Consider the following 57,671-nt stretch of genomic DNA (forward strand, 5'->3'; position numbering starts at 1 on the left):
AAAGCATCAGATACAAGCACTCGATGCAGAAATTGCTGTGTTGAAGATTAACTTGGTGTCGGCAACCGCAGGACAGAAGACAGAAGAACAGCGTCGCCTTAATGTGGAGCAGGAACTTAATCTGCTACAGAAAAAAATGGATGATGCTAAGCGCACCTTTGATCAGCGTATTATCGAAGAGCAGCGTCACGGGCTTGATCAGGTGGCTAAAGCTGAGGCCGATACTCGCTATTACCGTAGCGCGTTGGAGAAGTTCAGGGATGAGTGTGGCCGTAAAGAGTCTACCCTGACCAAGGATATCCATAACCTTCAGGGATTGCTGGCGAAGAAAGATGTCAAGCTGGAGACGACCGGCACTCAAGTGAAAACCCTAGAAACTGAGCTGAAGCGTTATAAGAGTCAAGAAAGTCAGCGGGATCGTGAAAAAAGCCAGCTGAGTTCGGCACTGCTGTCCGAGCAGAACCGTTGCAAGCGGTTAGAGGGCAAAGTCGAAGAGATTAAGGATGAGCTGAAACGCACCGCTCAAAAACATATGCTGGCCCTGAACGATGCTTCTCGCCGCGAAAATATGTTGCGTAATCAGGTGAAAGACAAAACGGAAGAGGCGATGCGTGCTAACGCTAGGTTAACGGCGGTCGATAAAAAGATAAGCAGTTATGAAGAAGAGATTCGTAAATTGCGCAGTCGTCTTTCCTGATCAAAACGCGGGGTCTGTTGTGAGTGTTGCCTTTGCCTATTGGCAACACTGTTGGTCTATCTGTCAGTCGTTGATAAGCCTTTCCATTAAACAGCGCTTTGTGAATCGCATATCAGTGTTATAATTAATGGTTATTAAAGTTAAGTTTTATCGTTCCTGGAGGTATAAATGAAGTTGCAGCAGTTGCGTTACATATGGGAAGTGGCCCGACATGATTTGAATGTTTCAGCAACGGCGCAGAGTCTTTATACATCGCAACCGGGTATTAGTAAGCAGATACGGTTGTTGGAAGATGAGCTGGGTGTCGAAGTGTTTGCCCGTAGCGGTAAGCATCTGACCCGAGTGACCCCCGCAGGAGAGGCTATTCTCGAGGTTGCCGGCGATATTTTACGTAAAGTGGAAAGTATCAAGCAGGTTGCACAAGAGTTTAGCGATGAAAAAATGGGCAGTCTTGAGGTGGCTACGACGCATACTCAGGCGCGTTATGCCTTACCCGTGACGATTCATCGCTTTATGCAAAACTATCCGGATGTTTCTTTGCATATGCATCAGGGTACGCCGATGCAGATTGCTGAGATGGCGGCCAATGGCACCGTTGATTTTGCCATTGCGACCGAGGCGATGTCACATTTTAATGATCTCATTATGATGCCCTGTTATCGCTGGAATCGTTCGGTGGTTGTGCCTAAAGATCATCCTTTAGCTCAGGTGTCGAAGTTGACCCTGCAGGATGTCGCGCAGTACCCCATCGTAACCTATGTGTTCGGCTTTACTGGGCGCTCTAAGTTGGATGATGCCTTTAGTCAGGAGGGGTTAGAGCCGAAAGTGGTGTTCACCGCGGTGGATTCAGATGTTATTAAAACCTATGTGCGCTTAGGGCTTGGGGTTGGCATTATCGCCACGATGGCTTTTGAGGAGCAGAAGGATTCCGACTTAGTCTGCTTGGATGCCAGTCATCTGTTTGAATACAGCACCACTAAAATAGGCTTCCGCAAAGGGACTTTTTTGCGAGGTTATATGTACGATTTTATTCAGCAATTTGCGCCCCATCTGACACCCGAGGTGGTGAAGCGAGTGCAAGCCTGTAGTAATCGAGCCGAGATCGAAGAGCTGTTCGCGCATCAGGTGCTGCCGGATATGTAACACGAGCATTGTGCGACTATTGCACGACTATTGCACGACTATTGTGACAGAGCCTCTTATGAGGCTTTTTTTATGTTCATTCGGATGAGGTCTTGTGTTGGAACCCTTCAAACTCTCTTTTAAGGTGACGGATTATCATCACTTAACGGTGGCGGAGTTCCTACAAGATCGCTTGGCGAATGGGGATATTGACCGGTTGCCTCAGCTCTGTGCAGAAGGCCATGTCTATGCGGACGAGTATCGAATGGGCTTGGATGATGGGCTGAACAATGTGTCTGAGCTAAGGGTTATGTTGCCATATCATCAGGAAGAACCGGTGGATGATCGCTGGTTATTGCTCTGGCAAAACAGAGAGTTAATGGCGGTATTTAAACCACATAATCTGCCGGTTAGTCGCACGACACGTAATTTGTACAATACCTTGATCTCGTTAGTGCGGCGGCAAACGCCTTACTGTGATGCGCGCTTACTGCATCGGTTAGATAGTGAAACCTCAGGGGTTATTCTCTTAGCCAAGGATGCGGATGCTGATCGTCGTTGGAAGCCCCGTTTGAATGAACTGATAGAGAAAAAGCTTTATCAGGCTTGGGTGGAGGGTGTTCCTAGCTGGTCGTCAAAACGGATGGAGTGCCGTTTGTCAGAGAGGTTGGGTAGTGCTATTCGTAGTCAGGTCTATGTGATTGATGAAACAGATGTGTCCGATCACCATTGCTTTCTCAAGCCTCGTCTCAGTCAAACCCTGTTTCGGGTGTTAGGTATTCAAGCGGGTAGAGCATTGCTAGAGTGCCAACTCATCACGGGTCGTAAACATCAAATCAGGGCTCAGTTGAGTGATCTAGGTCATCCGGTGGTGGGGGATAAGATTTATGCCCATGAGGGGCGGTTTTATCTTAAGCGTATCGAACAGGGGCTCGATCAAGAGGACCTCTCGGTGCTGGGGGCGGAGCATCATCTCTTGCAAGCGGTTGCGCTGACGCTCAATGTCGATGGCGATGAGGTGCAGATTAGCGTACCTGAATCCCGACGGCTCAGGTTGCTTTAATAGGCGGTTGAGTGATGAGGAATAGAGGGCGCTGTCATGTTGGATGAAGCGCCCTTTATACGACGTTTAAGCTGATGGGGTGAAGGCGTTCATTAGCTTGCGATAACTGTTACAGCGATCTTCAAAATCATGGGTAACATTAACCAGCATAAGCTCTTGCGCGTGATAATGTTCCGCCAGTTGTTCCAGTTCTGCGCGACATTCTTCCCCTGAGCCCGTGATCACTGAATTCAGGGTTTCTTGGTAATAAGCCTGATCCGATAACGGTAGCTTGTTATACAAGCTCAGTGCTTCTTCAGGGCTGCGAAGATGCTCACGAATACCGTGGCGAAACGCCATTACTTTCCAGTACATGTTCGGTGCCGCTAGATAGGCTGCTTCCTCTTGGTTGTCGGCGGCCAAGCAGGCGACGGAGAGAATTGTTTGGGGTTGTTCTATGCCTTTGTCGTTGGGGCGGAATTTAGCTTGATAGCGGGCAAATATTTCGGCGGGGCGGTCATGGGTGCCGATAAATAACGCCAGTACAAAGCCGAGTCCAAGTTCAGCCGCTAGATCAACGCTACCGCTGCTGGAGCCTAGGGTCCATAGTTGCGGGGCTGCGGCATTGATCGGGGTAGCGTTGATGCCGGAAAAGGGGTGGTTAGTGGGTAGGTTGTCATGCAGAAACCCACTCAGGTCGCTCAACAGTTGTGGATATAGAGCTGCTGTATTGGGTGTGTTCGGAAAGGCGAGGGCTTGGCTGGTCAGGTCGGTGCCGCCGGGTGCGCGACCAACCCCTAGATCAATTCGACCGGGGTTGAGTGCCTCGAGGGTGCGAAACACTTCTGCGACTTTCAATGGACTGTAATGTGAAAGCATGACGCCGCCGCTGCCGACACGGATTTTATGGGTGTTTTGGGCAATATGGGCAATCAGTATTTCGGGGCAAGAACTGGAATAGCTAGGAGTGTCGTGATGTTCTGCTATCCAGAAACGGTGATAGCCCAGCTCTTCGCACAGTTGGGCGAGTTGGGTGGAATAATGAAGCCCCGCCGTTTGTGATTGACCGTTATGGGCTGGAGACTGATCAATGACACTCAGTTTAAGCGACATCGTCCGCTCCTAATCTGTTGTATCCTGATTGTTTAATGGCTGCTAACGCAATGGCTTTATCTTGTGCAGCACTACCGCCTGAGATACCAATGCCGCCGATGAGTTGATCGGCTTGATAGATGGGTTCGCCACCGGCAAAGAGTATGAGCCCGCCATTGGTTTGTGCGAAACCGTCCAGTTGTTGGTCTTTTACCAGTTGGCCTAGGTTATCGGTGGAGGCGCCGAACATAACAGCGCTATAGGCTTTCTTTTGGGCAATCTCAATCGAACCGAGTGGCGCGTTGTCCATGCGTTGAAAAGCGCATAGGTTAGCGCCTTGATCATATACCGCGATGTTTACCTTGACCTCAATCTGAAGGGCATATTGAACCGCATGGGTTAGCAATTGTTGGCTGTGTTCTAATTGCATTACTCTACCTCAATATTGAGTTTTTTTAGGCGATAGGCCAGCGTTGGGCGTGTCATATCCAGCATTCGAGCCGCTTCAGCGACATTATGCTGGGCCTTGTTTAAGGTGTGTTCTAGCAGGCTTTTTTCGATGGAGGCCATCGAGCCTCCCTGTTCTAGTGCTTGATCCATCCAGGAGGTGCTGTTTTGTTCCCGAGGTGATGTTGGTTGAGATATCTGTTGCGACGGTGCATCAACCAATCCACCTTCCGCTGAGATGACTTGACTGTCTTGACCGATAGACATGCTAGGGAAAAGATATTGTGCATCGATGGTTTCGCCGTTTTCAGCCAAAATAAGGCCGCGTTCAATGACGTTCTCAAGTTCTCGGACGTTGCCCGGCCATTGGTAACGGGACAGCGCTTTGGTGGCTAAATCGGATAGACCAAGGGTTTTTTTGTTGTAGAACGCTTCATACTTCTTGAGGAAGTGATCGGTCAGCATCGGGATATCCTCAGGCCGTTGGCGCAGTGGTGGGATATCAATCGGATAAACATTAAGACGGTAATAAAGATCGGCTCTAAAGCGGCCTTGTTCGACGGCCTCAAGCAGCGATTCATTGGTGGCGGCGATAACCCGGACATCCACTTTGCGGGTTTGATTATCACCCACCCGTTCAATTTCCCCCTCTTGCAATGCCCGCAGCAGTGTTGCTTGAGCGCGGGGGCTAAGTTCGATCACCTCATCGAGAAAGATAGTGCCCTTGTTAGCCCGTTCAAAGCGGCCTTCCCGTGACTGGGTAGCGCCGGTATACGCGCCCTTGACCACCCCGAAGAGCTCGGCTTCAATCAGATCAGGGGGGATGGCGGCGCAGTTAATCGCAATAAAGGGTTGCTTGGCGCGGGGAGAGTTATCATGAATACCTTTGGCGACTAGCTCTTTGCCAACGCCGGTCTCGCCGAGTAATAGCACCGAGACTTTGCCGGCTGAAGCCTTGTCGGCGAGCTTGCAGACTTTTTGAAAGCCTTCGGATACGCCAATAAAATTGCCCAAGCTTGGGCTGTTATCGATTTTATGACGTAAGACCGAGATCTGGTCCTGTAATTCATAGAGCTCATCGATAATAGGCGCGGATTTATAGTAGTTGCGGTAGGTAGCGTAATCTTCCCACTCCGTGGCTGGGCGACCTTCGAGGAGGCATTGATGATCACCACAGCCGCGACACTGTTTCTCCTTGAAAATAATTTCTTGGCCCAAGAGCGTCGATGAAAAGCTACTCGCGTGACCGGCGAGTGCCCAGCAGACAGGGCCATCGGTGAGTCCTAGCTCAGAGGTAAACATCTCGGCTTCATAGGAGTCATGCATCTGGAGTAGGGCGTAGAAATGATCGCTCTCTGCACTGACTTCCAACTGGAGTTCTTCTACCCGCATTGAACCCTTGAGAGAGTCGAGCATAAAACCGGTGCGAAATAGTTCGATGGGAGGAATATCGCCGGCCAGTCGTTTAACTAGTTCTGCATCTTGCTGTCCGAGGCTATAGCCTAAGCGCATAAAGAAGCCTTTGGCGCGCTCTAATCCGACGGTGAGGATCTGCTCCTTTCTGAAGTTGGTCAGAGAGGTGAGCTGCATGAGCAGCATTCGTTGTTCGCCAAACCAAACCGTGCCGTCGCTCTTTTGAAAGCGGACCTGTTGTGAGAGTTGCTGCATATCCGGATGGGTTGCCGGCAGTTGAGCTGCAATGTTCATATTCTGCACTCCTCATCTTTATTATTATGAGATGAAATCATCATATATGATTGCTTATTTAAAATCTTAGAGCTTTTGTGTAATCTATAATCCCAAATATGGGATTATAGTGGTGATATGAATTATCAATATCTGTATATATTTATCAAAGTGATTGAACGGGGCAGTTTTCTGTCGGCTTCGCAGGCGTTAGGTGTGCCAACCTCAACGGTAAGCCGTAAGGTGCAGCAACTCGAGCAGGATTTAGGCTATAAGCTGATGCACCGTAGCGCACGAAAATTGGTGCTGACCGAAGCCGGCGTGAAGTTTTACAATCGCTGTCAGCCGTTATTTGTCGAGTTAGAGTTTACCGCGAAGGAGTTAGACGATGAGTTGGCTGAGCCTTCGGGGCTACTGCGGGTAACGGCCCCGGTTAGTTTAACCAATGATCTGATGATGGATTGGTTTTTCCTATTCATGGAGCAGTTTCCGCGCATTAACCTCGAATTGATCGTGGCTAACCGTAATATCGATCTCGTTGAAGAGGGGATCGATGTGGCGTTTCGTATTGGTGAGGTGCGTTTACAAAATTGGATCTCACGTCCGCTGTTAGAATCACGCTTCAGTGTTTGTGCCAGTGAAGACTACCTCGCTCGGCGCGGATCGCCCAAGCATCCAGAAGATCTATATCAGCACACCCTGATCGTTGCCCGTCGAACCCAGGTGTGGAATTTTACCGGTGCGGGTGGCGAGCAGGTGAGAATTGAGGGGGAAGCACGGCTAAAAGTGGATGAGTTGAGTCTCGCGGCCCGCGCGGCTGAAAATGGTTTAGGGATCGTGAATTTGCCGGAATATGTGGTACAGAATTCATTAGCGGCGGGGCGTTTAAAGCGACTGATGCCGAGTTGGCAGCCCCACTCGCGGGAAGTGAATATGCTCTATCCCGAGCGTAAATATATTCCGGGAAAAGTGCGGCTGTTTATCGACTTTATATTGGCGCGGGTTGCTGAGATGCCGGTTAATCAATCTCACTGACATCAATCAGCTCGGCGGGCTCGTAGGCTGCGGGCCAATACTTTTTAACCACTTCGCCTGCACTGTCAAAGGTGTGGCAGGTGTTGAGGTTAAATGGCTTATGATTTTCATCTTGGCGGGCTTTATCTAGCCGTTCTTGATGGGTTGCCTGGAATGCGGTGGTGGCGATAGGGCCGAGCAGCTCAAGTAAGTGGGTGCAGCCATTAATACCGCTGAATAGCTCTTTACACTTTTTCGTAAAGCCGGGCGCAATCTGCTGGCCGGTTAATAAAGAGTAGCGATCGGCAATCGACGGGCACATACGAAAGGGCGTGTTGTCCATGCTAGCCACCGCATCGAGGATATTCAGCTCTAGATCGATGGTTAGTCGGATCGCCAATAAATGAATAGGCTCACCTGCATCCACGATACCGTTGTTACGTTCCTTGATTTCGATCGGCACAGTTTTGATATCGCTTAAGTGCCCCTCAATGTCCCAGAGTCCGTCGGCGCGTTTATAACCTTGGCACGTGACGGTGCGGGTGTGTTGCAAGCTGCGTTCAGTCGGGGAGGGTAATGGCATAGAATCAGTACTTTATAGTAATTGGGTTTAGACTAAAGCCTATCTTTATCCCACAAAGGCTTCCGCGGTGCAACAATCAATCGTTTGTCTTATAAGCCGCCGAAACGTTTGTAAAAGCGTGGAGCCGGTTCCGGTAGGCGGCCGTCGGCGGTCTCTTGGGTGTCAGACAGGAAGTTCTCGGCCCCTTGGAATATCAGTCGATAGATGTTGCGACACAACACGCGGGCGGAGGTGCCGGACCAGTCAGCGGGGAGTAGTTTTTCAGGTAGCTGCGGGTCTTTCAACAGGATGCGACGATAGTGATGAATCAGCAGAGTACGTAGTTGAAAACACTGTTCCGGATCGAGTTCTGGCTGGTTCTCAACGGCCCTAAGGATCGGCCGAAAGCGTTCGAGAAAGAGTTGATAGTCATCGGCCAGTTGGTTGAGGTTCCAGCACTCATTAACCAGTTCTTTAAGCGGAGTTGAGGTTTGCCCGCCCACCAGTTCTGAATTCATATGAATCACATCATTTTGCACACAGAGTTCCTGTAGTGTGCCGTTAACTTCGATCATATCAGCCATGGGGTGTGCCATGACACTCGGGGCGATGTTACCGAAACCTAACCATTCAAGCTCTTTTTTGACCACTTTGCGCAGTTCTATATCCAGCTGGGTATTGATGACTAGGTCCCACTTACCATCCCACTCAGGATAAAGCTCGGCGTAGATACGTCTAAAGGCGCTTTCGAAGCGTCTGCGTCCGGTGTCGGTGAGGCTGTAAAAGCTTTTGCGGCCGACCTGTGATGAACTAAGCCAGCCATCTTTGGTGAGCCTGAAAATGGATGTTCTGACGAGGCGCTGATTGAGGCCGAGAGGTTCAAGAAGTTTGATCAGACTGCCGAGCCAGACGGTGCCACCCCGAGGGGAGATAGCATCACCATAGATGGTGATAATCAGAGAACCACCACGGATCGGTCGCTGGTTCTTAAAATCATCCACCAGCTCTTCAATACAACGAAGTCTGTTCATTGAGTTCTCATAACATTAAGTAAGGAAAAAATTCCGCTACTCACCATCGGTTGTGCGGGATAAAGCACTGATTCTATGTGCAAAAACCGATCCCATCAACTAAAGCTCCGAGAAATGATTTAAAAAGCCGTTGCTAGGTGACGCTTCAGTGCGATGCTTTAATAGCTTTTTCAAAGGGATAAAAAGTCGTAAGCCGCTGAAAAACTCGTCCATTGTGTTAACAAGGGGGAAGGGTAGGGGCGGAGTTAGGCTCAAGCTGCTACATTGATAGGCGGCTTAGGGCGAAAGTCGTAGACGATTGTCCAATAAAGTCGCGGTAATTTGTTTACGGGCAGAGGTTATTCGATTAACATGTTAACTAAATAATGTATCAGACTATCAACGCTTAATAGTCGGAAACAATATTGCGGTACATTAAGTAACGTCAAAGGGAGGTTCTAGGTTTGTGTTGCTTTGATCAGGAAGTATTCGAAAAGAATGTTTGAATCCTGTTTCTGAGCGGCTAAAGCTGAGAAAATCATTCTGATACAGTCTATATGTCTTCAATTTATAGTAATGTATCACTTTGTCGGTTATGCTTTTGTTAAGCTTTGATCCGATATGTTAAAGCGGATAGATAATAATAAAGGGCTCAGCCCTATTATGTTCTCTATAACAATAAAATGGCATGCGTCTGAGCATGCAAGAGAAAGCCAGGAGATTAACGAATGACAAATATGAAATTTTTCAAAACGGCAGCGGCTGTCAGTTTGGGTCTGTCCCTATCCGCTGGAGCTATGGCTGAAACCACACTGCGTGTCGCTAGCTGGTTGCCGCCTACCCACCCTCAAAACGCTATCGTTTGGCCTACATGGTCTAAATGGGTTGAAGATGCGACTGACGGTCGCGTTAAAGTTGAGATCGAATATGGTCTTGGCCACCCTAAAACCATGTTCGAACTGGTTGAAGATGGCGTTGTTGATGTGTCTTGGAGCTACCATGGCTATGTGCCAGGTCGATTTAAGCTGACGCAAGCGGTTGAACAACCATTGCTAGGTGCAAGTGCTGAAGCCGCGTCTGTTGCGCACTGGCGTGTTCACCAGAAGTACTTTGCTAAAGCGAACGAGCATGAAGGCCTTGAAGTGATCGGTCTGTTTACCCATGGACCCGGTCAGATCCACATGGTTGATCCTATTACCTCTTTGGCAGATCTAAAAGGTAAGAAGATCCGCTTAGGTGGTGGTGTTCAGGGTGAGATTGGCGAACGTCTTGGCGTTACCGCAGTTGGCGCACCGGCACCAAAAGTCTATGAGATGATGCAGCAGGGTGTTATCGATGGTGTTTTCATTCCGATGGGTGAGCAAAAATCACTGCGTTTGAAAGAAGTCGCCCGCAACGTTGTTGTACTGCCCGGTGGTATGTACATGGGTAGCTTTGCGATGTTTATGAACCCTGATTTCCTTGCGGACCTTGATCCTAAAGATCGCGAAGCGATTTTGAGCGTATCCGGTGAAAAGCTATCGGCAATGGCCGGTCGTGCATGGGACCAGGGCGATATTGCTGGTCTTAAAGCCGCAGAAGAAGCCGGTGTGAATATCACTATGGTTAAACCAGGTGATGCGCTGGACGTAGAGTTCAATGAGCTGACTAAGGGTATGGATGAAGCGTTCTATGAATCGGTTGCTGATCGCGGCGTTGATGCCAAAGCAGCACTGACAGAACTGCGTCAGATTGCCCGTAGCTATAAGTAAGGAGCGCGCTATGACCTTTAGTGCCTGGGTAACAGCGCACTACGAGGAAAAGGGGCCAGTCATTTGGCTGGCCTTTTTCCTTGAGTTGATTGCTGCCGTAACACTGTTTTTACTGATGATGTTGACCTGCGCGGATGTCTTCGGACGTTACTTTTTGAGTAACTCTGTTGATGGCACCACCGAACTGACGGAAATGGCAATCGCCATTATGGTCTTTGCTGAAATGCCGGTGATTACGTGGCGTGGTGGACACGTTGTGGTTGATATTCTTGATCGCATGATGGGAAGCACGCTGATTAAGATTTTAGGGCTAGTAGCAGCCTTTTTAATGTCGACATCGCTATATTTTTTGGCCGTCCGAATTTTTGAGCTTGCGGAACGTTCTTTACGTCGCTCAGAGGTAACTGAGTTTCTCCAGTTCCCTACCGGTTATGTGGTCGAATATATCGCTATTATGAGCTGGATAACGGCCGCCCTGATGATCAGTTACGGTGTTTACCGTCTGTTATTCTTGTCGCGGGACTGATCTCAGTAATTTCCCTATAAATACGCTGACAACGTTACAGGTGTTCTCAGAATGATTACTGCATTAACTGGCTTTGCAATACTGCTGCTGATTATCGTGGTCATCCGGGTACCGATTGCTTTTGCAATGGGGCTGGTAGGCTTTTTTGGCTTTGCATATATGCAGGGTCTTGGTTTTGACAATTTTATGGAATTTCGCTGGAACGGTGCTTTATCAATGGCCGCGAAGCGGGTGATTGATACGTCACAGGAATACGGTCTGTCCGTTATTCCGTTATTTATATTGATGGGTAATCTGGTAACCAAATCCGGACTGTCCCATGAGTTATACCGCGCATCTTATGCTTTTCTGGGTCATCGTAAGGGTGGACTATCCATGGCAACCGTGGTCGCCTGTGGTGGCTTCTCAGCGATCTGTGGTTCCAGCCTAGCAACATCGGCAACCATGGCAAAAGTGGCCATGCCTCCGATGCGTAAATATGGTTATGCTGATTCGCTGGCAACCGCGTCTATCGCGGCGGGTGGCACCTTGGGTATTTTGATACCACCATCGGTTATTTTGGTTATTTATGGTTTGTTAACTGAAACCAGTATCCGAGAACTGTTTGCGGCGGGCTTTATTCCTGGCTTCATTGGTATTCTGCTGTATCTGGCAGCGGTACGTTATGTTGTATGGCGTACACCGGAAGCGGGCCCTTGTGGCGAAAAAATGGAATGGCCTGAGCGCTTGCAAGCACTGAACGGTGTTTGGGGTGTGCTAATTCTGTTCTCCATCGTGATGGGCGGTATCTATCTGGGTGTCTTTACCCCGACGGAAGCGGCCGGTATCGGTGCGGGTGGTGCCTTCCTTATTGCGCTTTACCGTCGTTCTCTGAACTTTGGTACTCTGTTTGATATCCTGACCGATACCGCACGGACATCAGCCATGCTGTTCTCCGTACTGATCGGTGCGTTGATCTTCTCCAACTTTATCAACCGTGCCGGACTTCCTGGGGATCTGCTCGACTTGGTTAACAGCTTAGATGTTGCGCCAATGGTCGTTATCCTCGTGATTTTGGCGATCTATATCGTATTGGGTATGGTGTTTGAAAGTTTGTCGATGTTGCTGCTAACAGTGCCAATTTTCTTCCCGCTCGTGCAGAGCCTAGGCTTTGACTTGGTGTGGTTTGGTATCGTGGTTGTAGTGGTGACTGAGATCAGCCTGATAACGCCGCCGGTGGGGATGAACGTATTCGTGTTGAGCGCGGTATTGAAAGATGTCAAAGCCAGTACTATTTTCAAAGGGGTTACCCCGTTCTGGTGTGCTGATATTGTGCGTTTGATCTTGATTACGCTCTTTTCATCGATATCGCTTTTCCTACCCGAACTGTTGTATCGTTAACAAGTATTCAACAACTAAGGCCCTGAGGGGCCTTTTTAGTCTGAGGGTTTACTTATGCTCCCTGATGTAAAAAAGATTCTTTACGCTTCTGATATTGATAAGGGTTCACGCCCAGCCTTTCGTGCGGCTATCAGCCTCTGTGGGCACTACCGTTCAGAGATCACCTATCTGCATGTGATAGAGCCGCTCAGCGCATCGGCTCAGAGCATTGTCGAAACGATGATTAATGAGCATGACTTGAACGAGTTACACGATCAAAGTTTGAAAGATCTTAAAGCGAAGATTGAGCAGCGCATTGATCGTTTCTGTAAAACGGAACTCGAAGAGAGTGAGCTTCTAACCGATGGTACGCTAACATCGAGAGTAGAAGAGGGCACGCCTTGGCGTACGATTCTGCGAGTTGCGGATGAGATAGAGGCGGATGTCATTGTGATGGGTACCCGTACCCATTCGGCCATGGGGCAGTTTTTGATGGGCTCTACGGCCAACAAAGTGATGCACCATTCGAAACGGCCGGTATTGATTGTGCCGCTTTAACTGTTTTGAATGATCTCTAGATTTTATCTAAGCGGCTGAAAAGGCCGCTTTTTTTTGCTTTTTTTATGTTGATGAATCTCGTTGAATTAAGTTTGTGTCTTCCGTTAAGCCCTGATAGCGTTAGCGATGACCGTGATAATAGAGAGACCGAGTAATGGATGTGTTGTCAGCAATGGGCGTATTTGTCCGGGTGGTGGATCTAAAGAGCTTTTCGTTGGCGGCGGCCGAGCTGGGAATCTCCAGTTCGTCCGTGAGCAAGCAGATAGCCCACCTAGAAGAGCATGTGGGTGCTCGGCTATTGCAACGTACCACTCGCCGTCTCAGCGTCACTGAGGTGGGCTCAGCCTATCATGAGAAGTGTCAGTTGATTCTAGCTGAGGTAAGGGAAGCTGAGAGCCTCGTGTCGCAGCTGCAAGGCAAGCCTCAGGGGGTATTAAAGATCAACTGTAATATGACCTTTGGTCAATTGTTGCTATCTAAAGCGATTCCGGAATTTATGCGGCTTTATCCTGAGATACAGTTTGAGGTGGCGTTGGATGACGGTGATGTAGAGTTGCTGAAAGAGGGGTTTGATCTTGCCCTGAGGATTACCAATCCAAGGCTGCCTGACTCCAGTTTGATTGCCCGTGAGATTGCTTCAATCCCACTCTTTCTGTGTGCCAGTCCTACTTATTTGGCAAAGCATGGACGGCCAGAAACACCTGAAGAACTTAAAGATCACAACTGTCTCGTGTTTATGTTGGCCACCAATACGAATGTCTGGACGCTCAGTAACCGTGACGCTAGTCATGTTGTACAGGTGAGTGGTGATCTCAGAGCCAATAATAGTTTGTTGGTTTTACAGTCGGTTTTGGCGGATAGGGGGGTGGCGAATTTAGCCTCCTTTGTCATTCAGTCTTATGTTGATGAAGGGCGTATTGAGTTGTTATTACCGGACTATCAAGCCGAGCGATTAAGCTTGTATGCGGTGTATCCTGAGCGTCAGTATATGCCGCCAAAAGTGAGTCTGTTTATTGAGTTTTTTCAAGGCTGGTTAAGCGAGAATCTGCAGCAGACACTGGGTTGATCAGTGGTGCTGGTTTGATCTTGTAACGGTCATTTATCTCATGAATACCCTGTGAGAGTTCATTGGTTAGGGTTCATCGCTTATGGTGGGCCAGCCCACGATGGGATGTGGTAATAATGCTGTATTAATTCTGCTCATGTTATTTTTTGCATTAAGTAGTCTTTATAAAGCATTGTTAAATAATAAATAAATTATAATAGAGTGTTTGTTAAATGATTCTGTATGACTATTTTCGTTCATCGGCGGCTTACCGCGTTCGTATCGCCCTTAATCTAAAAGAGCTTGATTACCAGCAGCAACAGGTGAGCCTAATCGATGGTGAACAACGTTCTGCTGAGCATCTAGCGCGTAATCCTCAGGGCTTTATACCAGCACTGCAAGACGGGGATTTATTGTTAACCCAGTCGATAGCGATCTGTGAATATTTGGATGAACGCTGCCCCAATATTAGCCCGTTTTTACCCTCTTCAATTGACGACCGCGCCAAGGTAAGAGCGATGGCTTTGCTGGTGGCCTGTGATATACATCCGGTCAATAATCTGCGTATGTTGAAGTATTTAGTCTCTGAACTTGGGGTGAGCAGTGAGCAGAAAACTGACTGGTATCAGCATTGGATTTATCAAGGGTTTGATGCCCTTGAGCAGATGCTAGCAGAGAGTGCGGGCGACTTCTGTTTTGGTAACCAGGTGTCCTTGGCGGATATCTCCCTCGTGCCTCAGGTTTATAATGCCTATCGATTCGATTGCGATATGAGCCATTACCCTAATATCACTCGGGTCAATGAAAACTGTATACAGCTAGCGCCCTTTATCAAGGCACACCCTGATCAGCAGGTCACAGGGTAGCGGTTGAGTCTATTGCTAGTAGGTTAGTAGGTTAATAGGTGGGTCTGGTATAAGTGAGTCTGGCATAGGGTGGTGATTGTTAGCTATGAGAGTTTGTTGTCTCGATTCACGAAACAGAGCACATAGCGATCTCTTAGCTCAGATTATTTAGCCCAGACCATTTAGCCCAGATCGCTTAGCCTGTATCGCTTAGCTTAGCTCATTGAGTGCCTGCATCGCCTCTTTGCTCCAGTCGAGGGCTTTGCGATAGCAGCTCTCATAGAGGTTGGAATCGAAGTTGGTAGGCAGTAAGTCCCAGTCACCGGCTTCGTAGTTGCTGACATTCATCAGCACTTCGCCCAGCGCTCCTTCATTGAGCAAAATAGCATTCTTAATTTCATCGCTGAGGGGAACGTCTCTCAGCATGGTTTCACGATCGGTATCCAAGAGTAGATGAAGGTTAGACATCATGCCTGTCATGAAGTAACTGCCGGGATTCTTGCGCTTCAACGCGGTGGCAATCTCTTCACACATTCGGCCGCGCACGAGTAGGGCGCGACTGATCTCTTCCGGTCTACCGCTTTGGTTATTAAGCGCGATTAAGGTGGCCCATTTTCTAATCTGTGTCATGCCAAGCATCACAATCGCTTCTGTCAGTGATTCAACTTTACGCACCAGTGAATAGGCGGCAGAGTTGATGATGCGTAGCAATTTATAGGTGATGACCGGGTCGCGAATAATCAGGCTCTCAAGACGTTCGGGGGTGGTGTTGGGGTTTTGTAACTCCTGAACTAACTCAAATAGGGCGGCTTGGTTAGGATCTACTTTTTTACCTTTTTTACCTTTTTCCCGTTTAGGGGTATTGAGAAATTGCCCCTGAAACAGTTTAAAGCCGAGCTTGGTGCATTGGTCCATCATCTCGACCGTTTGAATGTTTTCGGCTAACAAGGTCACTTTAAACGGCTTCAGTAGTTGAACCTGTTCAGCTATCGCCTCGGTGGTTAGGTGTTTAACATCGAGTTTGATGATTTGAGCCATTTTCAGTAGTGGCTCGTATGCCTTTTGATAGGTGAAATGATCGAGCGCGATCCGGTAACCGGCTTTGACTAAACGGTAGACGGCGACGATGACCTCGCGATCCACCTGTATGTTCTGGTGAATTTCCAGAATAATGTTTTTACGCGGCAGTTCAGGAAAGGTCTCGGCTAGCAGTAACGGGCGGCTGAGATTAATAAATGCCGGTACGCGCTTAAGCTCCCCTTGATCGGAAATACTGGTGTAGGCGTTCAATAGTACTTCACTACTGTTACCTGCCTGGGCGAAAAGCGGGTTGTCGGCGTTTTGTTCGTCGCGGTATAGCAGTTGATAGGCAATCACGCGCTGATGACGATCAAAGATCGGCTGTCGTGCCATCAGTACGGGTGAATCTGCTGTCATATCCATGGCTGCCTTTTTCCTGAGTAAACTACCTATAATTAAAGCATATATATAGCGGTATGGGTTGTCAGTAAGCTAACTCACCATTACAAGTAATTCGATATGATGATATTGGCCGAAAGAAGTCGCTGTTTTCGATGCGACAGGTATAATGTTGCTCCCTGATTTAGCAGACTGAGAATATGAGTACAATTAACTGGTTTCCTGGCCATATGCATAAGGCCCGTAAAGAGATCGCCAAGGTGATGGATGAGATTGATGTGGTTATCGAGGTACTTGATGCCCGCTTGCCTGTGTCCAGCGAAAACCCGATGGTGTCTCAGTTGCGCAAGGGGACGCCAGTCATTAAATTACTTAACAAAAGTGATCTAGCAGACCCGCAGCGCACCCAAGAGTGGGCCGACTATTACAACGGTTTGCCGGATACGCAGGCGCTAATTATCGATTATCAGCAAAAAAAGCTGATTAGTAGTATCCCCGATTTGTGCAATAAGCTGGTGCCATCGCGCAGTAACAACGCTCGTCAGGTGCGTGCCATGATTATGGGGATTCCCAATGTGGGCAAATCCACCATGATCAATGCCTTAATGGGCAAACGTATTGCCAAAGTCGGCAACGAACCGGCGGTGACCAAAGGGCAAACGCGCTTTACGTTGAAAAACGGTATGGCGTTGTCCGATACGCCGGGGATGCTGTGGCCTAAAATTGAAGATATTGATTCAGGTTATCGGCTAGCGGCGAGTGGTGCGATCAAGAATACCGCTATTGAGTATGAAGATATTGCGCTCTATGCCGCAGAGTTTTTACGTAAGGATTATCCCGAGCTGCTGATTAATCGCTACAAGCTTAAAGAGTTGCCTGAACGAGGTGATTTGGTATTGGAAGCGATTGGTCGTAAACGCGGAGGCCTAAGGCCCGGTGGTGTCATTGATATCCATAAAGCCTCAGAGATATTGCTCAATGAGCTTCGAGGCGGTCAACTAGGGCAGATAACCTACGAGACCGTGCCCGAATGGCTAGAAAAATGGGAACAACAGCGGCTTGAAGCTGAAAGGCTTGAGCTTGAACGAATAGAACAGGAACGGTTAGACGCAGAGTCACAGAGTGATCGCTCGGCTCGCCGCCATAAAGGTAATTGAAATGTCCCGTATAAAGAAAAAGCGCACGTCACCTAGACCTATCTTTTTAGATATCCCGCGCCGGAGTGAAAAACTAGCCGATCCGGATAGTTATGAAAGCCGTCGTCGTCGTAATCTTGAACAGAAAAAGAAGCATAAGTCTGTGTATGAAAAAGCACGCGAAGCCGAACAAGCCGATGGCGCCGTTCAGCAACAGCGTAATACACCCTTGGCGGATAAAATTCGTCGTCTGAAACGTGCTGAAGAAGCCCGTAAAACCGAATCTGACGCAGAATAATTCCTCCCCAAATTTGATCTCTGGGTAAGGTTCATCTACGTTTATCTGTACTTGCAGATAAACTGTAAGCCTTAAACGGAGATCAGGTTATGTCTCATGCTGATGTTCATCGTGCTGGTGATACACCAATCAAAGTCGATTTAATCGCAGGTGAAACCTATGTTTGGTGCGCCTGTGGTCGTTCTGCCGCACAACCCTTCTGTGATGGTTCTCATAAAGGTACGGGCATCGATCCGTTGGTCTTTGTTGCCCGTAAGAGTGAAGCCGTCTTTCTGTGTAACTGTAAACAAACCCTAACCCCACCACTGTGTGATGGTAGCCATAAGTCGTGATAATAAGCGCCGGTAGCGCTCGCTAGAATTGACCCGACTAGGTACAATGTTTCTCTTTTTTTAGCAGGAAATATGTCCCTTGCAACAGGTTGATGTGGTGATCGTGGGTGCCGGTGCGTCCGGTTTAATGTGTGCGGCCACGGCGGGCTATCGTGGCCGGTCGGTGCTGGTGTTGGAACATACCGCAAAAATTGGGCGCAAAATCCTGATGTCCGGCGGCGGACGCTGTAACTTCGCCAATATCCATAACTCCCCCGCGAATTTCATTTCACAAAACCCTCACTTCTGTAAATCAGCGTTGAGTCGTTATTCTGCGCAGGATTTTATCGATCTCGTCGATCGTCATGGTGTCGAGTATCACGAGAAAACACTCGGGCAGTTGTTCTGTAATGACTCCAGCAAAGAGATATTACGGGTATTGATGACCGAATGTGAATGGGCTGGGGTTGAGATTAGAACCAATACCGAAGTGCATCAGCTGAAACAAAGCCCAAACGGTTTTCAGCTGCAAACCAGTAATGGCAATATCAGTGCGACCTCGGTGGTTATCGCCACCGGTGGTTTGTCGATTCCCAATGGTGGTGCCACCAGCTTCGCCTATGATATCGCCACTGAGTATGGTTTAACGGTGTTGCCCCGTAGCGCCTCATTGGTGCCGTTCACTCTGCAACCGAAAGATAAAGAGGTGTTAAGCGAACTGTCGGGCGTCTCTCATCAAGTGAGAGCGAGTATTGGCCACACCAGCTTTGTTGAAATGATGCTCTTTACCCATCGCGGCTTAAGTGGCCCAGCGATCTTGCAGATATCTAACTATTGGCAGCCGGGAGAAGAGGTGGAGATCGATCTATTCCCTGGGTTTGATCTACTGTCATGGTTGAAAGAGCAGCGAGATAGTCGTCCCAAAGCTGATATCACTACGATCATGGCGCAGCAGATGAGCAAACGGATGGCACAAATCCTTTGCGGAAAGTTTGAGTTAACCGGTGCGCTGGGTAATCTGTCCAATAAACAGTTGGAAGCGATCAATACGGCTTTTTGTCACTGGCGCATCAAACCCTCTGGCACCGAAGGCTATCGCACCGCCGAAGTCACACTGGGTGGTATCGACACCGATGAGATCAACCAGAAAACGATGCAGGCAAAAAAGGTAGAGGGGCTCTATTTTATCGGTGAATGCCTCGATGTGACTGGCCATCTGGGGGGGCATAATTTTAATTGGGCTTGGGCTTCCGGTTTTGCGGCGGGGCAGGCGGTGTAGTGTTGCGCAGCCTGTGTGAGTGTATTTACATTTTAGACAAACGGACGTTTGTCTAAAATTCTTAAAGGATAATAGTGATACGCTCATCAACCTTGTTCAAGGGAATCATCTAAAATGATGGTCAGTTTAAGTTGACAGTACCAGTACATCGGCAATAACATGCTGGGCCGTTCAAGTTGGGTTGAAGGAGAGGTATCCAAAGATCAATGCCCGTACAAGTCAAGAGAACGGAAAGATATGCTGGGGTGGTTAGACCAGTATAAAAAACTCTGCAAAGTATGATGGATGCTATGCCCAAAGGCAACGCGCCGATTCAACCAGACCTCGCCAAGCGTGTATCGTTAGATATATTTCGGCTATTGAAGAGCAAGGATATAGCTGAACACAGTTATTCAATAACACTGTAAGAACTAAATTAATTAAGGAAGAGTTATAATGTTTTTAAAAGGAATCTGTCTGATTGCTACTGTTTTTTCTCTTGTGGGTTGCGCTACTCCCGGAACTTTACCATTTGAGTCCGATATTACAAAGTCTAGAACATACGCAGCTTCTTATGATCAAGTTTGGAAAGCAATAATAGCTGGTGTTGCTGAATCCAATCTAAACATAACCACAATAGAAAAAGACAGTGGTATTATTGCGATATCGAACTCATCATATGAACCGAACTGGGCATATGAGGGTACTCGGGGAAACGTTATGAACGTTCCTGATCAGGTTGTCGAGCGCTCAGCGAACTTTAATATACTAGCAGTGAGCGAAGAAGAAAAACAAACTCGAGTTCAAGTAAATAGCAGTTTCAAGATGAAAATTAAAACTGGAAATGGTTCTAACGTATACCCCTTTAACTATCAATGGCAACGCGCATATTCAAACGGTACGCTAGAAAAAATTATTTTAGATGGTATAGCTCGTCGAGTAGAATGATTAATATTTACAAATGGTTTTATTGCTAGGGATTAAGGAAACTACGATTAAGAAGTCGCAAAACACTCAACCTCTTTTTTTCAAATAAAAAAGCACAGGATTTCACCTGTTTTGATGCTTTTCTCCACTAAACAAGCTTATTTAGCCTGGTTTAGTGGATTTTGAACGGAGCAACATCACTTCGTAGCTGGACGTGCTAACGTATACAGCTACTTGAGGTATTCAGTGTTTTTAGGGAGAAAGGTGTGAGTCAGTACCATATTGCGCAACTCAACATCGCCAAGCTTTTGGCGCCGATTGATTCACCGCAACTTTCGGATTTTGTTGCGAACCTGAACAGGATCAACGCGTTGGCAGAAGAGTCTCCTGGGTTTGTTTGGAGGCTGCAAACCGAAGAGGGTGACGCCACCGGCATTGATTATTTCGGTACTGATCAAATTGTGAATCTTTCTCTCTGGGCTTCGGTCGAGGATTTACATCATTACGTTTACCGGACTGCCCACGTCGAGATCATGCGCCGCAAGAAAGAGTGGTTTAGCCGAATGGGTGAAGCCTATATGGTGCTTTGGTGGGTGCCCGCCGGTCATATTCCGTCAGTCGAAGAGGCCGCGCAAAAGCTGAACACTCTGCGAAAACAGGGGCCAACCGCCGAGGCTTTCTTGTTCAAAAAAGCCTTTCCGGCGCCCAGTGAGTTAGCTAGTGGGCCAACCGGTATTCTGGATGGTGATTCTCCAGCCACTTAACCACTCAATCAAGTTCGTCAGTTAAACTCATTAATTAAGTCCGTCAATCAAGCTCGTCTATTAAGTTCGTTTCAATCGACGACCGCCACTAGTCGCTCCTGTTGGGGCGGCGCTTATCATCAGTGATCTGTTGCGAAGGGAAGGGCTTGGGCATAGCGTAGCGCTGATATCAGCCTATTATGGTTCCTCGCAGTGTCATGCGAAGTTTTGCTATCATGCTGCTACTGTAAGTCGATGTGTCATCCTTGGACTAGGGTTAGATGCATCAGAGCAAGATCCTTTTGCGGTGTTAAAGCTAACCACCGAAGGTTTTGCGGATATCGGCAAACGGATTAAAGCGCTGAATAAGCCAACGGTTATTATTCAAGAGGGCGGGTATATCTCACCTATTTTGGGCAATAACCTTGCGGCGGTGTTGAAGCCTTTTTGTCAGTCTTAATTTTTGGATGATAGAACACTGTATACAGTGAGCCTCGCATTCAACTGCCCGCTATCAACTACCCGCATTCAACTATAAGTGCCCTAGTGCACTTTTAGTTGAATGCGTTTTTCTCAAACATAAGCTTATGAGAAGGGGGTGTTCAGCAAGTCAGTCAACCGTCGCCTAAACATGGGTTAAGCAGAGTGAAAATAGTTCGTTCTGGCTGGTAATGCTTAACCGAGCATAGGCGCGTTTACGGTAGGTTTGCACGCTTTGCATCTTAATCGCTAAATCCAGAGCGATTCCCTCTGAACTCATTCCCAACAGAATACGTGAGCACACCTCTTTTTCCCGTTTAGTTAGGCTGTCGTCAATCGTCTCGAGCCGTTCAATCAGTGTGGCTATCTGAGTATCACGGGTCATAAAACTAGACAGTGAACCGCTAAGGCGGGTTTGTCTGACGCTTAACGCTGAGAGCACCGAGCTTAACGTTTTAATCACGGCTACATCATGATCACTAAAGCCTTTATCGGTACGAAAAAGGTTCAGGCAGTACAGACCATTGTCGGCTCTAGTTAATATCGATAAACGATCCACTATGCCCATGCGTTCATACCACAGCTGACGGTAATCAAGATCTGTAATATCTTGAGGCTGCAGTCGACGAATTAATATCTGATGGTCGTTCTCAAAATGATCTAAGAAGTCTTTGTTTGGGTCTAGGCGGTAGTAAATCGAAAGATACAGTTGCTGCATGGTCTTGGTGATATTCACTTGCGTATCACTGGCAGAAAAAACGTAGGTTACCTTACTGTTTGCCTCAAGGTGCACCAGCGATAGATGATTCACTTCGACGGCATGGTTGATCTGTTTGAGCAATTTAGCAGGAAATCCAGCACTTCCCAGCGCGATGATCACCTCTGCAATAGAGTCTAGCAGTGCTGGGTCGGTTATCTCATCCAAAATGGGCTCCTGTTTTCATTTTACTTAATATCTTAAGAGTCTGTCCCTGTTTAGAGGGACAGACAGTCTAACGCGCCGCTATTAATATAACGTCATGCAGTATCAATCAACCAAAATAATAAATATTAGGAATCGTTATGGCGCATCTACGACCGTTAGAAAATAGTGAAGTTGATCAAGAATTGCGGGATATGTTTGAACACTATGAAAACACCCGTGGCTTCTGCCCCAATAGTGTTAAAACCATGGCGCGTCGGCCCAACATATCCAAGGTGTTCGGTAAGTTAAATCAGGCGATTTTGTATGAAGGAACGGTACCTGAAGAGTTGAAAATGCTGGTGGCTTTGGCATCCAGCCTAGCATCAGGTTGTCGTTATTGTCAGTCTCATATGAGTAATCTCTCTAGTATTTATAACGCACCGGATGAAAAGATTGCCGCGATCTGGGAATTTGAAACCAGTGAGCTGTTTAGTGATGCCGAACGTGCTGCCATCACTATTGGTATTAAAGGTGGCACCTTGCCAAATGATGTCGCATCGGAAGATTTTGATAACCTGAAAAAATATTTTGATGAAAGCGAGATCGTTGAAATCGTCGCGACAGTGGCGCTGTTTGGCTATCTCAATCGCTGGAATGACACGATGGCAACTGAGTTGGAAGAGTTGCCATCCAAGGTCACCGAACGTGCGGTAGGGCATACCGGCTGGAATGCGGGCAAACACAGCTAAGGGGCGGATCATGAATATTCAAGATGTAACGGATAGCTCCTTTATGGACGTCATTGAAACCGCAGAAAGACCCGTTTTAGTGGATGTGTGGGCACCTTGGTGTGGCCCCTGCAAAATGGTGGGGCCGGCGATAAAACGCCTATTAGCAAAGCAACCAGAACGCTTTCAGATTGCTATGGCGAATATGGAAACCTGTGAAGGCACCGCGGCGCAATATGAGATTAAAACCACACCTACCTTGCTCCTATTTATCAAGGGTAAGGAGGTCGCTCGGCGCAGTGGTGCACTAATGGAAAGCCAGATTAGCCAATGGCTCGATCAGCATATCGATGGGGCGAGTGATGAGTGAAGTTAAGCATTCACCATTGATTATTCTCGGCTCAGGCCCCGCCGGTTATACGGCGGCGGTCTATGCTGCACGAGCAGGGCTAACACCCGTGATCATCACTGGTGCAGCGGTGGGTGGGCAGTTGACGGGCACCACAGAGGTCGATAATTGGCCGGGGGATGTCGATGGCGTACAAGGGCCAGAACTGATGGCTCGTATGCAACAGCATGCGGAACGTTTCGATACGGAAATCCTGTACGACCATATCACCAAAGCAGAGCTGTCTAGCCGGCCCTTTGCCTTAACCGGTGATAGTGGCCAGCGCTATAGCGCTGATGCCCTAATCATCGCTACGGGCGCATCGGCTCAGTATTTAGGCTTGCCCTCTGAAACGGATTATATGAACAAAGGGGTAAGTGGTTGCGCGACCTGTGATGGTTTTTTCTATAAAGGTGGCAAAGTAGCGGTGGTGGGCGGCGGCAATACCGCTGTTGAGGAGGCGCTTTATTTATCTAATATTGCCAGTGAAGTCACCTTAATCCATCGTCGTGGTGAATTGCGTGCAGAGAAAATTTTGCAAGAAAAGCTATTCACTAAAGCCGCTACCGGCAATATCAAGATTCTCTGGCATCATCAGGTCGAGGAGGTTTTAGGGGATGGCAAAAAGGTAGAGGGTTTGCGCCTAACCGATGCATTGAGTGGCAATGCAAAAGAGCTTTCTGTTGATGCTGTGTTTATCGCCATTGGGCATAAACCCAATACTGAGTTGTTTCAAAATCAATTGGATATGCAAGCAGGCTATCTGATCGTTCATTCGGGGCTGGAAGGTAACGTAACCCAAACCAGTATAGAAGGTGTTTTTGCCGCAGGGGATGTGGCAGATCACGCTTATCGGCAAGCGATTACGTCAGCCGGCATGGGCTGTATGGCAGCGTTAGATACCGAGCGTTTTCTCAGTCGCTAGAGGGTCTGCTGATTATATCCAGTCGTACGTATTAAAAAGTTATTTAACCTAACGTGACTTACAAACAATAATAAATTTAGGTATCAACACAATGTTATCGACAATTATCAAAGCTAGTGCTGTTTCGTTAGCGCTTATGACATCAATGTCAGTGGCAGCCGACACCGTTATGAAATTTGCGAGCTGGGCACCGCCTTCACATGTGCAAAATAGAGTAGTCATTCCAACATGGGGGAAGTGGGTCGAAGACGCCACGCAAGGGCGTGTTAAAGTCGAAATTGAATATGGCTTAGGCCATCCTAAAACGATGTTTGACCTGGTTGAAGATGGTGTGGCCGATGCGGGTTGGAGCTACCATGGTTACGTGCCTGGCCGCTTTAAATTAACCCAGATAGCCGAACTTCCGTTATTAGGGGCTAATGCCGAAGCGGCGTCCGTGGCCCATTGGCGAATACATCAGAAATATTTGGCCAAAGCCGATGAGCATGAAGGGTTAACGGTCATTGGTTTGTTTACCCATGGGCCGGGCCAGATTCACACCGCGAAACCGATTCTCTCTCTGGCTGATTTAGAAGGGCAGAAGATCCGCATTGGCGGTGGCATTCAAGGCATCATTGGTGATCGTCTTGGGATTACGGCGGTCGGGGCTCCGGCCACAAAAGTGTATGAAATGATGCAGCAGGGTGTGATTGATGGCGTATTTATGTCGACCGATGTGCAAAAATCATTGCGCTTAAAAGAGGTGGCGCCAAACCTCATGTTATTCCCAGGCGGGATGTATTTAGGCAGCTTCTCTCTGTTTATTAACCCTGATTTTCTCGCATCTTTGTCGGCTGAAGATCAGCAAGCCATACTCAGTGTGTCTGGAGAAAAGCTGTCCGCGATGGCGGGAAAGGCGTGGGATCAAAGTGATATTGATGGTTTAAACGCTGCGCAAGAATATGGGGTGAACATCCAGCATGTGACGACCAGTGATGCTATTTATAAAGAGTTTGAGCAGGCGATCAAGGGGATGGATGATGAGTTTATCGAGATGGCCAATCAGCAAGGCGTAGACGGTGCCGCTGCACTGCATGAGCTACGACAGATAGTGCAGAGCTATCCTTAGTACTCATTTTCATTAGTCGATTAGTCACATAAACTAGTGTGTAAAGATGCACCTGTGATGACCGTTATCCAAAGGTTCTTTATAGCCCTGTAATCGTAACGCTGAAAGGTTAACCTCCTATAGTTCTTCTTGGGAGGTTAGCCATCTACATAACCCCAGTTTAAACCCCAACCCTCCGGTACCCCATCTGTTATTTCTCCCCTTAAACGGCCTAAACAGTAATAAATCATCGTATCGTTGATCTGTGGCGGGCTATCAGTCATTGGCTATCTGGGAGATTTCCGATATTAGGTATATGCTTTAGTTATAACGCAAAAGGGAGTTTGTGAGGACGTATTGCATACCGACCGTTCTGTACAGGTTTCTCGGTTTTCATTCACATTGCTATGTGAGGCGGTTCAATGAAGTCCTTGGACTCCCCGATAATCTACTTGATTGGAGAATATCATGTCAGAACATCTAAAAAATGCCCTTGTAGAAGCGATCAACGATGAATACAAGGCGCGCGCGACATACCGAGCCGTCATTGAGAAATTTGGTGAAATACGGCCATTCATTAATATAGTCGAAGCAGAAGGCCGTCATGCTAATGCATTGCTTCCCTTGTTTGCTAAATATCATGTTGCTGTTCCAGAAGATGATTGGGCTTCACGGGTTCAGGTGCCCGATACGGTTCAAGAGGCATGCCGCTTGGCGGTAGAAGACGAAATTGAAAATGCAGAGATGTATGAGCGATTGCTAAAATCTGTCAGTGATTATCCTGATGTCGTTGCGGTGCTAAAACAGCTACAACGGGCGTCAGTCGAAAATCATCTGCCTGCGTTTCAACGTTGCGTTGACCGGCAAGGCGGAGGTCGAGGTCAGGGCCAAGGACATCGTCGAGGCCAACACCGAGAATAGGGTTAAACATGGAAAATACATTCTGGACGGCGCTCGCAACCAGTTCTCTGGCTGCGGTCGTGACTTCTGTTGGTATATATACCGTACGTAAGTATACCGATTGGGGTCAGCGAAATATCACCTACTTTATGTGCTTCGCCGCAGGCGTGTTGATCTCGGCCTCATTTCTTCACATCATTCCTAAATCATTGGCCATGAATCCTAATGCCGCGCCTTATCTGCTGGTGGGCTTTTTGGGGTTGCATCTGTTTAATCGTTTTTTCACCGCTTTTGTCTGCCAAAAGAACCCCGAAAAAGAGCAGTATGGTATAGGGCTGGTGCCAATGATTGGTATCGGCTTTCACTCGTTTATTGATGGATTTATCTACTCTATCGCCTTTACGGTGAGTATTTTCACAGGGGTTCTCGCCACGGCGGGTATGGTGTTGCATGAGTTTCCAGAAGGTATCATTACCTATCTGTTATTAGTCAAAGGGGGATTTCACGAGCGCAAGGCAATGACGTTATCCTTTTTTGCCGCCGCGTTAAGTACTCCACTCGGTATGCTGATCTCATATCCTCTGATCAGTGACATTAACGAACAGATGTTAGGTGCTTTGTTGTCCGTGTCTGCCGGTGCACTCATCTATGTGGGGGCAACGCACCTCTTGCCGAGAGCGGAACAGGAACACAAGAAGTACAGCTTTGTGGCATTGGCGGGTGGTGTGTTGGTCGCGATTATCATCGTTTTGTCAAAAGCGTGATGTAATGATCAATGCTGTACTCAACCAATGTCTTGATAAGATCAAGCTGAGTATTTTTATCCCTTTGAATTAGCCCGATGCCTAAACATGTAAAACAATAATTGCTACACTGCCTCTCCCTAGCGTATCGCATCATTTTATTATTGTTTAGATCTTAAACCATCGGCTAAGCGTTTAAGCGGCGATAAATGGGCCAAGCCACATCTGTCCCAATCGCTTCATTATGTCTGCGATGCGCTGAACGTAACCGATTTAGGAAACCTCTTTGATGAACCATCAATCTATTGTTAACGATCAGCCTTTGGCAGGTATTCCCTCTGAACCGGTAGGGAGTGTTCCGCGACCTCTTAAGTTACAAGAGGCCATGCAAGCATATTCGCAGGGTGAGATGACGTCCGAGGCGATGGAAGCGTTGTTTGATGAGGTAGTGAGTGACACTATCGCTAAATTTGAAGCTGCGGGCTCTCCTGTGGTTAGTGATGGTGAGCAAACCAAGTCGAGCTTTGCTACTTATCCTCTCGATGGTTTAGATAATATCTCAGCCGAGGGTGTGGTGATCCCATTTGATGATGGTCATACACGACAGTTGCCTTGCTTAACGCAGGGGCCATTTAAGTATGCGACCTATGCGGGTTCTTACTTGCCTCGTGCTAAAAAGTTTGCGACTCGGCCAGTAAAACAGGCGGTTATTTCTGCCTCAGCGATGAGCTTGTTATATCCAGAGCAGGGGATTGCTGATTATTCACGGGAGCAGTTTTTAGCCGATTTGGTTCAGGAAGCGGTTACTGACATCCGTAGCTGTTTCGATAATGGGGCTTACCAGGTTCAAGTTGATTTCACCGAAGGGCGTCTTGCGCTTAAGTTGGACCCTTCCAAGCAACTGTTACAGCAGTTTATCGATATCAACAATGAGGTGTTTGCTCATTTCAGCGAAGAGGAGCGTCAACGGATTGGTGTTCATACCTGTCCAGGCGGTGATCATGATTCATGCCATAGTGCGGATGTCGATTATGTCGATCTGATTCCTATGTTGTTAACGCTCAATGCAGGTAATTTTTATATGCAGATGGCGAGCGAAATCGATCCTGAAAAATCGTTGAAAATCATCGGTGAACACTTAGGCGCTAACCAGCGTATTTATATCGGTGTTATCGATGTGATTAATGAAACGGTGGAATCGGCTGAAACCGTGCGCGACCGAGTATTGCAAGCAGCGAAATATATTCCGCTGAAGCAGCTTGGCACAACAGATGATTGTGGCTTTTCGCCGTTTAGTGATGATATCGCCACCAGTCGTGAGACGGCGTTTTCGAAAATAGCGGCCCGTATTCAAGGCACGCAGTTGGCGTATGAACAGCTGATATAAACGGATAACCCGTCAGCCGGCTTTAACTGAGCCGGCTGACACTGTTTGATTCAGGGCAAAATTGCGTTCGCTCTCTACGCCTCAGGATTACCCAACACGAGATTCGCTTCCTGTGCTTCCATAGCACTCTGGTGAGCGGCGATCAGTGCATCTTTATTTCGCTCGATTCGTTGAGCAACCAATATCGCAACGCAACCTGCCAGCATAACAATAAGCGTTATGATGAGGCCGTTATCAAAGTTACCGTAGTATTCCGCCATATAACCCACGAGCGCTGGTGCGATCATCTGTGAGGTGCCATAGCTGAAGGTTAGGCGGCTCATCGGTTTAGATGGGTTATCAGGGAACAACCGACCCACCATCGACAACACCATGCTAACGATACCGATAAAGCTAGCGCCATAAATGACCGCACTAAGGATAACCGCCCATAGCTGGTGGCTTAACAGTAGTATTAAAATACTGACTGCGTTCAGCAGATAGGCACAGATCAAGGCCTGCCAAGAGCCGGTCATGGCGACCACTTTATCCCATAGCGCACTGGCCGGGGCGCAGCTTAAGCCCGCAATGAGCCAGATCATCCAGCCTTGGCCGGCTAATGCATCGATGCTTTCAGCGATGGTAATTAAAAAGGTGGCGGAGATCACATAACCAAAGCCCGCGCAAAAGTAGGCCAGTTGCAGCACCGGCATAAAACTACGGGGTAGCGCGATATGATGGTGAGGGTGTTTTGCGAGCGCTTTCTCGGCACTGAAATCGGGTAGCCATTGCCATACCGGTGCAATGAGTAATAGCGTGACCAGTGCATAGATAAACCACTGTTGATCCCAACTGAAGTGTTGATTGATAAGGGTTGATAGCAGCGCTGTGATGACGATACCAATGCCTAACCCTGAAAAGAAGATACCCAGCTCGGCTTTATGGTTACGTTTCATTAACCAGTGCATCAGTAAGCCGCCGCCTAGCAACATGCCCGCAGCACTACTTAAGCCAGAGAGGTAGCGTAACAGATACCATAAGGGTTCCAGCGTAGTGAGCCCCATCGCAAAACTGGTTATCACGGATACCACTAAGCCGACTCTAAAGAGACGCGCTTTGAGTGCCAAGCTATGGATAAAGGAGATAAGCAGTGCGCCACTGAGGTAGCCTGCATAGTTAGCGGCGGCGAGGTAACCGGCCACCGATTCACTCAAACCCACTTCACTGGCCATCTCTGGAATCATTGGGGTGTAAGCAAAACGGGCGATACCGATGGTGGCCACAACGGCTAAAACGCAGGTGACTAGCATGCGGTTTTTACTGATTTCAGCCATGTTCAGTTTCCTGTAAGTGATTATCGAAGAAGGAAGTAATAGCAAGGAGGCTAGATTAGAGGATGTTGCATCAGTAAACTTTCTATAAAATGACAGAATATCTACAAAACAGGACAAAATGTTGTGAAAGAAGAGCCAACAGCCCAGCTTCGTCCGCTAACGATGCCTACCTTACCGCGGGAACTGTATGTCCGACAGGAAAAAATGCCCGCAGGGCACTACTTTCCGGATCACCAGCATGACTGGCATCAACTACTCTATGCCGTGTCGGGCGTATTGGTGGTGGATCTAGTCGGCGAGCGATATTTTATTCCACCGGAGCAGGCGATCTGGTTGCCCAGTGGTTGCCAGCATCGGGTGTATACCGAATATGGGGCCGATCTGAAAAGCCTCTATTTAGCGAAAGAGTATCAGGCATTAGGCACTGAGCGGGCGACGGTGCTGCATATTACACCGCTGATTCGCGAATTGATTCTCACCGCGGCGGAGTTTGAGGTCGAATATGGTTTAGAGTCCTATGAAAACGATCTGGTACAGCTGCTATTAAAATCCCTTAGCCGTTTAGAGCGGGATGATCGTTTTCTGCCTTGGCCCGTGAGCCCCGAGTTAACGGCATTATGTCATCGTTTGTATCAGCAGCCGGATCAGGTGGTCACCTCAGAACAGTTAGCGAGTTCGATGGCGGTATCTTTGCGTACATTAGATCGCCGTTTTCGCCGAGAAACGGGTATGACCCTAAAGCAGTGGCGTTTGCAGTTAAGGTTGATGCAGGCGATTGAGTTATTGAACGCTGGGCATAGTGTCACGCAGATTGCCTTAGAACTTGGTTATAGCTCCGCATCACCCTTCATCTATATGTTTCGAGAACAGTTTGGTGTTGCGCCTGCTCAATATCGAAATCGCGCAGAAAAACTGAAATAACAGGGTATATCGCTGGTGATATTTCAGGGTCAGATAGTCTTCGTTTAAATATCAGAATTAGTGTTAAAATGCCCGCCACTGTATGTCGCCTACTGGGCTGTAAGAGTGCTGTTTTACCTTAGAGACGGCATCAACATACTCACCAACTTTGCATTAAATGATCCCGGAAAAGTATTCAGATGGAAATCAAAGTAAATTTTTTAGACAATCTCAGGCTTGAAGCGAAGTTTGATGATTTTACCGTTATCGCCGACCAGCCGATTCGTTACAAGGGGGATGGTTCTGCGCCCGGTCCATTTGATTATTTTTTAGCGTCTTCAGCCTTATGCGCCGCTTATTTCGTTAAGGTGTATTGCCAAGCTAGGGATATCCCAACGGACGATATTCGCCTATCACAGAACAATATTGTCGATCCTGAAAATCGCTATAACCAGATTTTTAAGATTCAAGTAGAACTGCCGGATACCATTTCAGAGCGGGACCGTACCGGGATTATCCGTTCGATCGATCGCTGTACCGTGAAGAAAGTGGTGCAACAGGGGCCTGAGTTTAGAATCGAAACGGTTGAAAACTTGGATGCCGATGCGTCGATTATGGCGATGGGCGTTGCCGATGATACGGCCAACACCATGATTCTGGGTAAAGATCTACCGTTAGAAAAAACCATCGCCAATATGACCGGTTTGCTTGAAACCTTAGGCATGAAAATAGAGATCTCCTCTTGGCGTAATATCGTGCCTAATGTGTGGTCCTTGCATATTCGGGATGCGTCTTCACCGATGTGTTTCACCAACGGTAAGGGCGCTACCAAAGAGAGCGCGCTCTGTTCTGCCCTAGGTGAGTTTATCGAGCGGGCCAGCTGTAACTTCTTCTACAACGATCAGTATTTCGGTGAAGAGATCGCTAACAGTGCCTTTGTTCACTACCCTAATGAGAAGTGGTTTGAACTGACCGAGGATGACAGCATTCCTGCAGGCTTGTTAGATGATCACTGTCTGGCGATTTATAACCCAGATAACGAACTACGTGGCTCCAATCTGATCGACACTAATTCCGGTAATGTTGAGCGTGGTATCTGTGCATTGCCCTATGTGCGCCAATCTGATCAAGAAACCGTGTATTTCCCTTCTAACCTGCTAGAAAATCTGTTTCTGAGTAACGGCATGAGTGCCGGTAATAATATCGATGAAGCGAAAGTGCAGTGCCTATCTGAAATCTTTGAGCGGGCGGTAAAACGCCAGATTATCGAAGAGGAGATTGTGCTGCCGGATGTGCCTGAGGCCGTATTGGCGAAGTATCCTCAGATTGTCGCCGGTATTAAAGGGCTGGAAGAGCAGGGATTCCCTGTGCTGGTTAAAGATGCTTCCTTGGGCGGACAGTTCCCCGTGATGTGTGTCACCCTGATGAACCCTCGCACTGGCGGTGTGTTTGCTTCCTTTGGTGCCCATCCAAGCTTTGAAGTGGCACTAGAGCGCAGCTTGACCGAGTTGTTACAAGGCCGCAGCTTTGAAGGGTTGAATGATGTGCCACCGCCTACCTTTAATAGCTTAGCGGTGACCGAACCGAATAATTTTGTCGAACACTTTATCGATTCGACCGGGGTCGTTTCTTGGCGTTTCTTCAGTGCTTGCCACGATTATGAATTCTGCGAGTGGGATTTTTCCGGTACCAATGCCGAGGAAAGTGAACGCTTGATGGCGATTCTCACTGAGCTAGAGCAGGAGGTCTATATCGCGATCTTTGATGACCTAGGTGCTGCGGCCTGTCGGATTCTGGTACCCGGTTATTCAGAGGTCTATCCGGTGGAAGACTTAGTCTGGGATAACACCAATAAAGCGATTCAGTTCCGGGCGGATATTCTCAATATTCATACCCTGAGTGATGATCAGCTAGCTGATTTGGTGGAACGCTTAGAAGACAGTGAAGAAGATAACTATACCGATATCAAAACCCTGATCGGCATCGAGTTTGATGAGAACACTGTGTGGGGTCAGCTAACGATTCTTGAGCTGAAGATTCTTATCTATTTAGCACTGGGCGAGCATGAAGCCGCGTTAGAGCTGGTGGAAAGTTTCCTACAGTACAATGACAATACCGTCGAGCGGGGCCTGTTCTATCAAGCGATGAATGCCGTGTTAGTGATTGTGTTGGATGAAGAGCTCTCCCTAGATGATTATCTGTTTAACCTGCGGCGTATGTTTAGTGAGCAAGTTATGGAGAATGTGGTGGGGTCAGTCACCGGCGAGGTGAAATTCTATGGTTTAACACCGACCAGCATGAAGCTCGAAGGGCTAGATCGACACTTACGACTGATTGATAGCTATCAAAAGCTACATGCGGTTCGTGCCGCTAAGGCAGGCCTCACGTCCTGATAAACTCAAGGTTGCGGTGTGCGTCGATTCCTTTATGCAGATAATGCGATAGGGGCTGATAATTAGATAGGCGCTGATGATTCGGTTGGCGCGGATCAATGATGCTGTAGCCGACCCCCATGAGACTAAACAAAAAAACCAGCGGTTGTGAGGCCGCTGGTTTTTTTCATTTAAGCGCACCGCTCGGTACGCTAAGGGTGAAAACCGGTCAGAGCACCAGTTTAGTCAGTCCCATTACCGCCAAGTAGCCACAGGTGTAGGCAATCAGCAACCAGTGAATAAAGCGTAAGTAACTGATGAATGACAGCTCTTGCAGTTTGCTGAGGGCGATAACACCCGCGGCAGAACCGACGATGAGAATCGAACCACCGACACCCACCGCATAGGTAAGGCCTAACCATTCGCCTTGAGTCATCGGAATATCTGATTGCAAGATAGCCGCCGTTAATGGCACGTTATCGACAAAGGCAGAGAGAATACCGATCACATAGTTAGCATAGACCGCAGGCATCATGGTGTAGAGTTCAGGCAATAGCTCGAGTACCGACAACTCTTTGAGCATGCCGACGAGTAACAGAACTCCGAGGAAGAACAGTAGGGTATCAAACTCGATCTCGCGCACATATTCCAAGACATTGGGGTTTTGTTCTTTACGGAAGATCACTTGATGTACGATAAACATTAGTGCCAAACCAAAGAGGAAGGTCAGCACCGGCGGTACCGAAAACAGTACACTAAGAGCCAGTGTGCTAATGATGGTCAGTAGGAACAGCGCGGCAATCAGCTTATCGCCAGCCGAGATCGGCCGTTTGAATTTAGGCAGGGTGATCATGTCATTACAACCACGCATCAAGATCAACGCCAGAATCGCAACCCCTATTATGGCGGGCAGGATCAACAGCAATAAGCTCAGAATCGATACCTTACCATTCAAGAAAATCATCAAGGTGGTGACATCACCGGTGATCAGCGAAACACCGCCGGAGTTAACCGCAAAGACAATCAGTGCGGCAAATTTTAGTGTGTCTTTGGTTTCGAGTTTTAGTGATGCCAATAACGACAGCATAATCAGTGAGGCGGTGATGTTGTCCGCCAAGGATGAAAACATCAACCCGAGTAGGGCGATGAGAATCATCAGGGTGCTGAGCTTGAGTTCGCTAGGTAGTAAGCGGTAGACCAGCTGAGTGATCAAACCTTTTTCGTTAAGATACGCGACGAAGGTCATCGCGGCCATCAGAAATAGCCATAGAATGGCGATATCCAGAAGTTGTTCGTTGAGTGCTTCCTGAATTGCCTGAGGTGACTTTTCAGGGAAGACAAAGGCAAGAATCCAAACCAGTGTGCCGATGAAGAGTGTCGATTTAGCTTTATTCAGATGAACAACATCTTCAAAAATAATCAACAAAAAGGCGAGGATGATCAGGCCCAATAGCAAATAATGCATCGTTAGTCCCACTTTTAAATTTTATAGGCGGCTATTCTCCACTTTTGTATTAGCTTAATACAATAGATAAAACGGTTAAGAGGGTAAGAATATTAGGATATTCCACTATATCTGTTTATTTATTCTATCTGCCGAAAACTTTTTTAACGGTTGCGGGTCACAACGGTAGCCGTTAATCCGTTTGGTGTCGTTTTGTTCACGACAGGCTAAGTTGTTGACCTGCGAGACGCTGAATGGATAGTACTGAATGAAAATGCTGAATGATAAAAGCCCCTGTTGTTTACGCAGCGGCGATAGATGACCACGAGGAGGTATAGTGGTCGGGATTGAGAAGATGATATATATACTCATTGTCACGCCATAGGCGTTACCATGAGCGGTCTATAAATTAAGGAAGAGCAAAGATGTTAGATAAGCGTCAGTTTTATATAAATGGTCGTTGGGTTGCACCCGTCGAAGCCTGTGATTTTGATGTAATTGATCCATCCTCAGAAGAAGTATGTGCTGTTATTTCGTTAGGTACTGAGGCAGATACCGAAAATGCCGTGGCGGCCGCACGCAAAGCGTTTGATCATTGGAGTCAAACCTCAAAAGCGTCTCGGGTTGCACTGCTGGAAAAACTGCTAACCATCTACAATGAGCGAGCAGATGAGATGGCTAAGGCGATCTCAACCGAGATGGGTGCACCTATTGCACTGTCCCGTACCGCTCAGTGTGGTGCCGGTTCTTCCCATATTAAAAACCTTATTCGTGCGCTGAAAGGCTATGAATTTGATCAGCCGCTGGGTGACCATGCGCCGGATAACCGTATTCTGCATGAAGCGATCGGTGTCTGTGCCCTGATCACGCCGTGGAACTGGCCGATGAATCAGGTGACCTTGAAAGTGGTCGCGGCACTGGCGGCCGGTTGCACCATGGTGTTGAAACCCTCTGAAATTGCTCCACTGTCCTCAATGCTGTTTGCAGAGATGATCGATCAGGCGGGTTTCCCTGCTGGCGTGTTTAACCTAGTGAATGGCGATGGTCTGGGTGTAGGCTCACAGCTTTCCGGCCACCCTGAAGTGGATATGGTGTCCTTTACCGGTTCAACCCGGGCCGGCGTGGCGATTACCAAAAATGCCGCGGATACCGTTAAGCGTGTTGCACTGGAGCTCGGTGGTAAGGGCGCTAATATTATTTTCGCGGATGCGGATGATAAAGCGGTGATTCGCGGTGTGCGTCACTGCTTTAATAATAGTGGTCAATCTTGTAATGCCCCAACACGGATGCTGGTCGAGCGTTCGATCTATGATCAAGTGGTCCAAGTGGCGGCGGATGTGGCCAATAAAACTGCGGTTAACTCAGCGGATCTTGAAGGTCATCATATTGGTCCCGTCGTGTCACAGATGCAGTTTGATAAGATTCAAGGCCTGATTAAGGTAGGTATTGAAGAAGGTGGCCGTGTGGTGGCTGGTGGATTGGGTAAGCCTGAAGGGCTTGAGAAGGGCTTTTATGTCCGTCCAACCGTGTTTGCGGATATCCATAACCAGATGAGTATTGCCCGTGAAGAGGTGTTTGGACCGGTATTAGTGCTCATTCCGTTTGATACCGAGGAAGAAGCCGTAAGCATTGCTAATGATAGCCCTTATGGTTTGACGCACTACGTGCAAACTCAAGATAGCGAAAAAGCTAACCGCGTGGCGCGTCGTCTGCGGGCAGGTATGGTTCAGATTAATGGAACCTTCCTCGGTGCTGGCTCGCCGTTTGGAGGCTACAAGCAATCGGGTAATGGTCGTGAAGGCGGTGTTTGGGGCCTTGAGGACTTTCTTGAAGTGAAAGCGGTCAGTGGTTGGAACTGATCTGAACAAGCCTACATCGACTGCAGATGGCAGTCGGTGTAGGCGTTTATTCGTTAGCCTTTATTGATTGTCTGCAACAACTTCTCTACTTTCTGCTTAAACATCGGGTGATGTATCACCCAGCCCCCAATATAACCAATCACAGAACCTAAGGTAATATCAAACAGACGGGAGAGGATGAGTTGATCCGTCTCGCCGGTCGGTATATTGGTGTCTGTAAAAATCACCGTTAGCGGGGTGATAAACATCACTGCTAAGCCGTAATTACGTGTAATTAATAGCTCAATAATAAAACTCAGTCCTAGTATCAGACAGGCGGTTTCCCAAGGCCCAGGGGCTAATGAGAAGATCACCCACGCGATACCCATACCGATAGTGGTGCCGATAATTCGATGCACATTACGGTGCCAAATCGCCCGAAAGGTGGCGCCTTGCATAATAGCGGCGCTGGAGATGGGCACCCAATAAGGATTTTCTAATTGTAGGAACAGCGCGAGACAATAGCCGCCGCCGACAAATAAGCTAAGTACCAGCGATTCAATGCTGATAACAACAATATTGTGATTGATCTCTTCGGTAGGGCGATCGACAAAGGTTTTGGAAATATATACCTGATAAACACTATAGATCAGCGCTAAACAACACCCGCCCATGGCGCCAAACGTCAGAATACCGGTACGCTCAGCGGCAAGCGATAGATCAAAGGGCAGTGTGCGGGCCAGGCAGGCGACGACGACAAAAAAGAAGGTGCCCGGTGGTGGTACCGAGTAAAAGCGACAGATCACCGTAACCAAAAAAACATTTACCGTGAGTGTAGCCGCGGAAAAATAGGGGTCAAAATTGGTTAATACGCCGAGGGCAAAGCTAACTGAAAACCCAAAGGCGCAGCCCGCTAATGTCATCATTCGCCGGGGAATATGGGTTTGGCGCATATATAAAATAGACAGGCCGCCTAAGCAGGCCAGCATAGCGGTTTGAATATCACCTAACCAAGCGCCTATGAATGCCGGTAGGCCGACGGATAGAGCGGAAGTAACGAGAAAGCCTAGAGGTCGCTTATGATCGCTGAGTTCTAGTAGTGGCTTAATGCTGTTGTAGAGGCGTGTGGTAAGAGCGAGGTTGTTGTTCAATAGCAACTCCTATCAATATAAGGGTGAATGATGCTGAATTAGCCCTTCAGCGGGGAGAGTGGGGTAAAAGTATCATGATTTTAATGTGACGATACGGTTTTATAGGCTAGGGTATAGCTGTTGTCTTCATTTTAATGGCAATCCTAGTTGATTCTCATGAGCCTGAGAGTGCGATTGTGCTCCTGTCTTCGCGGTGATGATGACAAAAGTGATTGTTTTAAAGTGCAAAGGTCTGGGCTATGCGTTAACGCTAGAGCGAAGGCTTATGGGCATTTATAACTAATAAAAGAGAAAAATATGTCAGAACTGCTTGAACAACTCGATATTAATCAATATTTTCCTGCGGCGCTCGATTGGGCAAGCAACATTCTGTTAGCGATTGTGATTTTGCTCATAGGCCTATGGTTTGCCGGTAAAGTGAACAAGATGATCGTTGCGGGTAGCAAGAATAGTAAACATCTCGATGACACCTTGTTCCGTTTCTTGGGCAGTGTGGCGCGTTATATCATTATTGCCTTTGTTATCATCGCGGTGTTGAATCGTTTTGGTGTGCAAACGGCTTCGATTGTCGCGCTGTTGGGTGCCGCTGGTTTAGCGGTCGGTTTAGCGCTTCAGGGGGCGATGTCTAATTTGGCGGCTGGGGTCATGTTGCTGGTCTTTCGGCCCTATAAAGTGAATGACTTTATCGAAGCCGCTGGCCGATTTGGTAAAGTAACCGAGATCGATCTGTTCACCACTATTTTACAAACATTCGATAATCAGCAGATTATTGTGCCCAATTCACAGATCTGGGGTGACCAGATTATCAACCATTCGCACTTCGATGTGCGGGGTGTTGATATGCATTTTGGCATCGCTTATGACGAGAGTATTGATGCCGCGCGGGCGGTGATTGATGGCGTATTGGCTGCCCATCCTCATGTGCTGAAAACACCGGCACCCTTTGTTGAAGTTGAGACGTTGAATAACAGTTCAGTGGACTTTCTGGTGCGTCCTTTCTGTCAGGGCGAGCACTACTTTGATCTGCTGTATTCTGTGCCTGAACAGATTAAGAAAGCGCTAGATGAGCAGGGTATTGAGATTCCATATCCGCACCGCAAGGTGATTTTGGTGAATGAAACCAATAAGGAAATTTAATTTTAATGTTAAACCTGTCTATTAAGTTATTAAGGTAACTTTTTGATAGTAAAGATCTAAAATATAAAATAAAAAAGCCCTGTCATAACGAGAGGGCTTTTTTGTGTCTAGTGGGTTGGCACTAAATGGCTTTTGATTTGGCTGTATTTTTAATACAGATAACGATACAGGCCTTTATTGTATGCTGGCGGTGAGTCGTTTTTCATCGCTCTTAGTAGCGTTCATATCAGTGCTTATATTAGTACTTATATAAGTGCTTATATCAGTGCCCATTAGCGGCGCCATGAAACGACGCCTATTGGCTTTCTGTCGTGTCTTTACCTTAGCCGCGCTTCCAGCGATGGAAGGTTTCTAACCAGGCGAGAACCTTTTGTGGGGCATGCTTTTTCTTCCACTCACCGGCCACAAAACGGTTGGCTTCGTTGAGGGTTGGGTACGCATGAATGGTCCCAAGGATCTTGTTTAAGCCCAGTTTGTTTTTCATGGCTAATGCAAACTCGGGCAGCATCTCGGCGGCATGTTCACCGACCAGTGTCACGCCGATAATTTTATCGCTACCGGGTTTGAGTAAGACTTTAACAAAGCCGTAAGCGGCTTCATCGGTGATCGCACGGTCTAGCTCTTCGAGGTTATAACGTACTGCCTCATAGGCAATGCCCTCATCAATCGCTTGCTTCTCGTTGAGGCCGATACGGGCCACTTCTGGGCTGGTGTAAGTGGTGAATGGGATTAAAGAGTAATCTACCTTGAATTTCTTAAACTGTCCGAATAGGGCATTAACCGATGCAAACCATGCCTGATGGGCGGCTGCATGGGTGAATTGGAAAGGCCCGATCACATCGCCGCAGGCAAGGATGTTAGGTATTCGAGTGCGAAGGTAAGGGTCGACCTGAATGGTACCACCGGGCTTAGCCGTGATGCCCATCGCTTCGAGGCCAAAACCCGTAACGTTGGCGGTGCGCCCAGTGGCGACCAATAATTTATCAAAGCCGATCCGTTTTTCCTGTTCGTTATGACGACAAACAAGCTGATAGCCTTGACCAGTCACTTCAAATCGCACCGGAGTGTGGCTTGAGCAGATGGTAATGCCATCCTCTTGAAGACGTTTTTCAACGACGGCGGCAGCGTCTTGATCTTCACGGGTGAGTACTTGAGTGCCGCGGAAGAGAATAGAGACATCGCTGCCAAGCCGTGCAAAGCACTGTCCGAGTTCGCAGCCAATAGCCCCTGCACCCAGTACCAGCAGTCTTTCAGGCCGCTGACGTAGCCCCCAAATAGTATCAGAGGTGAGTGGATCAACCAGTTCGATGCCGGGAATGGACGGTATAGCAGGGCGTGCGCCGGTCGCAATCACTATGTTCTGGGTGGTAATGGTCTTACCGTTGACTTCGACTTCCCAGGGGCTGCGAATATGAGCGCTGCCGGTGACGCAATCAACACCGAGGGATTCATAGCGGGCAATGGAATCATGGGGCTCAATAGTTTCAATAACCCGTTGCACTCGATCCATCACTTCTGAAAACTCATACTCGACTTCGGCGTTGCGAATCCCCAAGTCTTTGGCATCACGCACATCGGCGAGGAAGTGGGTGGTGCGAATTAGGGTTTTAGAGGGAACACAGCCGGTATTAAGGCAATCACCGCCCATCTTGTGACGTTCGATCAGGGTGACTTTGGCCTTGGTGGCTGCTGCAATATAAGAGGTGACTAGGCCGCCCGCGCCTGCACCAATGACAACCATATTGGTATCAAACTTTTTCGGTTTGGTATAACCGTTATAAACTTGGCGTTGTTTAACTTTATCGACAATGAATTTCGCGATCCAAGGGAAGATGCCTAACAAGCAGAAGGATAGAATCAGCCCTGGTGACAGAATATCGCTAGGTTGTTCGATCAATGCCAGCTGTGTACCAGCATTCACAAAGATTGCCGTGCCCGGCAGCATGCCCAGTTGGCTCACCCAGTAGAAAGTACCGACTTTCATGCGGGTTAGGCCCATAACCGCGTTGATGACAAAGAACGGGAACAGCGGCACTAAGCGCAGGGTAAAGAGATAGGATATACCATCTTTCTCGATGCCGCGGTTGATGGGATCAATATAGCTAGAAAACTTATTGGTTAGCGGTGCACGTAATAGGTAACGGGCCATCAAGAATGCAAGCGTCGCGCCGATTGCGCTGGCAAAGGACACCAGTATCAGGCCGGTTGCGAGGCCGAAGATGGCGCCGCCTACAAGCGTCATGATAACCGCCCCAGGGAGAGATAGCGCAGTGACAAGGACGTAGAACACAACGAAGGCAGCAATGGCTAACACTTTATTCGCTGAGACCCAGCTTTGCAGGCTGTCCTGTTGTGTTTTTATATAATCGAGGTTGAGGTAACTGCCTAGATCAAATAGGAAGAAGGCACCTATGAGTGCGGCAATAACAACGATTAAAAGGATTTTTTTACTATTCATAAACAGGCTCTGCTTGGCAAGAGTGGGGTAAGTGCTAGGGATAGTCGCACAGTAAACTGAAAATATCCTGAAAGACTGATTGTTTCAGCGGGGCTTTGTTCAGTTTATTTTACAATCGAGAGATAAAGAATGGCCGGTTTGAGCGGCAGTGTTCAGGCGGTGTTGCGTTGCGGGTCATAAAAAAGCCTTTTCCACTCAGGGAGAGAAAAAGGCTTATTTGGCAGAGCCGTGTTGAAAAATAGCGGCTTAGCTATGGTTGTTGGCGGCTTCTAGGGTATTTTCCATTAACGTCGCTACTGTCATTGGGCCAACACCGCCGGGAACGGGTGTGATCCAGCCAGCACGTTCCGCTGCAACCGCATAGTCGACATCGCCTACTAAGCGGCCATCTTCAAGGCGGTTAATGCCCACGTCGATCACAATAGCGCCGGGCTTAATCCATTCCCCTTTGACGAGTCCAGGTCTGCCAACACCCACCACGACTATGTCAGCGCGCTGTACATGGGCCGCAAGGTCCTTGGTAAAGCGGTGAGTTGTGGTCGTGGTGCAGCCGGCGAGTAGCAGCTCTAGCGTCATCGGGCGGCCAACGATATTGGATGCACCGACAATGACCGCATCTTTGCCGCGAATCGTTTCACCGGTTGATTCCAGTAGAGTCATAACGCCTTTAGGTGTGCAGGGGCGCAGCGCGGGTAGACGTTGCGCAAGACGGCCGAGATTGAAGGGGTGGAAACCATCGACATCTTTCTCTGGGCGGATACGCTCTAGGATTTCATTCGCTTCGAGGTGAGAAGGGAGCGGAAGTTGCACTAGAATGCCGTCGATCTTTGCATCGGCGTTTAGCGTATCGACTAAGTCGAGTAGTTGCTGCTGGCCGGTCTCTGCAGGAAGGTCGTAGGAAATTGATTCAATGCCTACTTCTTTACAGGCATTTTTCTTGTTTCTGACGTATACCTGCGAGGCGGGATCGAAGCCTACGAGAATAACGGCTAAACAAGGGGCGCGTTTGCCCGCATCAAGACGGGCTTTAACACCCACTGCTACCTGTTCGCGAACATTTTGGGCAATCTGCTTGCCGTCAATTATCTGAGCGCTCATCTTACGAATGTCTTCCTCAGTCATTAATTTTGATGGCGCGGATTGTCTCATGGTTGCGGTCTTCCTCCAAGGAGAATTGCGGCTCAATAGGGATGGGGGGGCGATCTGCTTGGCTAGGCGTCATCAGTTTATAGAAGCCATGATGATGACTTGGGGTGATAAGAGAGGAAAGGGATGACAATAGCCTCTTATCAAGGGGTAATGATTGATGAATGACGGCTAGCTCATAAAGAGAGGATTGTCTGTGATGAATACAGCAGCTTTATGGTTATCCTCTATTGCCAATAACATATGACCTATTACTGCTTTATCGCCAGCGTTATCTATGACTGTTTATCTATATGGACTGCTTTTTTGCCGCCGCCTCTATGACGGTCTATCTATATAGATGGCTGATGTTGTATACAAAATCAGCAGTTATGTACAAAAATTGTTCGCTTAGGCCGGTTATCGCCGTCTAAGTGGTTTATTTTGCTTAAATTTTAAAAAGGGTGTTGACGGAATATAAAGCGATATATATTATGCGCTCCATCTTGAAGAGGGGCACGAAGCACCTAGGTGTGAATTGAACTTCAACGAGATCGGGCAGTGTCAGGCGCCCGTAGCTCAATGGATAGAGCACTCGCCTTCTAAGCGAGCGGTTGCAGGTTCGACCCCTGCCGGGCGCGCCAGTAAGGTCTGACAAAGAGTCAAAATGTATTGATATGGTGGGCGTAGCTCAGTTGGTAGAGCTCCGGATTGTGATTCCGGCGGTCGTGGGTTCAAACCCCATCGTCCACCCCAGTACATTGTTGTCTTTAAGTGTGGTATGCTAATGCCGCTTTAATGATGACGAACCCTGTTTTATGCGAGTGTGGCGGAATTGGTAGACGCGCTGGTTTTAGGTACCAGTATCTTACGGTGTGGGAGTTCGAGTCTCCCCACTCGCACCATTATTTACTTCTCAGGAAGTGCGCCTTTGGTGGGCGTAGCTCAGTTGGTAGAGCTCCGGATTGTGATTCCGGCGGTCGTGGGTTCAAACCCCATCGTCCACCCCATTTCTTATTTCTGTTTATTCCCTTATTTATCTCTTTTCTAATCCTTTTGTCATTGATCCGCGCATTTATAATGCCTATGTTGTTATTCAACGCTTTTGCTTGACTAATAGCACCGCTTACCGGACAATTTCCGCCTTTAGAAATTCAGGTACCTGTTGTGATAAGCCTCTGCATCTTTAAGAGGGTGAACGACAGGTCAATTTTCAGATTTGTTACGATACAAATAATTTTGTGAGGAATTCCATGCAAGTATCCGTAGAAACCACTACTGGTCTTGAGCGTCAACTGACTGTTGTTGTACCTGCTGATCGCGTTGATAGCGATGTAGCCAAGCGTGTTCAAGAGACGGCTCGTACCGTTCGTCTGGACGGTTTCCGTCCTGGTAAAGTGCCAGTTAAGGTGGTTAAAAAGCGCTACGGCCAAGGCATTCGCCAGGAAGTCATTGGTGAAGTTGTGCAGCAGAGCTTCTATGAAGCGATACAGCAAGAAAGCCTGACACCTGCTGGTGGCCCAAATGTTGAGTTCAAAACCGACAAAGAGGGTGAAGATTTCTCTTACACTGCAACGTTTGAAGTGTATCCAGAAATCACACTGGCTGATTTCTCCGGCGTTGAAATCGAAAAGAATTCCGCTGAAGTGAAAGATGCTGATCTTGATCAGATGATTGATACTCTGCAGAAGCAGCAAGCAGCTTATGAAGAAGCTGACAAAGCGGCTGCCGAAGGCGATCAACTGAACATCGATTTTGAAGGTTTCATCGACGGTGAAGCGTTCGATGGTGGTACTGCCACAGGTATGGATCTGGTATTAGGCTCTAATACAATGATTCCTGGCTTTGAAACGGCACTGGAAGGTGCTAAAGCCGGTGATGAGAAAGAGGTTAACGTCACTTTCCCTGAAGAATACCATGCTGAAAACCTGAAAGGTAAAGACGCTAAGTTCAACGTTAAGGTGAACAAAGTATCTGCTCAAGTATTGCCAGAATTGAACGAAGAGTTCTTCGCTAAATTCGGTATCGAAGAGAAGAGCGTTGAAAGCTTTAAAGTTGAAGTGCGCAAGAACATGCAGCGTGAACTCACTCAAGCACTGAAAGCTAAGCTGAAAGAAGCTGTTTTCGGTAAGCTGGTTGAAGTGAATGCGATTGACGTACCAACTGCGCTGATTGATGGCGAGATCGATGCGATGCGTCGTCAAGCTATCCAGCAATTTGGTGGTGCTGATGCCAATATCGATCCTAACATGCTGCCTAAAGAGATGTTCTCTGAGCAAGCTGAAAAGCGTGTTAAAGTCGGCCTGTTGGTTTCCGAAGTGGTTAAAGCTAACGAACTGAAAGTAGACGACGACCGTGTTCGCACAACCGTTGAAGAGCTAGCAGCGACTTACCAAGAGCCACAAGAAGTGATCGATTGGTACTACAGCAACCAAGAGATGCTGAACCAGATTCAGAACCTAGTTCTGGAAGATCAAGTTTTGGATCTGCTGCTTGATTCTGCTAAGGTTAGCGAAACCGAATTAAGCTATGAAGACGCAATCAAACCAGCAGCGCCTGCTGCGGCTGAAGAGTCAGAAGAGGCGTAATTGCCCTTCGCCTTAATTGCGTTTATAAAAGAACGGTTGTCGGCTTAAGGTCGGCCGCCGTTTTTTTTTCTGGACGTGTGGTAAACACGTTGTTAAGGATTTAGGAGAGAATTCAATGTCGGATTTTTATAATGGCCCTACAGTAATTACTAGCAGTGGTCTGGTACCCATGGTTGTTGAACAAACAGCACGTGGTGAGCGTTCTTACGACATCTACTCTCGATTACTGAAAGAGCGGGTTATTTTCATGATTGGCCAAGTTGAAGATCACATGGCTAATCTGGTCGTCGCTCAGTTGCTTTTTCTTGAGTCTGAAAACCCTGATAAAGATATTCACCTGTATATCAATTCCCCAGGTGGCTCGGTAACTGCTGGATTGTCAATCTATGACACCATGCAGTTTATCAAGCCTGACGTTAGCACTATGTGTATCGGCCAAGCGGCGAGCATGGGTGCCTTGTTGCTGACCGGTGGTGCTGCAGGTAAGCGCTACTGTCTGCCACACTCTCGAATGATGATTCATCAGCCGTTAGGTGGCTATCAGGGTCAAGCAACCGATATCGAGATTCATACTCAAGAAATTCTGAGTATTCGTGACAAATTGAACAGTATTATGTCGCACCATACCGGTCAGGATATGGATACCATCAGTAAAGATACTGATCGGGATAATTTCATGTCACCGGAACAAGCGGTTGAGTACGGTCTGATCGATCAGGTGATGACTAGCCGTTAATACGCGTACCGCGCTGTGTGGGTGTCGCCTCGATGGTTTATGCGAGTGTTTCGATCGCCCACCCACTTGAAGTTTGTTGTAAAGCGGTGCACATTGTTCGCTATAATAGGCGTACAGCGATAAAGAAATTAAAGGGCCTAACCTGGCATGGTTGGGACAAATAGAGGAAGTTGAATGTCCGACGATATCAACGGTAAAGAGGGAGGCGATGACAGCAAACTGCTGTATTGCTCTTTCTGTGGTAAAAGCCAGGACGAAGTCAAAAAATTGATAGCAGGTCCGTCTGTTTTTATCTGCGATGAGTGTGTCGATCTTTGCAACGACATCATCAAAGAGGAAATTCAGGACGCGGAAGAGCCCCAAGAAGATGGGGATCACCTGCCGACACCGTCTGAGATCAAAGAAAATCTGGATAGCTACGTTATTGGTCAGGAGAGGGCGAAAAAGGTTCTGTCTGTTGCCGTCTATAACCATTACAAGCGGCTGCGTTTTCAGCAGACAGCGGGTGATACCGATGTAGAGCTGGGCAAGAGTAATATCCTGCTAATCGGCCCAACGGGTAGCGGTAAGACCCTGTTGGCGCAAACATTGGCGCGTATGTTGAATGTGCCGTTCACCATTGCTGATGCAACCACCCTGACCGAAGCCGGTTATGTGGGTGAGGATGTTGAAAACATCATCCAGAAGTTGCTACAGAAATGTGACTATGATGTTGAAAAAGCGCAGCTGGGTATTGTCTACATCGATGAGATCGATAAGATCTCCCGTAAGTCAGATAACCCATCGATCACCCGTGATGTAAGTGGTGAAGGTGTACAGCAAGCGCTGCTGAAGCTGATTGAAGGTACGGTTGCTTCTGTGCCGCCTCAGGGTGGCCGTAAACATCCACAGCAGGAATTTTTGCAGGTTGATACCTCGAATATTCTGTTTATCTGTGGTGGTGCCTTTGCTGGGCTTGATCAAGTCATCAAACATCGTAGTGAAAAGAGTTCTATTGGCTTCAATGCGGCGGTTGTCAGCAAAGAAGAAACCAAGAAGATCACCGATGTGCTGGCTGATTTGGAATCAGAAGATCTGGTTAAGTTTGGTCTAATTCCTGAGTTTGTGGGTCGTCTACCGATGATCGCCACACTGACAGAACTAGACGAAGATGCTTTGATTCAGATTCTGACAGAGCCTAAAAACTCACTGACCAAGCAGTATTCTGCTCTGTTCGGTATGGAAGGCGCTGAGCTGGATTTCCGTGAAGATGCGCTCAAGGCGGTTGCCAAAAAAGCGTTGGAACGTAAAACCGGTGCCCGTGGTTTGCGCTCTATCTTGGAAGAGAATCTGCTGGACATCATGTATAGCCTGCCATCAGAGCAGGGTATCTCGAAGGTTGTGATCGATGAAGGTGTGATCACCGGCGATTCCGACCCTATCCTGATCTATGAAAATCAGGATGCCCCTAAAGCGGCATCAGAAGACTGATTAAAACCATGATATAAAACGCGCCCCCGGCGCGTTTTTTGTATCCTGCATCGATAATCCTATGTTAAATGCTGTTGTTGGCGAAGAAATAGGATGCACACACTAGAGCTTAGGCGGGTGAGCGATTAAAATGGCCCCTGCCTTTATGTAAGAAAGAGATTTTCCAATGGGAAGAAAGTTTGAAGTACGTAAGGCTTCCATGGCTAAGACTCAGGGAGCTAAATCCAAGGTATATGCCAAGTATGGCAAAGAGATCTATGTGGTTGCCAAAAATGGTGGTGTTGATCCAGAGGGTAACCTATCTCTGCGTCGTCTCATCGAGAAAGCCAAAAAAGATCAAGTACCGGCCCACGTGATTGAAAAAGCGGTCGACAAGGCTGCAGGCGGCGGTGGTGAAGACTTCCTACCAACCCGTTATGAAGGTTTCGGCCCCGGTGGCTGCATGGTTATCGCCGATTGCCTGACCGATAACAACAATCGTACGTTTGGTGATGTGCGAGTAGCTTTCAACAAGGGTAAAGCCAAATTGGGTGGTCAGGGCACAGTAGCCCATATGTTTGATCATCAGGCCGTCTTTGTCTTTCCCCATGACGATGAAGATGAAATTCTCGAAACATTGATGGAAGCGGATGTTGATGTGACTGAGGTCGAAAGCGAAGATGGCAACATCACCGTTTACGCGCCGCACACTGAGTTCTTTAAAACCAAGACCGCCTTGCATGAAGCTTATCCCGATCTTGTGGTCGAGGTCGAAGAGATCACCTTTATCCCTCAAACCTATGTTGAGTTGGCCGGTGAAGACCTTGAACAGTTCGAGACCTTCTTAGAGATGCTGAACGATGTAGAAGACGTACAAGAGGTTTACCATAACGTTGAATTGCCAGACGAGTAAGTTATAGCGTTAGGCAGATCAATAAAAAAGGCTGATGTGAAAACATCGGCCTTTTTTGTTTAAACGAGATTATGAAGGCCGTTGCTCGAGTGTCAGAGGCTGGGTGATATATCATCATATCTACTGTAGCGAGCGACGCCCTCGTCGCGATTGAATTCATATTGGTTGAGATGAGAACTAAAAAAAGTATTATCAGAGGGCAGCATACTTGCATTTTTTTACTGAAACTCCGATGAGCCTGTTTCATAAGCAGGAATAAAGGTATAAGAAATTCGGGGTAATATTTTTAAAAGAATATATATTTTAAAAAGGTGGCCGCGAATTCAACTCCGAAGTGCGACACAACTATGTAACCTGACAAATAACAGCTGGTTTTTGCTTCATCGGCGCCATTTTTAGCCAATATTTTTTGTCCTCAGATGTCGGCGTTATGTTTCTTTTGTGCCTTCTAGGGTTTCAATTTGTATTCTGATATCCTCTGCTTCACTAGTAATCATAGAGTAAGATTGGATATCTCCACTTCTCTGAGCATGCATTGCCTTTTCTAGTTTTTGAAGATATAGTTTTTTTAGGTTTTTAATTGGGTCTTTCTTAAAGAGTGAGAACATATCGAATGCCGTTTAGATTAATCTTAGTTTCCTATACGTGCACTAACTGATTTCGGTTCACTTTGCTTTGGGTGGGCGGTGCGGTTCGTTCCTCACCGGTCACCCTACGGATTATACGGGTTGCAGTGGTGCGGTTCGCAAAGCTCACCTGCACCCTACACAAACAGCTTTTGTGGTTGGGTGCATGGGGTTTCGATGTGTAGTAGTGGAGGCTAAGCAGTTGTCATCATCTTTGAAAAACCGCAAAAATAAAACCAAATACAAATCGCTTAATACTCAGCGTTAGGTCATAAATAATACTATGTCGAATCACTATACTTTCACGTTGAATTTAAAACTTAAACGCAATTTAACGGCTACAGAAGTGTCTGTATTAGAATATATTCTTAATGGTAATGGCTCTCCACCGGCTGATTTGCTAAATCATGCCTTTTTTTCTAACGGCTTACCTAAATATGTAAACTGGCAATCATACAAGGCGTTTCCAGTAGGAGGTTGGCGTTCTGAGTTTTGGCAATCAGTGTACTCCCCAAGCTGCGCTGCTGATGGTCAAATGAATTATGGTGTAAATTTACATCTGCCGGGCCATAAATTGGAGGGCGCACTTAGCGAACTGCCATTTGCTTGCTGGCTTGCAACAATCAGTTCTTCAATTGGCTATGTTGGGGCAATAACCTGTGAAGATGATGATATTGGTATGCCGCTTTTCCTTCTGTTTGTCAGTGATGGGCAGTTCAAAATAAGTAGCTTACCTGACAACCTTGAGTTGGAATCTGCTGAAGGGATATCTGGTTGATTGAATACTAACAGTTAACTCAGCTTTGCCGTTTTACAGGGGTGAGTGTGTTAGGGCTTCGCGTGATTCATGACAGTAGGAAATAGGGGAAAGGTTTTATCGAGAGTTAAGGAGTTTCCAGTAGGAGGTTGGTGTTCTGAGTTTTGGCAATCGGTGTACTCCCCAAGCTGCGCTGCTGATGGTCAAATGAATTACGGTGTAAATTTATATCTGCCGGGCCATAAATTGGAAGGCGCTCTTAGCGAACTTCCATTTGCTTGCTTGCAACAATCAGTTCTTCAATTGGCCATATTGGGGCAATAACCTGTGAAGATGGTGAGGGTAAACTCTGCTAAACGCCAATGAAAAAACCCCGAAGAAATCTTCGGGGGAAGAAGGCGTTAACTTTTAGAACCCCCTTGTTTTATCCGCACCGAATTTCAGTGCAGAACAGACGGGCCGGCTGTTCTAATCTTGAACTGCTTTCGATGCAGGTGCGCTGCCAACAACTGCACGTTTTGGTGCATTACCAACGATGCTCTTTTGCGCGACAGGCTTCGTCATCTCGCTAACCAAATTCAAAGCATGTTCCCCTTTAAGAAAAGTAGCCGCATCAGGAATCTCTGCGGCATGGACGAAACAAGAATCCCCCCCGCTCAATGATACTGCCCCACAATCCGCAACCATGGCACAATTCACTGCACTCCCTACCTGGCGACAAACGGTGTCGGCAAACAACTGCGATACGGGCAGTAAGCCAAAGGCTGCAATCAAAAATATCTTTTTAGTTGAGGTCATTTTCGGATCTCTCTTTTTTTAAGTTAAATTAATACATAGTAACTGAAGCATATTACACAAGTTATATATTAGCATATCTGGCCTAATCCTCAGCGAGGCCCAATCAACCCAATAAATTTGCATGTCAACCATCCAAAAATATAGCGCTGCGGTATCGCAGGAGTTTGGAAATTATACCCGTGACATCATGCTTTGCGTAGTTGATGAAAATTTTCACAATCTATACTCCGCGGCCGCTGCAACTATGATCCACGAAGCTCACTTCAGATTGTTGGTCAGCGCTTCAGCATGAACTAATCACATCAACATTAACCTTAGGGTCGTGGTAAGTAGCCATGCTTTTTTTCTTACTCAACTTCCGATCTATCCGTTAAGTGCCAGATTCACAGCCTCTGTCACTGCAATGGCAGCAAAACCTCCAACGATAACCAGCGCGAAGATCGCCCCGGCTTCCAATAGGATGATAGGGATATAAGCCACCATTGCTTACCTCCCAGGTTCAAACGGCGAGTAAGGTTTCAGAATCAGAGTTTTATTCACCATGATGTTAAAGCGGTATATAGGGCGAATTTCCAACGTAGGCTTGATATTCAAGTTTCGGTGCAACATTTGTTGGCCTACCTGACTCTACTGTCTGCCCATTTCAACCGCCAGTGTTTCATTAGCTGTTGTTGTCTCGCTATTGTCATCTTCCGGATGGGAGAGCTGCGCCCAGCTCTAATTATTGGTATGCCACTTTTCCTTCTGTTTGTCAGTGATGGGCAGTTAAAAATAAGTAGCTTACCTGACAACCTTGAGCTGGAATCTGCTGAAGGGATATCTGGTTGATCGAATACTAACAGCTAACCCTACGTTGCCGTTTTACAGGGGGGGGTGTTAGGGCTTCGCGTGATTCATGACAGTAGGAAATAGAGGGAAGGTTTTATCGCGAGTTAGCATCTAATAATGATGATTAAGCGTTATGGTTGGCTTTGCTGTAGGTGGGTGGTGCGGTTCGTTCCTCACCGGGCACCCTACGGATTATACGGGTTGCAGTGGTGCGGTTCGCAAAGCTCACCGGCACCCTACACAAACAGCGTTTGTGGTTGGGTGCATGGATGGTCGACCTGTAGGGTGCGGTGAAGAATGAACCGCACCATGGGTATTCATTATTCACCAAAACTTTCATTACAATTCTCATTACAGCTATTACTGTAGCTTTTATTACAGCTATTGTGCGAATATCGGTGCAGTTCGCAAAGTTCACCGTACCCGATGATTATAGCGTAACAACCCGCGCGGCGAGGGCGATCAGAATGCCGCCGGTGAGCCGGTTAACAAGCTGACTGCGTTTTTGTAACGTTTTCAGGATAGGGCCGTGGGATAGTAAAAAGACCATCAGTGTATACCAGAGGCCATCCACTAAAGCGGCGGTGGCGGTCATGATCATATGATCGGCAAAGGTGGCATCGGGGCTGACAAATTGTGAGAACAGGGCGATAAAGAAGATAGCGAGCTTGGGATTGAGTACCGAGATGGCCGCGCCTTCGATCCCCGCAGTGAATATCGATACCTTTTTGCCTTCATTCACACCAAAGGCTGACTGCTTACCCGCCCGAATCGCTTTAACGCCGATCCACGCCAGATAACCTGCGCCTAACCAAGTAATCACCTGAAACGCAAATTGAGATTCCGCCACCAGAATCGCCAAACCCGAAATGGTCGCAAATGCCCATAAGCCCACACCCGCGGCATGGAACCAGCTGGCGGCTAAGCCATGGCGACGACTATTCGTTACGGTTTGTTTAAGTACCACGGCAAGGCTGGGGCCGGGAGACATCGCACCCAGGCAGCAGATTGCAAGGAGAGAAAGCCAGGCTGTTAACGTCATGTTGAGTCTCGGAACAGTAGTATTGAAGTAATGAGTGCATTGGAAGTCGGCACGATGGGCTAAATGCACCTAAGCTGATAGGGTGGATTATATTACAGCGATGCGCAGGGAACCAGTATTCAGGCTGTAGGGTGATGTGCGGTGACAGGGCTGACGTTGAACCGGTTATCTCACATTCCCTTTTGTTGTGCATATCAATCGAGAGGTTTCAATGATGCGAAGTTTAGAATCTATTTCAGACGTTTGCCCCTATTGCGGTGAACCAATTGAGCTATTAGTGGATTGTAGTGCGGGTGATCAAGAGTATATCGAAGACTGTCAGGTCTGTTGTAAGCCGATCACGGTGGAACTTAAGTTAGATGGGTTGGAGCCGGAGGTGACGCTCAAGAGTGAAAACGAGGTATAAAAAACGCCACATCGGTTGATGCAGCGTTAATAGATCGGTTATCGCTGTGCTTTAATCGATCAGGCCGTAATCGTTGCGTAGAATCTCAATGATCTCGGCTTTCGGGTTTTCTGATAGTGGCAGTTTTTCACCGATAATCTTTTCAGCGATGCCCACGTAGGTATCAGATACTTTCTGCAGCAGGGCGACCGGTAGGGCGTTATCCTTAGCAAGCGCATAGCGTTCTTCCATGCGGTCTTTATTGATCAGGATATCGGGATCAGGGAAGAAGTTAAGCAGCTCCTGACGGAACACCTCTTTTGAATTCTCGACGATCTTGCCTTCACGGTAAGATGGGCCGTCCCAAATACGGGAAGAGTCGGGCGTACCAACTTCATCCATATAGATCAGCTTTTCCTGACCGGCCGCATCGGTGACATAGCCGAACTCGAATTTAGTATCGACAAACACCTGATCGATTTTTTCCAGTTCATCACTGATGACATCAAAGCCTTCTTTGAGCAGCTTCTCGTAAATGGCGATATCATCTTGCGAGCGGAAATGGAACGCCTCATGGTTGTTGACGATATCATCGCGGGAGATGTTTACATCATCCACTTCGGGGACGCCCGGAATACCGGTAAGAATCCCTTTGGTTGAAGGCGTGATCAGCAGTTCAGGCAGCTTTTGATCTTTCTGTAGATCATCGGCAATCTGCATACCGCAGAACTCACGTTCGCCCTTAGCGTAAGAGCGCCACATCGAACCGGTAATGTACTGACGGCAGATCGCTTCAATCATCACCGGTTTGGCTTTCTGTACGATCCAGACAAACGGGTGGGGGATATCGAGAATATGGCTATCGGCTAAGCCGTTTTCACGGAACAGCTTAAACCAGTGGTTGGAAATCGCATTCAGCGCGGCGCCTTTCCCTGGAACCCCATTCATACCGCCTTCACCGTGCCAGATGCACTCGAAAGCCGAGATACGATCGCTGATCACCATAATGGCCAGTGGTGCATCTTCCGCCACATCATAGCCTTTTTCCTGAATCAGGCGGCGACTATCGGCTTCCGTTAACCAATATACGGAGCGTACTTTTCCACTGTGTACCGGTTGGTTGGTACGAATCGGCAGATCATTGTTGACTGCCAAAACCTTATCAGCAAGACTCATTGCACTTTGTCCTGTATCTCAAAATAGATGATTAATAAAGTTCCAGAATAACAGCGTTTGCCTTGAACGATGGCAGTGCAGAGTTAGCTAGTAGATCAGCGGCGAGCGCTGTCGATTTCTACTAGATTCTGGAACAGGGATATTACACAGATTTGTAATATCCCGCTACATTTTGCCTCGGTGGATTTAAGGCGTTTAGTGCGTCGTCGATGGCCACCGTCTTGATGATGCGGATGCTAATGTAATGAATGTGTGAAGTATCTCCTGTTATACTGCGTCGCTAACATTGATGGGGTAATGCTGTGACTGATTCTGTATCTGATGCTTTCTCCTCTGCGGAGGCTAAGTTCTATCAAATGAACCCCCGAGCGCGCTGGTTTGTGCTCGCGAGTATCTGTATTACGCTGTTTATTGTGCCCTTATCGATGTCCGGCGTTAATATGGCGTTGCCCGCTATTGCCGATGCATTACATGCCGATGCCGTCTGGTTGAGCTGGATTCCTACCGCGACCCTGTGGGGCAGTATCGTGTTATTGCTGCCCGCCGGTCGGGTGGCGGATACCGTTGGCCGTAAACCTATCTTCTTACTGGGCCTATTAGGCTTTTCGTTGGCCTCGTTATTGGTGCTGTTTGTCGATTCGGTTGCTGTGCTGCTTCTTGTCCGGGTGCTTCAGGGGTTGTTTAGCAGTCTGGTGTTTGCCACGGCGATGGCCATTGTTGCCACGGTGTTCAGTGATAATAATCGCGGCTCGGCGTTGGGGTTTACCGCGACGTCGGTCTATCTCGGTCTCACCTGTGGGCCGCTGATCGGTGGCTGGCTGACGGAACACATAGGTTGGCAGAGTGTCTTTTGGGGGCCGGTACTGTTGGCACTGGTCGCTATTGTGTTGGCGGTGATTTATATCCGCAATGATGTTCAGTCGGGTAAGGCGTCTCAGCCGCTGGATTGGCGTGGTTCAGTACTCTTTGTGGCGTTGTCGACCTTGTTACTGTTGGGGCTTTCGGGGTTACCTAATCTCTATAACGTGCTGATGTTGATCGCGGGCGTTGTATTGATCTTTGTGTTTGTGCGATATGAAAACCGCTGCGAATTCCCCCTGGTACGTTTTAGTTTGTTAGCGACTAACCGAGTGATGAGCCGCTCCTTGATGGCCAGCTTTATGATGTATGCGGCCCATTACCCTGTGCTATTCCTCTTAAGCCTCTATTTGCAATATTTACAGGGACTCTCACCTAGTGAAGCGGGGCAGTTGATTCTTTTACAAGCGTTGATTATGGCGGTGTTGGCACCGATTTCAGGGCGTCTATCGGATCGCTATGAGCCACGCTTGATCGCCACCGTCGGTTGTTTGTTCTTCGCGGCGGGTTTTGCGGTGCTGGTATTCCTGACGTCAGACAGTGCGCTTAACCATGTGATTCTGTCTCTGTCGTTATTGGGTGTGGGCTTTGGTTTGTTCTCAACCCCGAACAACAATGCGGCGCTAGGCTCTGTTCCGAAAGAGCGTCTGAGTATCGCTTCGGCTCTGCTCAACCTGTCCCGTACCAGCGGTAATATGTTCAGCATGGCGATTATTATGTTGTTGATGAGCCATTTTCTAGAAAGCGATCAGATCCGCCCAGAGCGTTACCCAGATCTGTTGTTGGTGGTGAAACTCGGTTTTGCCAGCGCCTGCCTTTATAGCGTACTGGCAGCATGGTTTTCCTATAGCCGAGGTAAGGTGACCCGCTAGTTCAGCTAGCGGTGACCGCCTTATTTGATCCGGCGTTGTAGTCCTTTCTGGGCAATAATGCGGGTGGCGATCTCTTCGATCGAGAAGTGGGTGGTATTGATAAAAGGGATCTGCTGCTGCCGGAACATCCGCTCGACGCTGCGGACTTCCTCTTCACATTGATCGAGAGAGGCATAACGGCTGTTGGCGCGACGTTCATGACGGATAGCCGCGAGTTGAAACGGATCGATGGTTAAACCAAATAACTTATCTTGAAAGGGCTGCAGCACCTCAGGCAAGGTCGGGCAGTTTAGATCGTCATCAGTCAGCGGGTAGTTGGCTGCCCGAATACCAAACTGCAGTGCCATATATAAGCAAGAGGGTGTTTTTCCGCAACGGGAAACACCAGTTAAGATAATGTCCGCTTTATCGTAGTGCTGTGTTCTGCCGCCATCATCATTTTCCATCGCAAAGTTGACCGACTCAATACGGTCCATATAGGTGTTTACTTCATTGATCGAGTGGGATTTGCCGACGCTATAAGATGAGTGGCTACCGAGTTCTAGTTCCAGCGGTTTTAGAAAGGATGAAAATACATCGATCTTATAGGCGCTACTGGTGGAGATGACTTTACGGATGGCTTCATCGACAACCGTATCGAATACTAGGGGCCGATAACCATCATCAAGACCAGCTTGGTCGATGGTCTCAACCGCGACAGCGGCTTTGTCGATACTGTCGATATAGGGCAGTGTTACTTTATTAAATTGAATCGAACCAAATTGCGCCAGTAAGCTATTACCCAAGGCTTCGGCGGTGATGCCTGTGCCGTCAGAGATAAAAAAAGCGGTGCGTTTCATAAGCTTAAACTGTCCTGTGTCATCGTAGTGTATCGCTGGGAGGTTATTATTACGGCATTGGCGCGTACTGTATAGCAAACTATTGTCTAAAACAGGAAGTTACTTAACGCACTGAACATACGTGCGGAATTACAGTATGATTAGCCCCATAAGAGAATATTAAGGAGTGTACGGTTTTGCAGGAATATATCGTTCGTCTAGATCAAGTGGGTATGGATGACATTGACCAAGTAGGTGGCAAAAACGCTTCACTGGGTGAAATGATAACCGAGCTATCCGGTGTCGGCGTGAAAGTCCCCGGTGGATTTGCGACAACGGCAACTGCATTCCGGGACTTCTTAAAGCACAATCAACTGGATCAGCGCATCAGTGAGCTATTAGCGCAACTCGATCCTGAAGACGTCAATGCGTTAGCCATTACCGGTAATCAGGTGCGCCAATGGATTCTCGAGACACCTTTTCCCGAGGCGCTGGATAAAGCGATCGAGCAGGCGTTTACCGAGATGGGTGGTGATGAGGATCAAGCGGTGGCGATCCGTTCATCCGCGACGGCGGAAGACCTGCCCGATGCTTCCTTTGCCGGTCAGCAGGAAACCTTTCTTAATATCCGTGGATTAGCCAATATCAAAACCGCTATTCACGAGGTATTTGCCTCGTTATATAACGATCGGGCTATTTCATACCGTGTGCATCATGGGTTCGAACATCATGATGTGGCGCTATCGGCGGCGATTCAGCGCATGGTCCGCAGTGAAACCGGTGCCAGTGGTGTGATGTTTACGCTGGATACGGAGTCAGGCTTTAAACATGTGGTGTTTATCACCTCGGCCTATGGCTTAGGCGAAACCGTTGTGCAGGGTGCGGTGAACCCCGATGAGTTCTATGTCTACAAACCTACACTACGTCAAGGTGCACCGGCGATTCTGCGCCGTAATCTGGGCACCAAAGCGATTAAAATGGTGTACGGCAAAGAGGGAAACACGGCCAGTGCTGTGGAGACGGTGAAGGTTCCCGTTGAACAGCGGTTGCAGTTCTCGATTAACGATGACGATGTGCAAAAATTAGCGCAGATCGCCATGACGATCGAACAGCATTATGGCCGGCCGATGGATATCGAGTGGGCGAAAGATGGTGATGATGGCGAGCTGTATATTGTTCAAGCGCGTCCCGAAACCGTCAAAAGCCGTGATAAGACCGCGGTTATTGAGCGATACCTGCTGAAAGAAACCGGCAATGTGTTGCTCGAAGGACGCTCTATTGGTCATCGTATTGGCAGTGGGCCGGTACGGATTGTCGAAAACCTAAGTGACATGGATAAGATTCAGCCCGGCGATGTGTTGGTCACCGATATGACCGACCCCGACTGGGAGCCGGTGATGAAGCGTTCGTCGGCGATTATTACTAACCGTGGTGGACGCACATGCCATGCGGCGATTATTGCCCGTGAACTGGGGATTCCCGCGATTGTCGGCTGTGGTGATGCCACTGAACGGTTGCATGATGGTCAGGAAGTCACCGTCTCCTGTGCAGAGGGGGATACAGGACGAGCCTATGAAGGGCATCTAGACTTTGAACATCAAACCAATAAAGTCGATTCCATGCCGCCACTGCCACTCGATATTATGATGAACGTGGGCAATCCTGATCGGGCCTTTGATTTTCAGGCACTGCCTAAT

General features: G+C 47.9%; 53 protein-coding genes and 4 tRNA genes (2 of these 57 running past the window's edge). 40 read left to right on the forward strand and 17 right to left on the reverse strand.

Features of this window, described 5'->3' with window-relative positions:
• The 3 genes from EH243_RS10695 to EH243_RS10705 all read left to right on the forward strand — a co-directional run.
• Positions 1-697: the 3' portion of a DNA-binding protein gene (locus EH243_RS10695; protein ID WP_126158653.1), read on the forward strand. It extends 410 nt beyond the left edge of the window; only the last 697 of its 1,107 coding nucleotides appear in the window; its start codon lies off the left edge, out of view; it ends in the stop codon at positions 695-697.
• A gap of 168 nt (positions 698-865) precedes the next feature.
• Positions 866-1,840 (forward strand): HTH-type transcriptional regulator CysB, encoded by a 975-nt coding sequence (gene cysB, locus EH243_RS10700; RefSeq protein ID WP_126158654.1) that lies wholly within the window; start codon positions 866-868, stop codon positions 1,838-1,840.
• A gap of 97 nt (positions 1,841-1,937) precedes the next feature.
• Complete coding sequence (locus EH243_RS10705) at positions 1,938-2,882, forward strand: RluA family pseudouridine synthase (protein ID WP_126158655.1); 945 nt, start codon at positions 1,938-1,940, stop codon at positions 2,880-2,882.
• A gap of 66 nt (positions 2,883-2,948) precedes the next feature.
• On the opposite strand, the gene EH243_RS10710 is transcribed toward EH243_RS10705, so the two are convergent.
• The 3 genes from EH243_RS10710 to EH243_RS10720 are packed head-to-tail and all read right to left on the reverse strand — an operon-like array spanning position 2,949 to position 6,107.
• Positions 2,949-3,974, reverse strand: coding sequence for an LLM class flavin-dependent oxidoreductase (locus EH243_RS10710; RefSeq protein ID WP_126158656.1), 1,026 nt, complete (start codon positions 3,972-3,974; stop codon positions 2,949-2,951).
• Complete coding sequence (locus EH243_RS10715; RefSeq protein ID WP_126158657.1) at positions 3,964-4,383, reverse strand: GlcG/HbpS family heme-binding protein; 420 nt, start codon at positions 4,381-4,383, stop codon at positions 3,964-3,966. The genes EH243_RS10710 and EH243_RS10715 overlap by 11 nt, the downstream gene beginning before the upstream one ends.
• Positions 4,383-6,107, reverse strand: coding sequence for a sigma-54-dependent Fis family transcriptional regulator (locus EH243_RS10720; RefSeq protein WP_126158658.1), 1,725 nt, complete (start codon positions 6,105-6,107; stop codon positions 4,383-4,385). Before EH243_RS10720 ends, EH243_RS10715 begins: the two co-directional genes overlap by 1 nt.
• 117 nt (positions 6,108-6,224) lie before the next feature.
• Here EH243_RS10720 and EH243_RS10725 point away from each other — a divergent pair, with 117 nt between their 5' ends.
• Positions 6,225-7,121 carry a LysR family transcriptional regulator gene (locus EH243_RS10725; RefSeq protein WP_126158659.1) on the forward strand — a complete coding sequence of 299 codons (897 nt, stop codon included), beginning with the start codon at positions 6,225-6,227 and terminating at the stop codon, positions 7,119-7,121.
• Here the strand turns inward: EH243_RS10725 and EH243_RS10730 are convergent.
• Positions 7,105-7,683: a DUF2889 domain-containing protein gene (locus tag EH243_RS10730; protein WP_126158660.1), complete on the reverse strand. Its 579-nt coding sequence runs from the start codon at positions 7,681-7,683 to the stop codon at positions 7,105-7,107. The two genes, EH243_RS10725 and EH243_RS10730, sit on opposite strands and share 17 nt — an antisense overlap.
• Before the next feature lie 89 nt (positions 7,684-7,772).
• Complete coding sequence (gene paaX / locus EH243_RS10735) at positions 7,773-8,693, reverse strand: phenylacetic acid degradation operon negative regulatory protein PaaX (RefSeq protein ID WP_126158661.1); 921 nt, start codon at positions 8,691-8,693, stop codon at positions 7,773-7,775.
• A 716-nt stretch (positions 8,694-9,409) separates the two neighbouring features.
• On the opposite strand from paaX, the gene EH243_RS10740 reads away from it, so the two are divergent.
• The 6 genes from EH243_RS10740 to maiA all read left to right on the forward strand — a co-directional run bounded on the left by EH243_RS10740 (position 9,410) and on the right by maiA (position 14,777).
• Positions 9,410-10,423 (forward strand): TRAP transporter substrate-binding protein, encoded by a 1,014-nt coding sequence (locus tag EH243_RS10740; RefSeq protein WP_420897537.1) that lies wholly within the window; start codon positions 9,410-9,412, stop codon positions 10,421-10,423.
• 10 nt (positions 10,424-10,433) lie between these two features.
• Entirely contained in the window at positions 10,434-10,949 is a 516-nt protein-coding gene (locus EH243_RS10745) for a TRAP transporter small permease (protein WP_126158663.1), read from the forward strand.
• Positions 10,950-11,000: 51 nt separating this feature from the next.
• Positions 11,001-12,329, forward strand: a complete 1,329-nt coding sequence (locus EH243_RS10750) for a TRAP transporter large permease (RefSeq protein WP_126158664.1) — start codon at positions 11,001-11,003, stop codon at positions 12,327-12,329.
• 54 nt (positions 12,330-12,383) lie between these two features.
• A complete protein-coding gene (locus tag EH243_RS10755) occupies positions 12,384-12,866 on the forward strand; it encodes a universal stress protein (RefSeq protein WP_126158665.1) in 483 nt (160 codons plus the stop codon).
• A gap of 154 nt (positions 12,867-13,020) precedes the next feature.
• On the forward strand, positions 13,021-13,932 hold the full coding sequence (locus EH243_RS10760; protein WP_126158666.1) for a LysR family transcriptional regulator: 912 nt from the start codon (positions 13,021-13,023) through the stop codon (positions 13,930-13,932).
• A gap of 212 nt (positions 13,933-14,144) precedes the next feature.
• Positions 14,145-14,777 (forward strand): maleylacetoacetate isomerase, encoded by a 633-nt coding sequence (gene maiA, locus EH243_RS10765; RefSeq protein WP_126158667.1) that lies wholly within the window; start codon positions 14,145-14,147, stop codon positions 14,775-14,777.
• Positions 14,778-14,966: 189 nt separating this feature from the next.
• On the opposite strand, the gene EH243_RS10770 is transcribed toward maiA, so the two are convergent.
• Positions 14,967-16,199 (reverse strand): EAL and HDOD domain-containing protein, encoded by a 1,233-nt coding sequence (locus EH243_RS10770; RefSeq protein ID WP_126158668.1) that lies wholly within the window; start codon positions 16,197-16,199, stop codon positions 14,967-14,969.
• 176 nt (positions 16,200-16,375) lie between these two features.
• Between EH243_RS10770 and ylqF the strand changes: the two genes are divergently transcribed.
• From ylqF to EH243_RS18780, 7 genes are all read left to right on the forward strand, one after another.
• Positions 16,376-17,332 (forward strand): ribosome biogenesis GTPase YlqF, encoded by a 957-nt coding sequence (ylqF, locus tag EH243_RS10775; RefSeq protein WP_126158669.1) that lies wholly within the window; start codon positions 16,376-16,378, stop codon positions 17,330-17,332.
• Between the two features lies 1 nt (position 17,333).
• Positions 17,334-17,609, forward strand: coding sequence for a hypothetical protein (locus tag EH243_RS10780; protein ID WP_126158670.1), 276 nt, complete (start codon positions 17,334-17,336; stop codon positions 17,607-17,609).
• An 89-nt stretch (positions 17,610-17,698) separates the two neighbouring features.
• Positions 17,699-17,941, forward strand: a complete 243-nt coding sequence (locus tag EH243_RS10785) for a CDGSH iron-sulfur domain-containing protein (RefSeq protein WP_126158671.1) — start codon at positions 17,699-17,701, stop codon at positions 17,939-17,941.
• Positions 17,942-18,020: 79 nt separating this feature from the next.
• On the forward strand, positions 18,021-19,199 hold the full coding sequence (locus EH243_RS10790) for a BaiN/RdsA family NAD(P)/FAD-dependent oxidoreductase (RefSeq protein ID WP_126158672.1): 1,179 nt from the start codon (positions 18,021-18,023) through the stop codon (positions 19,197-19,199).
• Between the two features lie 435 nt (positions 19,200-19,634).
• The gene (locus EH243_RS10795) at positions 19,635-20,126 is read left to right on the forward strand and encodes a hypothetical protein (protein WP_126158673.1); all 492 of its coding nucleotides are present in this window, start codon (positions 19,635-19,637) and stop codon (positions 20,124-20,126) included.
• Positions 20,127-20,371: 245 nt separating this feature from the next.
• Entirely contained in the window at positions 20,372-20,869 is a 498-nt protein-coding gene (locus EH243_RS10800; protein ID WP_126158674.1) for a DUF3291 domain-containing protein, read from the forward strand.
• A 130-nt stretch (positions 20,870-20,999) separates the two neighbouring features.
• A complete protein-coding gene (locus tag EH243_RS18780) occupies positions 21,000-21,308 on the forward strand; it encodes an arginase family protein (RefSeq protein ID WP_206441593.1) in 309 nt (102 codons plus the stop codon).
• Between the two features lie 165 nt (positions 21,309-21,473).
• Here the strand turns inward: EH243_RS18780 and EH243_RS10810 are convergent, their stop codons facing one another.
• Complete coding sequence (locus EH243_RS10810) at positions 21,474-22,253, reverse strand: helix-turn-helix transcriptional regulator (RefSeq protein WP_126158676.1); 780 nt, start codon at positions 22,251-22,253, stop codon at positions 21,474-21,476.
• Between the two features lie 137 nt (positions 22,254-22,390).
• On the opposite strand from EH243_RS10810, the gene EH243_RS10815 reads away from it, so the two are divergent.
• The 7 genes from EH243_RS10815 (at position 22,391) to EH243_RS10845 (ending at position 28,390) form a co-directional block, all read left to right on the forward strand.
• Positions 22,391-22,981 carry a carboxymuconolactone decarboxylase family protein gene (locus EH243_RS10815; RefSeq protein ID WP_126158677.1) on the forward strand — a complete coding sequence of 197 codons (591 nt, stop codon included), beginning with the start codon at positions 22,391-22,393 and terminating at the stop codon, positions 22,979-22,981.
• A gap of 10 nt (positions 22,982-22,991) precedes the next feature.
• A complete protein-coding gene (locus EH243_RS10820) occupies positions 22,992-23,330 on the forward strand; it encodes a thioredoxin family protein (RefSeq protein WP_164549102.1) in 339 nt (112 codons plus the stop codon).
• The gene (gene trxB / locus EH243_RS10825; protein ID WP_126158679.1) at positions 23,323-24,273 is read left to right on the forward strand and encodes a thioredoxin-disulfide reductase; all 951 of its coding nucleotides are present in this window, start codon (positions 23,323-23,325) and stop codon (positions 24,271-24,273) included. The genes EH243_RS10820 and trxB overlap by 8 nt, the downstream gene beginning before the upstream one ends.
• Before the next feature lie 91 nt (positions 24,274-24,364).
• Positions 24,365-25,381 (forward strand): TRAP transporter substrate-binding protein, encoded by a 1,017-nt coding sequence (locus tag EH243_RS10830; protein ID WP_126158680.1) that lies wholly within the window; start codon positions 24,365-24,367, stop codon positions 25,379-25,381.
• 447 nt (positions 25,382-25,828) lie between these two features.
• Positions 25,829-26,281: a ferritin-like domain-containing protein gene (locus EH243_RS10835; RefSeq protein WP_126158681.1), complete on the forward strand. Its 453-nt coding sequence runs from the start codon at positions 25,829-25,831 to the stop codon at positions 26,279-26,281.
• Between the two features lie 8 nt (positions 26,282-26,289).
• Positions 26,290-27,024: a ZIP family metal transporter gene (locus tag EH243_RS10840; RefSeq protein ID WP_126158682.1), complete on the forward strand. Its 735-nt coding sequence runs from the start codon at positions 26,290-26,292 to the stop codon at positions 27,022-27,024.
• Positions 27,025-27,292: 268 nt separating this feature from the next.
• Positions 27,293-28,390 (forward strand): cobalamin-independent methionine synthase II family protein, encoded by a 1,098-nt coding sequence (locus EH243_RS10845; protein ID WP_126158683.1) that lies wholly within the window; start codon positions 27,293-27,295, stop codon positions 28,388-28,390.
• Positions 28,391-28,464: 74 nt separating this feature from the next.
• On the opposite strand, the gene EH243_RS10850 is transcribed toward EH243_RS10845, so the two are convergent.
• Entirely contained in the window at positions 28,465-29,703 is a 1,239-nt protein-coding gene (locus EH243_RS10850) for a YbfB/YjiJ family MFS transporter (RefSeq protein WP_126158684.1), read from the reverse strand.
• A gap of 123 nt (positions 29,704-29,826) precedes the next feature.
• Between EH243_RS10850 and EH243_RS10855 the strand changes: the two genes are divergently transcribed.
• Together EH243_RS10855 and EH243_RS10860 are read left to right on the forward strand one after the other, a co-directional pair.
• The gene (locus EH243_RS10855) at positions 29,827-30,624 is read left to right on the forward strand and encodes an AraC family transcriptional regulator (protein WP_241235059.1); all 798 of its coding nucleotides are present in this window, start codon (positions 29,827-29,829) and stop codon (positions 30,622-30,624) included.
• A 179-nt stretch (positions 30,625-30,803) separates the two neighbouring features.
• On the forward strand, positions 30,804-32,996 hold the full coding sequence (locus tag EH243_RS10860; RefSeq protein WP_126158685.1) for an OsmC domain/YcaO domain-containing protein: 2,193 nt from the start codon (positions 30,804-30,806) through the stop codon (positions 32,994-32,996).
• A 208-nt stretch (positions 32,997-33,204) separates the two neighbouring features.
• Here the strand turns inward: EH243_RS10860 and nhaD are convergent, their stop codons facing one another.
• Positions 33,205-34,440, reverse strand: a complete 1,236-nt coding sequence (gene nhaD, locus EH243_RS10865) for a sodium:proton antiporter NhaD (protein ID WP_126158686.1) — start codon at positions 34,438-34,440, stop codon at positions 33,205-33,207.
• 404 nt (positions 34,441-34,844) lie between these two features.
• Here nhaD and EH243_RS10870 point away from each other — a divergent pair, with 404 nt between their 5' ends.
• On the forward strand, positions 34,845-36,278 hold the full coding sequence (locus EH243_RS10870; RefSeq protein WP_126158687.1) for an aldehyde dehydrogenase family protein: 1,434 nt from the start codon (positions 34,845-34,847) through the stop codon (positions 36,276-36,278).
• A gap of 53 nt (positions 36,279-36,331) precedes the next feature.
• On the opposite strand, the gene EH243_RS10875 is transcribed toward EH243_RS10870, so the two are convergent.
• On the reverse strand, positions 36,332-37,408 hold the full coding sequence (locus EH243_RS10875; protein ID WP_241235060.1) for an FUSC family protein: 1,077 nt from the start codon (positions 37,406-37,408) through the stop codon (positions 36,332-36,334).
• A gap of 297 nt (positions 37,409-37,705) precedes the next feature.
• Here EH243_RS10875 and EH243_RS10880 point away from each other — a divergent pair, with 297 nt between their 5' ends.
• Positions 37,706-38,545, forward strand: coding sequence for a mechanosensitive ion channel family protein (locus EH243_RS10880; protein ID WP_126158688.1), 840 nt, complete (start codon positions 37,706-37,708; stop codon positions 38,543-38,545).
• Positions 38,546-38,867: 322 nt separating this feature from the next.
• Here EH243_RS10880 and EH243_RS10885 read toward each other — a convergent pair whose 3' ends face one another.
• Positions 38,868-41,003 (reverse strand): FAD-dependent oxidoreductase, encoded by a 2,136-nt coding sequence (locus EH243_RS10885; RefSeq protein ID WP_126158689.1) that lies wholly within the window; start codon positions 41,001-41,003, stop codon positions 38,868-38,870.
• Between the two features lie 246 nt (positions 41,004-41,249).
• Positions 41,250-42,101 carry a bifunctional methylenetetrahydrofolate dehydrogenase/methenyltetrahydrofolate cyclohydrolase FolD gene (folD, locus tag EH243_RS10890; protein ID WP_126158690.1) on the reverse strand — a complete coding sequence of 284 codons (852 nt, stop codon included), beginning with the start codon at positions 42,099-42,101 and terminating at the stop codon, positions 41,250-41,252.
• Between the two features lie 595 nt (positions 42,102-42,696).
• On the opposite strand from folD, the gene EH243_RS10895 reads away from it, so the two are divergent.
• The 8 genes from EH243_RS10895 to EH243_RS10930 all read left to right on the forward strand — a co-directional run bounded on the left by EH243_RS10895 (position 42,697) and on the right by EH243_RS10930 (position 47,814).
• A tRNA-Arg gene (locus EH243_RS10895) sits at positions 42,697-42,772 on the forward strand.
• Between the two features lie 36 nt (positions 42,773-42,808).
• Positions 42,809-42,884, forward strand: a tRNA-His gene (locus EH243_RS10900).
• A 64-nt stretch (positions 42,885-42,948) separates the two neighbouring features.
• Positions 42,949-43,033: transfer RNA gene (locus tag EH243_RS10905), tRNA-Leu, on the forward strand.
• A gap of 29 nt (positions 43,034-43,062) precedes the next feature.
• Positions 43,063-43,138: transfer RNA gene (locus tag EH243_RS10910), tRNA-His, on the forward strand.
• A 243-nt stretch (positions 43,139-43,381) separates the two neighbouring features.
• Entirely contained in the window at positions 43,382-44,716 is a 1,335-nt protein-coding gene (gene tig, locus EH243_RS10915; RefSeq protein ID WP_126158691.1) for a trigger factor, read from the forward strand.
• Between the two features lie 115 nt (positions 44,717-44,831).
• Positions 44,832-45,452 (forward strand): ATP-dependent Clp endopeptidase proteolytic subunit ClpP, encoded by a 621-nt coding sequence (gene clpP / locus EH243_RS10920; RefSeq protein ID WP_126158692.1) that lies wholly within the window; start codon positions 44,832-44,834, stop codon positions 45,450-45,452.
• Between the two features lie 174 nt (positions 45,453-45,626).
• The gene (clpX, locus tag EH243_RS10925; protein ID WP_126158693.1) at positions 45,627-46,922 is read left to right on the forward strand and encodes an ATP-dependent Clp protease ATP-binding subunit ClpX; all 1,296 of its coding nucleotides are present in this window, start codon (positions 45,627-45,629) and stop codon (positions 46,920-46,922) included.
• A 166-nt stretch (positions 46,923-47,088) separates the two neighbouring features.
• Positions 47,089-47,814, forward strand: a complete 726-nt coding sequence (locus EH243_RS10930; RefSeq protein WP_126158694.1) for a YebC/PmpR family DNA-binding transcriptional regulator — start codon at positions 47,089-47,091, stop codon at positions 47,812-47,814.
• Positions 47,815-48,242: 428 nt separating this feature from the next.
• On the opposite strand, the gene EH243_RS10935 is transcribed toward EH243_RS10930, so the two are convergent.
• Positions 48,243-48,422: a DUF6435 family protein gene (locus tag EH243_RS10935; RefSeq protein ID WP_126158695.1), complete on the reverse strand. Its 180-nt coding sequence runs from the start codon at positions 48,420-48,422 to the stop codon at positions 48,243-48,245.
• A 364-nt stretch (positions 48,423-48,786) separates the two neighbouring features.
• Between EH243_RS10935 and EH243_RS10940 the strand changes: the two genes are divergently transcribed.
• Positions 48,787-49,218 carry a hypothetical protein gene (locus tag EH243_RS10940; protein ID WP_126158696.1) on the forward strand — a complete coding sequence of 144 codons (432 nt, stop codon included), beginning with the start codon at positions 48,787-48,789 and terminating at the stop codon, positions 49,216-49,218.
• Positions 49,219-49,665: 447 nt separating this feature from the next.
• Here EH243_RS10940 and EH243_RS10945 read toward each other — a convergent pair whose 3' ends face one another.
• On the reverse strand, positions 49,666-49,995 hold the full coding sequence (locus EH243_RS10945; RefSeq protein ID WP_126158697.1) for a hypothetical protein: 330 nt from the start codon (positions 49,993-49,995) through the stop codon (positions 49,666-49,668).
• Positions 49,996-51,253: 1,258 nt separating this feature from the next.
• The gene (locus EH243_RS10955; RefSeq protein ID WP_126158699.1) at positions 51,254-51,865 is read right to left on the reverse strand and encodes a LysE family translocator; all 612 of its coding nucleotides are present in this window, start codon (positions 51,863-51,865) and stop codon (positions 51,254-51,256) included.
• Between the two features lie 214 nt (positions 51,866-52,079).
• Between EH243_RS10955 and EH243_RS10960 the strand changes: the two genes are divergently transcribed.
• Positions 52,080-52,271 (forward strand): CPXCG motif-containing cysteine-rich protein, encoded by a 192-nt coding sequence (locus EH243_RS10960; protein ID WP_126158700.1) that lies wholly within the window; start codon positions 52,080-52,082, stop codon positions 52,269-52,271.
• 51 nt (positions 52,272-52,322) lie between these two features.
• Here EH243_RS10960 and EH243_RS10965 read toward each other — a convergent pair whose 3' ends face one another.
• Complete coding sequence (locus EH243_RS10965; protein WP_126158701.1) at positions 52,323-53,426, reverse strand: phosphoribosylaminoimidazolesuccinocarboxamide synthase; 1,104 nt, start codon at positions 53,424-53,426, stop codon at positions 52,323-52,325.
• 302 nt (positions 53,427-53,728) lie between these two features.
• Between EH243_RS10965 and EH243_RS10970 the strand changes: the two genes are divergently transcribed.
• Positions 53,729-55,156, forward strand: coding sequence for an MFS transporter (locus tag EH243_RS10970; RefSeq protein WP_241235061.1), 1,428 nt, complete (start codon positions 53,729-53,731; stop codon positions 55,154-55,156).
• Positions 55,157-55,176: 20 nt separating this feature from the next.
• Here the strand turns inward: EH243_RS10970 and ppsR are convergent, their stop codons facing one another.
• The gene (gene ppsR, locus EH243_RS10975) at positions 55,177-55,995 is read right to left on the reverse strand and encodes a posphoenolpyruvate synthetase regulatory kinase/phosphorylase PpsR (RefSeq protein ID WP_126158702.1); all 819 of its coding nucleotides are present in this window, start codon (positions 55,993-55,995) and stop codon (positions 55,177-55,179) included.
• Between the two features lie 176 nt (positions 55,996-56,171).
• Here ppsR and ppsA point away from each other — a divergent pair, with 176 nt between their 5' ends.
• Positions 56,172-57,671, forward strand: partial view of a phosphoenolpyruvate synthase gene (gene ppsA, locus EH243_RS10980; protein WP_126158703.1) — the 5' portion only. 876 nt of this gene lie beyond the right edge of the window; 1,500 of the gene's 2,376 nt are visible here — the first part of the coding sequence; its start codon is at positions 56,172-56,174; its stop codon lies off the right edge, out of view.

It is taken from the genome of Amphritea opalescens (assembly GCF_003957515.1).
In the GTDB taxonomy this organism is placed as follows: Bacteria; Pseudomonadota; Gammaproteobacteria; order Pseudomonadales; family Balneatricaceae; genus Amphritea; species Amphritea opalescens.

Coding starts and splice junctions, on each gene's coding strand:
- cysB (WP_126158654.1), top strand. CDS start 866: ATGAAGTTGCAGCAGTTGCGTTACATATGGGAAGTGGCCCGACATGAT.
- EH243_RS10710 (WP_126158656.1), bottom strand. CDS start 3,974: ATGTCGCTTAAACTGAGTGTCATTGATCAGTCTCCAGCCCATAACGGT.
- EH243_RS10715 (WP_126158657.1), bottom strand. CDS start 4,383: ATGCAATTAGAACACAGCCAACAATTGCTAACCCATGCGGTTCAATAT.
- EH243_RS10720 (WP_126158658.1), bottom strand. CDS start 6,107: ATGAACATTGCAGCTCAACTGCCGGCAACCCATCCGGATATGCAGCAA.
- EH243_RS10725 (WP_126158659.1), top strand. CDS start 6,225: ATGAATTATCAATATCTGTATATATTTATCAAAGTGATTGAACGGGGC.
- EH243_RS10730 (WP_126158660.1), bottom strand. CDS start 7,683: ATGCCATTACCCTCCCCGACTGAACGCAGCTTGCAACACACCCGCACC.
- paaX (WP_126158661.1), bottom strand. CDS start 8,693: ATGAACAGACTTCGTTGTATTGAAGAGCTGGTGGATGATTTTAAGAAC.
- EH243_RS10740 (WP_420897537.1), top strand. CDS start 9,410: ATGAAATTTTTCAAAACGGCAGCGGCTGTCAGTTTGGGTCTGTCCCTA.
- EH243_RS10745 (WP_126158663.1), top strand. CDS start 10,434: ATGACCTTTAGTGCCTGGGTAACAGCGCACTACGAGGAAAAGGGGCCA.
- EH243_RS10750 (WP_126158664.1), top strand. CDS start 11,001: ATGATTACTGCATTAACTGGCTTTGCAATACTGCTGCTGATTATCGTG.
- EH243_RS10755 (WP_126158665.1), top strand. CDS start 12,384: ATGCTCCCTGATGTAAAAAAGATTCTTTACGCTTCTGATATTGATAAG.
- EH243_RS10760 (WP_126158666.1), top strand. CDS start 13,021: ATGGATGTGTTGTCAGCAATGGGCGTATTTGTCCGGGTGGTGGATCTA.
- maiA (WP_126158667.1), top strand. CDS start 14,145: ATGATTCTGTATGACTATTTTCGTTCATCGGCGGCTTACCGCGTTCGT.
- EH243_RS10770 (WP_126158668.1), bottom strand. CDS start 16,199: ATGGATATGACAGCAGATTCACCCGTACTGATGGCACGACAGCCGATC.
- ylqF (WP_126158669.1), top strand. CDS start 16,376: ATGAGTACAATTAACTGGTTTCCTGGCCATATGCATAAGGCCCGTAAA.
- EH243_RS10780 (WP_126158670.1), top strand. CDS start 17,334: ATGTCCCGTATAAAGAAAAAGCGCACGTCACCTAGACCTATCTTTTTA.
- EH243_RS10785 (WP_126158671.1), top strand. CDS start 17,699: ATGTCTCATGCTGATGTTCATCGTGCTGGTGATACACCAATCAAAGTC.
- EH243_RS10795 (WP_126158673.1), top strand. CDS start 19,635: ATGTTTTTAAAAGGAATCTGTCTGATTGCTACTGTTTTTTCTCTTGTG.
- EH243_RS10815 (WP_126158677.1), top strand. CDS start 22,391: ATGGCGCATCTACGACCGTTAGAAAATAGTGAAGTTGATCAAGAATTG.
- EH243_RS10820 (WP_164549102.1), top strand. CDS start 22,992: ATGAATATTCAAGATGTAACGGATAGCTCCTTTATGGACGTCATTGAA.
- trxB (WP_126158679.1), top strand. CDS start 23,323: ATGAGTGAAGTTAAGCATTCACCATTGATTATTCTCGGCTCAGGCCCC.
- EH243_RS10830 (WP_126158680.1), top strand. CDS start 24,365: ATGTTATCGACAATTATCAAAGCTAGTGCTGTTTCGTTAGCGCTTATG.
- EH243_RS10835 (WP_126158681.1), top strand. CDS start 25,829: ATGTCAGAACATCTAAAAAATGCCCTTGTAGAAGCGATCAACGATGAA.
- EH243_RS10840 (WP_126158682.1), top strand. CDS start 26,290: ATGGAAAATACATTCTGGACGGCGCTCGCAACCAGTTCTCTGGCTGCG.
- EH243_RS10845 (WP_126158683.1), top strand. CDS start 27,293: ATGAACCATCAATCTATTGTTAACGATCAGCCTTTGGCAGGTATTCCC.
- EH243_RS10850 (WP_126158684.1), bottom strand. CDS start 29,703: ATGGCTGAAATCAGTAAAAACCGCATGCTAGTCACCTGCGTTTTAGCC.
- EH243_RS10860 (WP_126158685.1), top strand. CDS start 30,804: ATGGAAATCAAAGTAAATTTTTTAGACAATCTCAGGCTTGAAGCGAAG.
- nhaD (WP_126158686.1), bottom strand. CDS start 34,440: ATGCATTATTTGCTATTGGGCCTGATCATCCTCGCCTTTTTGTTGATT.
- EH243_RS10870 (WP_126158687.1), top strand. CDS start 34,845: ATGTTAGATAAGCGTCAGTTTTATATAAATGGTCGTTGGGTTGCACCC.
- EH243_RS10880 (WP_126158688.1), top strand. CDS start 37,706: ATGTCAGAACTGCTTGAACAACTCGATATTAATCAATATTTTCCTGCG.
- EH243_RS10885 (WP_126158689.1), bottom strand. CDS start 41,003: ATGAATAGTAAAAAAATCCTTTTAATCGTTGTTATTGCCGCACTCATA.
- folD (WP_126158690.1), bottom strand. CDS start 42,101: ATGAGCGCTCAGATAATTGACGGCAAGCAGATTGCCCAAAATGTTCGC.
- tig (WP_126158691.1), top strand. CDS start 43,382: ATGCAAGTATCCGTAGAAACCACTACTGGTCTTGAGCGTCAACTGACT.
- clpP (WP_126158692.1), top strand. CDS start 44,832: ATGTCGGATTTTTATAATGGCCCTACAGTAATTACTAGCAGTGGTCTG.
- clpX (WP_126158693.1), top strand. CDS start 45,627: ATGTCCGACGATATCAACGGTAAAGAGGGAGGCGATGACAGCAAACTG.
- EH243_RS10930 (WP_126158694.1), top strand. CDS start 47,089: ATGGGAAGAAAGTTTGAAGTACGTAAGGCTTCCATGGCTAAGACTCAG.
- EH243_RS10935 (WP_126158695.1), bottom strand. CDS start 48,422: ATGTTCTCACTCTTTAAGAAAGACCCAATTAAAAACCTAAAAAAACTA.
- EH243_RS10945 (WP_126158697.1), bottom strand. CDS start 49,995: ATGACCTCAACTAAAAAGATATTTTTGATTGCAGCCTTTGGCTTACTG.
- EH243_RS10955 (WP_126158699.1), bottom strand. CDS start 51,865: ATGACGTTAACAGCCTGGCTTTCTCTCCTTGCAATCTGCTGCCTGGGT.
- EH243_RS10960 (WP_126158700.1), top strand. CDS start 52,080: ATGCGAAGTTTAGAATCTATTTCAGACGTTTGCCCCTATTGCGGTGAA.
- EH243_RS10965 (WP_126158701.1), bottom strand. CDS start 53,426: ATGAGTCTTGCTGATAAGGTTTTGGCAGTCAACAATGATCTGCCGATT.
- ppsR (WP_126158702.1), bottom strand. CDS start 55,995: ATGAAACGCACCGCTTTTTTTATCTCTGACGGCACAGGCATCACCGCC.